The sequence below is a fragment of the Oceanimonas marisflavi genome (assembly GCF_003049725.1).
Lineage (GTDB): Bacteria > Pseudomonadota > Gammaproteobacteria > Enterobacterales > Aeromonadaceae > Oceanimonas > Oceanimonas marisflavi.
This window is the reverse complement of sequence record NZ_QAGM01000004.1, coordinates 56,613-113,461: the sequence shown is the minus strand read 5'-3', so window position 1 is coordinate 113,461 and position 56,849 is coordinate 56,613. Positions and strand designations below refer to the sequence as shown.

General features: G+C 60.2%; 52 protein-coding genes and 12 tRNA genes (1 of these 64 only partly in view). 44 read left to right on the top strand and 20 right to left on the bottom strand.

Going from position 1 to position 56,849, the window contains the following annotated elements; all coding sequences use genetic code 11:
* The first annotated feature begins 165 nt into the window (after positions 1–165).
* From rnm to rluB, 3 genes are read left to right on the top strand one after another with little or no spacing between them, the layout of a single operon-like run.
* Positions 166–990: an RNase RNM gene (gene rnm / locus DA373_RS04180; protein ID WP_107851084.1), complete on the top strand. Its 825-nt coding sequence runs from the start codon at positions 166–168 to the stop codon at positions 988–990.
* Positions 991–1,008: 18 nt separating this feature from the next.
* The gene (locus DA373_RS04175) at positions 1,009–1,629 is read left to right on the top strand and encodes an L-threonylcarbamoyladenylate synthase (protein ID WP_107851083.1); all 621 of its coding nucleotides are present in this window, start codon (positions 1,009–1,011) and stop codon (positions 1,627–1,629) included.
* 9 nt (positions 1,630–1,638) lie between these two features.
* A complete protein-coding gene (rluB, locus tag DA373_RS04170; protein WP_107851141.1) occupies positions 1,639–2,574 on the top strand; it encodes a 23S rRNA pseudouridine(2605) synthase RluB in 936 nt (311 codons plus the stop codon).
* A gap of 121 nt (positions 2,575–2,695) precedes the next feature.
* Here the strand turns inward: rluB and DA373_RS04165 are convergent, their stop codons facing one another.
* The 6 genes from DA373_RS04165 to DA373_RS04140 all read right to left on the bottom strand — a co-directional run bounded on the left by DA373_RS04165 (position 2,696) and on the right by DA373_RS04140 (position 8,732).
* A complete protein-coding gene (locus tag DA373_RS04165) occupies positions 2,696–3,667 on the bottom strand; it encodes an alpha-L-glutamate ligase-like protein (protein ID WP_107851082.1) in 972 nt (323 codons plus the stop codon).
* Positions 3,660–5,177 carry an inactive transglutaminase family protein gene (locus DA373_RS04160; RefSeq protein ID WP_107851081.1) on the bottom strand — a complete coding sequence of 506 codons (1,518 nt, stop codon included), beginning with the start codon at positions 5,175–5,177 and terminating at the stop codon, positions 3,660–3,662. The genes DA373_RS04165 and DA373_RS04160 overlap by 8 nt, the downstream gene beginning before the upstream one ends.
* Positions 5,178–5,182: 5 nt before the next feature.
* The gene (locus DA373_RS04155) at positions 5,183–5,947 is read right to left on the bottom strand and encodes an ATP-dependent zinc protease family protein (protein WP_107851080.1); all 765 of its coding nucleotides are present in this window, start codon (positions 5,945–5,947) and stop codon (positions 5,183–5,185) included.
* Positions 5,940–6,950, bottom strand: a complete 1,011-nt coding sequence (gene cmoB, locus DA373_RS04150; protein WP_107851079.1) for a tRNA 5-methoxyuridine(34)/uridine 5-oxyacetic acid(34) synthase CmoB — start codon at positions 6,948–6,950, stop codon at positions 5,940–5,942. The genes DA373_RS04155 and cmoB overlap by 8 nt, the downstream gene beginning before the upstream one ends.
* Positions 6,947–7,675, bottom strand: coding sequence for a carboxy-S-adenosyl-L-methionine synthase CmoA (gene cmoA, locus DA373_RS04145; protein WP_107851140.1), 729 nt, complete (start codon positions 7,673–7,675; stop codon positions 6,947–6,949). The genes cmoB and cmoA overlap by 4 nt, the downstream gene beginning before the upstream one ends.
* A 214-nt stretch (positions 7,676–7,889) precedes the next feature.
* Positions 7,890–8,732, bottom strand: a complete 843-nt coding sequence (locus tag DA373_RS04140) for a DUF72 domain-containing protein (protein ID WP_107851078.1) — start codon at positions 8,730–8,732, stop codon at positions 7,890–7,892.
* 208 nt (positions 8,733–8,940) lie between these two features.
* Between DA373_RS04140 and aspS the strand changes: the two genes are divergently transcribed.
* From aspS to nadA, 26 genes are all read left to right on the top strand, one after another.
* Positions 8,941–10,704, top strand: a complete 1,764-nt coding sequence (aspS, locus tag DA373_RS04135) for an aspartate--tRNA ligase (protein WP_107851077.1) — start codon at positions 8,941–8,943, stop codon at positions 10,702–10,704.
* A gap of 3 nt (positions 10,705–10,707) precedes the next feature.
* Positions 10,708–11,139 carry a dihydroneopterin triphosphate diphosphatase gene (gene nudB / locus DA373_RS04130; RefSeq protein ID WP_107851076.1) on the top strand — a complete coding sequence of 144 codons (432 nt, stop codon included), beginning with the start codon at positions 10,708–10,710 and terminating at the stop codon, positions 11,137–11,139.
* A gap of 14 nt (positions 11,140–11,153) precedes the next feature.
* Positions 11,154–11,894 (top strand): YebC/PmpR family DNA-binding transcriptional regulator, encoded by a 741-nt coding sequence (locus DA373_RS04125; protein ID WP_107851075.1) that lies wholly within the window; start codon positions 11,154–11,156, stop codon positions 11,892–11,894.
* A gap of 273 nt (positions 11,895–12,167) precedes the next feature.
* On the top strand, positions 12,168–12,689 hold the full coding sequence (gene ruvC / locus DA373_RS04120) for a crossover junction endodeoxyribonuclease RuvC (protein ID WP_107851074.1): 522 nt from the start codon (positions 12,168–12,170) through the stop codon (positions 12,687–12,689).
* Positions 12,690–12,975: 286 nt separating this feature from the next.
* Entirely contained in the window at positions 12,976–13,578 is a 603-nt protein-coding gene (ruvA, locus tag DA373_RS04115; protein ID WP_107851073.1) for a Holliday junction branch migration protein RuvA, read from the top strand.
* A gap of 3 nt (positions 13,579–13,581) precedes the next feature.
* Positions 13,582–14,586, top strand: a complete 1,005-nt coding sequence (gene ruvB, locus DA373_RS04110; RefSeq protein WP_107851072.1) for a Holliday junction branch migration DNA helicase RuvB — start codon at positions 13,582–13,584, stop codon at positions 14,584–14,586.
* A gap of 213 nt (positions 14,587–14,799) precedes the next feature.
* Positions 14,800–15,210 (top strand): tol-pal system-associated acyl-CoA thioesterase, encoded by a 411-nt coding sequence (ybgC, locus tag DA373_RS04105; RefSeq protein ID WP_107851071.1) that lies wholly within the window; start codon positions 14,800–14,802, stop codon positions 15,208–15,210.
* Positions 15,200–15,880, top strand: coding sequence for a protein TolQ (tolQ, locus tag DA373_RS04100; RefSeq protein ID WP_107851070.1), 681 nt, complete (start codon positions 15,200–15,202; stop codon positions 15,878–15,880). Before ybgC ends, tolQ begins: the two co-directional genes overlap by 11 nt.
* On the top strand, positions 15,880–16,305 hold the full coding sequence (tolR, locus tag DA373_RS04095) for a protein TolR (protein ID WP_107851069.1): 426 nt from the start codon (positions 15,880–15,882) through the stop codon (positions 16,303–16,305). The genes tolQ and tolR overlap by 1 nt, the downstream gene beginning before the upstream one ends.
* A 3-nt stretch (positions 16,306–16,308) precedes the next feature.
* Positions 16,309–17,511 (top strand): cell envelope integrity protein TolA, encoded by a 1,203-nt coding sequence (gene tolA, locus DA373_RS04090; RefSeq protein WP_107851068.1) that lies wholly within the window; start codon positions 16,309–16,311, stop codon positions 17,509–17,511.
* A 2-nt stretch (positions 17,512–17,513) separates the two neighbouring features.
* Complete coding sequence (tolB, locus tag DA373_RS04085; protein ID WP_408635749.1) at positions 17,514–18,812, top strand: Tol-Pal system beta propeller repeat protein TolB; 1,299 nt, start codon at positions 17,514–17,516, stop codon at positions 18,810–18,812.
* Between the two features lie 25 nt (positions 18,813–18,837).
* Entirely contained in the window at positions 18,838–19,365 is a 528-nt protein-coding gene (pal, locus tag DA373_RS04080) for a peptidoglycan-associated lipoprotein Pal (protein ID WP_107851066.1), read from the top strand.
* Between the two features lie 18 nt (positions 19,366–19,383).
* Positions 19,384–20,133 (top strand): tol-pal system protein YbgF, encoded by a 750-nt coding sequence (ybgF, locus tag DA373_RS04075; RefSeq protein ID WP_107851065.1) that lies wholly within the window; start codon positions 19,384–19,386, stop codon positions 20,131–20,133.
* Between the two features lie 140 nt (positions 20,134–20,273).
* A tRNA-Lys gene (locus tag DA373_RS04070) sits at positions 20,274–20,349 on the top strand.
* A 7-nt stretch (positions 20,350–20,356) separates the two neighbouring features.
* Positions 20,357–20,432, top strand: a tRNA-Val gene (locus tag DA373_RS04065).
* Between the two features lie 31 nt (positions 20,433–20,463).
* Positions 20,464–20,539, top strand: a tRNA-Val gene (locus DA373_RS04060).
* A gap of 20 nt (positions 20,540–20,559) precedes the next feature.
* Positions 20,560–20,635, top strand: a tRNA-Lys gene (locus tag DA373_RS04055).
* A 6-nt stretch (positions 20,636–20,641) separates the two neighbouring features.
* Positions 20,642–20,717 (top strand) — tRNA-Val (locus tag DA373_RS04050).
* A 45-nt stretch (positions 20,718–20,762) separates the two neighbouring features.
* Positions 20,763–20,838 (top strand) — tRNA-Val (locus DA373_RS04045).
* A gap of 25 nt (positions 20,839–20,863) precedes the next feature.
* Positions 20,864–20,939: transfer RNA gene (locus DA373_RS04040), tRNA-Lys, on the top strand.
* Between the two features lie 7 nt (positions 20,940–20,946).
* A tRNA-Val gene (locus DA373_RS04035) sits at positions 20,947–21,022 on the top strand.
* Positions 21,023–21,054: 32 nt separating this feature from the next.
* Positions 21,055–21,130, top strand: a tRNA-Val gene (locus DA373_RS04030).
* 25 nt (positions 21,131–21,155) lie between these two features.
* Positions 21,156–21,231, top strand: a tRNA-Lys gene (locus DA373_RS04025).
* Between the two features lie 5 nt (positions 21,232–21,236).
* Positions 21,237–21,312, top strand: a tRNA-Val gene (locus DA373_RS04020).
* Positions 21,313–21,356: 44 nt separating this feature from the next.
* Positions 21,357–21,432, top strand: a tRNA-Lys gene (locus DA373_RS04015).
* Positions 21,433–21,571: 139 nt separating this feature from the next.
* Positions 21,572–22,633: a quinolinate synthase NadA gene (gene nadA, locus DA373_RS04010; protein ID WP_107851064.1), complete on the top strand. Its 1,062-nt coding sequence runs from the start codon at positions 21,572–21,574 to the stop codon at positions 22,631–22,633.
* Positions 22,634–22,855: 222 nt separating this feature from the next.
* Here nadA and gapA read toward each other — a convergent pair whose 3' ends face one another.
* A complete protein-coding gene (gene gapA, locus DA373_RS04005) occupies positions 22,856–23,851 on the bottom strand; it encodes a glyceraldehyde-3-phosphate dehydrogenase (RefSeq protein ID WP_107851063.1) in 996 nt (331 codons plus the stop codon).
* A gap of 405 nt (positions 23,852–24,256) precedes the next feature.
* Here gapA and DA373_RS04000 point away from each other — a divergent pair, with 405 nt between their 5' ends.
* The 4 genes from DA373_RS04000 (at position 24,257) to DA373_RS03985 (ending at position 30,943) form a co-directional block, all read left to right on the top strand.
* Positions 24,257–25,693: a glyceraldehyde-3-phosphate dehydrogenase gene (locus DA373_RS04000; RefSeq protein WP_107851062.1), complete on the top strand. Its 1,437-nt coding sequence runs from the start codon at positions 24,257–24,259 to the stop codon at positions 25,691–25,693.
* Between the two features lie 103 nt (positions 25,694–25,796).
* Positions 25,797–26,075 (top strand): YeaC family protein, encoded by a 279-nt coding sequence (locus DA373_RS03995; protein WP_107851061.1) that lies wholly within the window; start codon positions 25,797–25,799, stop codon positions 26,073–26,075.
* A 278-nt stretch (positions 26,076–26,353) separates the two neighbouring features.
* Complete coding sequence (recG, locus tag DA373_RS03990; RefSeq protein ID WP_107851060.1) at positions 26,354–28,420, top strand: ATP-dependent DNA helicase RecG; 2,067 nt, start codon at positions 26,354–26,356, stop codon at positions 28,418–28,420.
* Positions 28,421–28,909: 489 nt separating this feature from the next.
* Complete coding sequence (locus tag DA373_RS03985) at positions 28,910–30,943, top strand: AsmA family protein (RefSeq protein WP_107851059.1); 2,034 nt, start codon at positions 28,910–28,912, stop codon at positions 30,941–30,943.
* Positions 30,944–30,950: 7 nt separating this feature from the next.
* Here DA373_RS03985 and DA373_RS03980 read toward each other — a convergent pair whose 3' ends face one another.
* Complete coding sequence (locus DA373_RS03980) at positions 30,951–31,889, bottom strand: LysR family transcriptional regulator (RefSeq protein ID WP_107851058.1); 939 nt, start codon at positions 31,887–31,889, stop codon at positions 30,951–30,953.
* 154 nt (positions 31,890–32,043) lie between these two features.
* Between DA373_RS03980 and cuyA the strand changes: the two genes are divergently transcribed.
* The 7 genes from cuyA (at position 32,044) to cuyB (ending at position 39,565) form a co-directional block, all read left to right on the top strand.
* Positions 32,044–33,054, top strand: a complete 1,011-nt coding sequence (gene cuyA / locus DA373_RS03975; protein ID WP_107851057.1) for a D-cysteate sulfo-lyase — start codon at positions 32,044–32,046, stop codon at positions 33,052–33,054.
* Between the two features lie 88 nt (positions 33,055–33,142).
* Positions 33,143–34,456, top strand: coding sequence for a histidinol dehydrogenase (gene hisD / locus DA373_RS03970; protein WP_107851056.1), 1,314 nt, complete (start codon positions 33,143–33,145; stop codon positions 34,454–34,456).
* 44 nt (positions 34,457–34,500) lie between these two features.
* Complete coding sequence (locus tag DA373_RS03965; protein ID WP_107851055.1) at positions 34,501–35,721, top strand: DegT/DnrJ/EryC1/StrS family aminotransferase; 1,221 nt, start codon at positions 34,501–34,503, stop codon at positions 35,719–35,721.
* Between the two features lie 63 nt (positions 35,722–35,784).
* Positions 35,785–36,774, top strand: coding sequence for a TRAP transporter substrate-binding protein (locus tag DA373_RS03960; protein ID WP_107851139.1), 990 nt, complete (start codon positions 35,785–35,787; stop codon positions 36,772–36,774).
* Between the two features lie 105 nt (positions 36,775–36,879).
* The gene (locus DA373_RS03955) at positions 36,880–37,482 is read left to right on the top strand and encodes a TRAP transporter small permease (RefSeq protein ID WP_107851054.1); all 603 of its coding nucleotides are present in this window, start codon (positions 36,880–36,882) and stop codon (positions 37,480–37,482) included.
* A gap of 21 nt (positions 37,483–37,503) precedes the next feature.
* Entirely contained in the window at positions 37,504–38,784 is a 1,281-nt protein-coding gene (locus tag DA373_RS03950) for a TRAP transporter large permease (RefSeq protein ID WP_107851053.1), read from the top strand.
* Positions 38,785–38,827: 43 nt separating this feature from the next.
* Positions 38,828–39,565, top strand: coding sequence for a cysteate racemase (gene cuyB, locus DA373_RS03945; protein WP_107851052.1), 738 nt, complete (start codon positions 38,828–38,830; stop codon positions 39,563–39,565).
* A gap of 69 nt (positions 39,566–39,634) precedes the next feature.
* On the opposite strand, the gene DA373_RS03940 is transcribed toward cuyB, so the two are convergent.
* The 7 genes from DA373_RS03940 to typA form a co-directional block, all read right to left on the bottom strand.
* Positions 39,635–40,525 carry a bifunctional GNAT family N-acetyltransferase/hotdog fold thioesterase gene (locus DA373_RS03940; protein ID WP_107851051.1) on the bottom strand — a complete coding sequence of 297 codons (891 nt, stop codon included), beginning with the start codon at positions 40,523–40,525 and terminating at the stop codon, positions 39,635–39,637.
* 74 nt (positions 40,526–40,599) lie between these two features.
* Positions 40,600–41,037: a D-aminoacyl-tRNA deacylase gene (gene dtd, locus DA373_RS03935; RefSeq protein ID WP_107851050.1), complete on the bottom strand. Its 438-nt coding sequence runs from the start codon at positions 41,035–41,037 to the stop codon at positions 40,600–40,602.
* Complete coding sequence (gene pip / locus DA373_RS03930; RefSeq protein ID WP_107851049.1) at positions 41,034–41,993, bottom strand: prolyl aminopeptidase; 960 nt, start codon at positions 41,991–41,993, stop codon at positions 41,034–41,036. Before pip ends, dtd begins: the two co-directional genes overlap by 4 nt.
* On the bottom strand, positions 41,993–42,898 hold the full coding sequence (locus DA373_RS03925) for a virulence factor BrkB family protein (RefSeq protein WP_107851048.1): 906 nt from the start codon (positions 42,896–42,898) through the stop codon (positions 41,993–41,995). The genes pip and DA373_RS03925 overlap by 1 nt, the downstream gene beginning before the upstream one ends.
* Positions 42,899–43,045: 147 nt before the next feature.
* Positions 43,046–43,624, bottom strand: coding sequence for a YceI family protein (locus DA373_RS03920; RefSeq protein ID WP_107851047.1), 579 nt, complete (start codon positions 43,622–43,624; stop codon positions 43,046–43,048).
* Positions 43,625–43,649: 25 nt separating this feature from the next.
* Positions 43,650–44,171 carry a cytochrome b gene (locus tag DA373_RS03915; RefSeq protein ID WP_232821186.1) on the bottom strand — a complete coding sequence of 174 codons (522 nt, stop codon included), beginning with the start codon at positions 44,169–44,171 and terminating at the stop codon, positions 43,650–43,652.
* Positions 44,172–44,405: 234 nt separating this feature from the next.
* On the bottom strand, positions 44,406–46,241 hold the full coding sequence (gene typA, locus DA373_RS03910; RefSeq protein ID WP_107851045.1) for a translational GTPase TypA: 1,836 nt from the start codon (positions 46,239–46,241) through the stop codon (positions 44,406–44,408).
* 487 nt (positions 46,242–46,728) lie between these two features.
* Between typA and glnA the strand changes: the two genes are divergently transcribed.
* A complete protein-coding gene (glnA, locus tag DA373_RS03905; RefSeq protein ID WP_107851044.1) occupies positions 46,729–48,138 on the top strand; it encodes a glutamate--ammonia ligase in 1,410 nt (469 codons plus the stop codon).
* Positions 48,139–48,281: 143 nt separating this feature from the next.
* Here glnA and DA373_RS03900 read toward each other — a convergent pair whose 3' ends face one another.
* The 3 genes from DA373_RS03900 to slyA are packed head-to-tail and all read right to left on the bottom strand — an operon-like array spanning position 48,282 to position 50,804.
* Positions 48,282–49,295, bottom strand: coding sequence for a DUF2955 domain-containing protein (locus DA373_RS03900; protein WP_107851043.1), 1,014 nt, complete (start codon positions 49,293–49,295; stop codon positions 48,282–48,284).
* Positions 49,296–49,308: 13 nt separating this feature from the next.
* Positions 49,309–50,358 carry an HlyD family secretion protein gene (locus DA373_RS03895; RefSeq protein WP_107851042.1) on the bottom strand — a complete coding sequence of 350 codons (1,050 nt, stop codon included), beginning with the start codon at positions 50,356–50,358 and terminating at the stop codon, positions 49,309–49,311.
* Positions 50,355–50,804, bottom strand: a complete 450-nt coding sequence (gene slyA, locus DA373_RS03890) for a transcriptional regulator SlyA (RefSeq protein ID WP_107851041.1) — start codon at positions 50,802–50,804, stop codon at positions 50,355–50,357. The genes DA373_RS03895 and slyA overlap by 4 nt, the downstream gene beginning before the upstream one ends.
* A gap of 216 nt (positions 50,805–51,020) precedes the next feature.
* On the opposite strand from slyA, the gene glnL reads away from it, so the two are divergent.
* From glnL to add, 3 genes are all read left to right on the top strand, one after another.
* A complete protein-coding gene (gene glnL, locus DA373_RS03885; RefSeq protein WP_107851040.1) occupies positions 51,021–52,070 on the top strand; it encodes a nitrogen regulation protein NR(II) in 1,050 nt (349 codons plus the stop codon).
* 9 nt (positions 52,071–52,079) lie between these two features.
* Complete coding sequence (gene glnG / locus DA373_RS03880) at positions 52,080–53,528, top strand: nitrogen regulation protein NR(I) (RefSeq protein WP_107851039.1); 1,449 nt, start codon at positions 52,080–52,082, stop codon at positions 53,526–53,528.
* A 375-nt stretch (positions 53,529–53,903) separates the two neighbouring features.
* Positions 53,904–54,908, top strand: coding sequence for an adenosine deaminase (gene add, locus DA373_RS03875; protein ID WP_107851038.1), 1,005 nt, complete (start codon positions 53,904–53,906; stop codon positions 54,906–54,908).
* A 177-nt stretch (positions 54,909–55,085) separates the two neighbouring features.
* On the opposite strand, the gene hemN is transcribed toward add, so the two are convergent.
* Positions 55,086–56,453, bottom strand: coding sequence for an oxygen-independent coproporphyrinogen III oxidase (hemN, locus tag DA373_RS03870; RefSeq protein ID WP_107851037.1), 1,368 nt, complete (start codon positions 56,451–56,453; stop codon positions 55,086–55,088).
* Positions 56,454–56,467: 14 nt separating this feature from the next.
* A protein-coding gene (locus DA373_RS03865) for a DUF2489 domain-containing protein (protein WP_107851036.1) crosses the window boundary here: on the bottom strand, positions 56,468–56,849 show its 3' portion. It continues 77 nt past the right edge of the window; 382 of the gene's 459 nt are visible here — the last part of the coding sequence; its start codon lies beyond the right edge, outside the window; the stop codon is at positions 56,468–56,470.

The window sequence follows — 56,849 nt, the reverse complement described above, 5'->3', positions numbered from 1 at the left end:
GTTGAACGAATACAGCAAATCACACCCGCTTCAGGGAGTGTGCCACCACCAAATGGTCAGAGTGGAAGTTTGCTGCAACATGGCGCTCAATCTCGCTAATCGAAAAACTGGATACAGTTAAACGATATTTGCGGTGCCAAGTCAAGCCCGACCACAGGATTTTTTATGCGCATTGACCTGCACAGCCATTCCACCGCCTCCGACGGCAGCCTGAGCCCCGGTGAACTGCTGGCCCGGGCCGCCGAAAAGGAGGTGGATGTGCTGGCGTTGACCGACCACGACACGGTGGCGGGGCTGGCCGAGGCGCAGGCCGCCGCCGACGAGCATGGTATTCGGCTGATAGCCGGAGTGGAGATCTCGGCGCTGTGGCAGCACAAGGAGATTCATGTGGTGGGGCTGAACCTGGATCCGGCGCACTCAGGGCTTACGCAGCTGCTTGCCGACCAGGCCGCCCGCCGCGATGCCCGAGCCCGGTTAATGAGCGAACGGCTGGAAAAAGCCCGTTACCCGGGTGCCTACGAGGGCGCGAAAGCCATTGCCGGCGAGGCCGCCATTACCCGCACCCACATGGCGCGCTGGCTGCTGGAACAGGGCGCGGCCGACTCCATGGGCAAGGTATTCAAAAAGTTTCTGAGCCGGGGCAACACCGGCTATGCGCCGCCGGACTGGTGCTCCCTTGAGGACGCCATCGGTACCATACAGGCGGCGGGCGGGGTGGCGGTGCTGGCGCACCCCACCCGCTACGATCTGTCGAACAAGTGGATTCGCAACATGCTTACGGCGTTTGCCGAGGCCGGCGGCGATGCCATGGAAGTGTCCATGGCGCAGCAAAGTCCGCAGGAACGTGCCACCCTTGGCAAGTGGAGCAAGGAATATGGCCTGGCTGCGTCCGTAGGCTCCGACTTTCATTTTCCTAGCCAGTGGCGGGAGCTGGGCCGCCAGTTGTGGCTGCCCAAAGAGGCGACCCCCGTATGGGAGCGCTTTCTGTAAATCATTCCGGGAGGAATCATGAGTCAGTTTTTTGAAATTCATCCAGACAACCCTCAACCACGGCTGATCAACCAGGCCGTGGCTATTGTGCGCCAGGGCGGCGTGGTGGTGTACCCCACCGACTCGGGTTATGCCATCGGCTGCCTGCTGGGCGACAAGAACGCCATGGAGCGTATCTGTCGTATTCGCCAGATCGACAAGGATCACAACTTCACCCTGGTGTGCCGGGACTTGTCCGAGCTGTCTGCCTACGCCCGGGTCGACAACGGCGCTTTCCGGCTGATGAAAAACAACACGCCGGGTGCCTACACCTTTATTTTGCGGGCCACCAAGGAAGTGCCCAAGCGGCTGCAGAACCCCAAGCGCAAGACCATTGGTCTGCGAGTGCCGGATCATGCCATCAGTCTGGCGCTGCTTGAGGCCTTGGGCGAGCCCATGATGTCCTGCAGCCTGATTTTGCCCGGCGAAACCGAGGCGGAATATGACCCTTTTGAGATCCGCAACCGGCTGGAGAAGGTGGTGGATCTGATCATCGACGGCGGTGTGATCGACTCCAGGCCCACCACGGTAGTGGACCTGTATGACGACACCCCGGTGATCGTGCGCGAAGGCGCGGGCGATCTCACCCCTTTTGAATAAGTGAACGACATGACTGAAAAACTGCAAAAAGTGCTGGCCCGGGCCGGCAAGGGCTCGCGCCGGGAAATCGAGGGTCTGATCAGCCAGGGCAGAGTCAGCGTGAACGGCAAGGTGGCGGTACTGGGTGACCGGGTGGCCGGCAACGAGCAAATTCGCGTGGATGGCCATCTGGTGGAAACTCAGGCCGAAAGCGATATCGTGTGCCGGGTGCTGGCCTATCACAAGCCGGAAGGCGAGGTAAGCACGCGCAAGGATCCGGAAGGACGCCCCACGGTATTTGATCGTCTGCCAAGGCTGCAGGGCGCCCGCTGGGTGGCGGTGGGCCGGCTGGACGTGAACACCTCCGGCCTGCTGCTGTTTACCACCGATGGTGAGCTGGCCAACCGGCTGATGCACCCCCGTCATGAAATTGACCGGGAATACGCGGTGCGGGTATTTGGCGAAGTGAACGAGGCCATGCTGCAGCGGCTGCGCAAGGGCGTGATGCTGGAAGACGGCGAGGCCCGCTTTGAAACCCTGAAATACACAGGTGGCGAGGGCATGAACCTCTGGTTCCATGTGACCCTGAAGGAAGGCCGTAATCGGGAAGTACGCCGGCTGTGGGAATCCCAGGGCGTGCAGGTAAGCCGGCTGATGCGGGTGCGCTATGGCAAGATCGACATGCCCAAGAATCTGCCCCGGGGCGGCTGGGCCGAGCTGCCGCTGGAGCAGGTGAACTACCTGCGCAAGGAAGTGGGCCTGGCCCCGGAGCAGGAAAGCAAGGTGGACGTGAATGCTCCGGATCGCTACAAGCAGGTGGCCCGCATTCGCAAGGCGGTGCGCAAGCACAACACCCGGGTCAAGGGTGCCGGCACCGGCGCTGCGCCGAAAAAGCCGGCCCCCACCGGCTCCCGCGGCCAGGGCCCCAAGCCGGGTCAGCGGCAAAAGCGCAAAACGCGGTTGTAAACCCGTGAGGGGTGAGGGGGAAACCCCGTGAGGTGTAAACGCATAAAATAAAACGGCGCCGGGCTTAACCCCGGCGCCGTTTTTATCTCCTCACTCCGGACACCTCACCCCTCACGAACTTTTACAACTCGCTGGCGAACTCCTTGCGGGAGAAGGCCACGCGCTCGTCCGGGGTCAGGGTGATCTTGCGGCCGAGCTTTTCAATCTTGCGCAGCCGCGGCACCAGACCGGCGGCGTTGGCGGTCTGTATCGCCAGGCCGGGGCGGGCATTCAGCTCCAGCAACATGGGGCCCTTTTGCTTGTCGAGCACCATGTCGGTGCCGATATAGCCCAGCCCCGACATCTCGTAGCAGGACGACGACAGGTTGAGCAGCTGCTCCCAGTAGGGCACCTTCAGCTCAAACAGATCCCGCCCGGTGTCCGGATGGTGGCGCACCGGCGCGTTGAACTGCACGGCCCGAATGGCCCGGCCGGTGTTGATGTCGAGGCCCACGCCCACGGCGCCCTGGTGCAGGTTGGCCTTGCCGTCGGAGGCCTGGGTAGACAGCCGCATCATGGCCATGATGGGAAAGCCCCGGAACACGATCACGCGAGTGTCGGGCACGCCTTCATAGGAGAAGCCGTCAAACACATCGTCGAAGTTGATCAGGGCTTCAATCAGCGCCACGTCCGGCTTGCCGCCCAGAGAGTAAAGCCCGGCCAGAATGTTGGACACATGGCGCTCCAGATCTTCAATGGTCTCGGCCTTGCCGCTGGGCTTGGTAAAGCTCTGGCGATCGTGATCCACGATCACCGTAATGCCCTTGCCGCCGGAGCCCTTGGCGGGCTTGATGCAGAAGCCTGGCCACTCCTTGACCATGTCCCACAGGTGCGCCACCTGGTGCTGATATTCGATCACCCCCACCAGCTCCGGCACGGTCACGCCGGCATCCAGAGCGATTTGCTTGGTTTTGAGCTTGTTGTCCACCAGCGGATACAGCCGCCTCGGATTGTAGCGGCTGATGTAGGAAATATTGCGCCGGTTCATGCCCATAATGCCGTGGCGGCCCAGTTCAAAGGGCGAGGCGTATTTGGCCAGCAGGTTCTTAATCATGTTTCAGCTCGTCCACCAGGGGCTTGAAGCGCTTGAGCTCGGTCAGGCGATAGCCGGTGTAGTTACCCAGCAGCAGCACCGCTGCCATCACGATCAGCTGCAGGCCGAGGAAGTTGAAGGTCAGGTGACGGATCAGCTCGTTGTTCATGGCCAGAAACGCCATCACCGCCACCACCAGGGAGCCACCGCCCTGCTTGATCACTTCCTTCGGGCCTTCCTCTTCCCACAGCACCGACATGCGCTCTATGGTCCAGGCCAGAATGATCATGGGGAAGAAGGTGATCTTCATGCCCTCGGTCAGGCCCAGCTGATAGGCGATGATGCTGAAAAAGCCGATCATGCCGATAACCATGATGATCACCGCCGATATTCGCGCCACCAGCAGCAGGTTGAGGTGCGACAGGTAGGAGCGCAGCACCAGACCGGTGCCCACGATCAGCAGAAAGCCCACCAGGCCGGTGAGCAGGCTGGTCTGAATAAAGGCCATGGCGATCAGCACCGGCATAAAGGTGCCCGAGGTTTTCACCCCCACAATAATGCGCAGGAACACCACCGCCAGCACGCCGATGGGAATAAGCAATATGCCCTTGAACAGGGCCTGCTCTTCCAGCGGCAGGTTATAGAGTGACACGTTGATCCAGTCGGGCTGATCAAACTTCTTGGCCAGGGCCACGTTCACCGGCTGCTCCTGCTCCAGCATGGAGAAACTGACCCGGGAATTGCTGGCGCCCACCAGATCCAGCACCGGTGCCGAGTGGTACTCCCACAGCAGCAGGTTTTCCAGGCGGCCCTGCTCGCCGGTGGCCGGGTTGAAGATGTCGTAACGCTCGCCGTCAAACACCTGCACCACGTCCACCAGCCGCTGCCGGCGGCGGCCATCTTCCAGTTGCAGGCCTTTCAGCAACCGCGCCGGCACCCCGGCCCGGTGCAGCATATCCACCAGCAGGGGGCCGGACTGCTTGTACTGAGCCAGCAGCTCGGCGTTCTGGCCGCCGCTGCCCAGCTCCTTGAGCAGCTCCCGGGTCAGGGTAATGCCGTCGGACGAGCGTTCTTCGGCCAGGGTCAGCACCTGATCCATGGCGGTGGCGTAGGGCTCGGCCACCTCCACGGTGGTGACCTGGGGCGGCACATTGCCAAGAGGACCCTTGGCAAAGGGATCGAGCATCATGTCGACCTTGTAATACAGCTCCTGATGGCCGGAGGCGGAGCGAATGGACCATTCGGCCCGGCTGCCGCCGTCTTCGGATTGCACAAAGGAGAGGCCATAACCGGGAGAGGCGGCGGACTCGTTCATCAGGGTAAAGCCGGGCTGGCTGCCGGGAATGGCCAGGGATGCCTTCACCGGGCGGCCATCGGCCTCAAATTCCACCTTGGCTTCCACCGACCAGATCTGGCGCTTTTCGCCGGGCAGCCAGGGCACTTCATACACGAAATGACGGTGCAGCATCAGCGCCAGGCCCACCAGGAACAGGGCCGCCACGATCAGATAAAAGGGTTTGCGTGAGTACATGAGATTTACTCGCTGGAGGGTTTGGGACGCCTGGGTTTGCCCTGCACATTACGGCGGGCGATATCCACCACGGCGATGTCTTTAAGAAACTCACGGCCCAGCAGCACCGGATAGGTCATCTGGGAGCGGTCGGTGAGGGTGAACTCGGTTTTTTCCGACAACCGGCCCAGACGCAGGGTCAGCTGCACCACGGGGCGGCGCTCGGTTTCCTCGGCAGAAGCCTGACGAATGCGCACATAGCGTACCAGGGGCGCTTCTACCGGCAGTTTTTCCTCCACCCCTTCGTGGGCCATGTTAAAGCTCACCCAGGGCTTGCCATCGCGCTCAAACTCGGTGATGTCCTGAGCGCTGAGGGACGAGGTGGTGGCACCGGTGTCGATGCGGGCGGGGAAAACATCGTTCACCGCATCCATCCAGACGTCTTCGGTTTCTCCCACGATCAGCTTGCCGTCCCGGGTTTCGTTATCGGGGATCTCGACGGGGATGCTGGGGGCTTGTGGCTCTGGCTCGGCCGGCGGCTGCACCGCCACCAGCTGCTTTTTCAGGTTGCGAATGTCCTGCTGCAGGGCAGCCATAAAGGCATGATGATTACTGTTCAGCCGGGTGTTCTGCTGTTCCATGGCGGAGAGCAGCCGGGCTTCCTGGCCGGCCAGCGCCGCCGACAGCTCGGGCCCGGTTACCGGAGGGGGCGGTAACTCTTCCAGGGCGGTCTGGCTGGCGCAGGCGCTCAGCAACAGGGGCATCAGCAGTGACAGGGCCGCTTTATTCATCCTTTTCTCTCTTTGTTCCGTGTTGGGGGGCAACCGGCTTGTTGGCGATGATGATGGCGCGCTTGGGAGCCGGGTAGCCTTCAATGGTTTTGCCGGGGTCGTTCGGGTCGAGAAAGTCCGCCAGCGATTCGTTGCGCATCCAGTTGGTGCGCCGTTGTTCGTCAAGGGTGGTAATGCTTTCGTCCACCACCCGAATGTGTTCAAAGCCGCACTTGGCCAGCCAGCCCACCAGAGCTGCCGAGCTGGGTATAAACCAGACATTGCGCATCTTGCCGTAGCGCTCGCCGGGCACCAGCACCTGGTGTTCGTCGCCGTCAATGACCAGGGTTTCCAGCACCAGCTCGCCGCCGTCGCGCAGCTGGGCCTTGAGCTGCAGCAGATGATCGACGGGAGAGCGTCTGTGATAAAGCACGCCCATGGAGAACACGGTGTCAAAGGCCCGCAGCTCGGGCAGTGCTTCTATGCCTAAGGGTAATACCTGGATCCCCTTATAACCATTGGCGAAGTGTTTAATGGCCTCGAACTGGCACAGAAACAGCTGGGACGGATCTATGCCTACCGCCATTTCCGCGCCGTCGCCCATCATGCGCCACAGGTGGTAGCCGCTGCCGCAGCCCACGTCCAGCACATAGCGGTTGTTGAGCGGGCTGATATGGGGTCTGAGCCGGTCCCACTTCCAGTCGGAGCGCCATTCGGTGTCGATGTGAATGCCGTGCACCTCAAAGGGGCCCTTGCGCCAGGGATGAAACTGATCCAGCAGGCTGCTGATTTTCTTTTGTTCGCCCGCCGACACCTCGCCGGGCTGGCCGATGGCGACCCGGTCTTTCAGCTCGATATGCTGGGTATGAATGACCGGCAGCTTGCGCAGGGCCCGGCTCCAGCGGGCCAGATCGCCGTGCTGGTGCTGCTTTTGCCAGTCGTGCAGCTGGGCCGGCAGGCAGTGCAGCCAGTGGCTGAGCCGGGTTTTGGCAATTTGCTGATAGAAGTCGCTGAAGTCGATCATTTGATGGCCACCATGGAGCCGAAGTTAAAGCACTGGAACCACATGTCGACGTGGGCAAAACCAAGGCCCTTGAGCCGGGCCTTGTGCTGCTCGGGGGAGTCGGGGCGCAGCACGTTTTCAAGGGCGGTGCGCTTCTGGCTGATTTCCAGCTCGCTGTAGCCGTTGGCCCGTTTGAAGTCGTGGTGCAGATCGATCAGCAGCTCGTTGACGGTGTCGTCAGCACTGACAAACTTTTCACTTAAAATCAGCACGCCGCCGGGGTTGAGGCCGTCATAAATTTTCTGCAGCAGCCCTTCGCGCAGTGAAGGATCGATAAACTGCAGGGTGAAGTTGAGCACCACCACGGAGGCGTTTTCAATGGTGAGGTCGCAGATGTCTGCTTCCTTAAGCTCGACCTCGACATCGGAGCGAAAGGCGGCCAGGTGATTGCGCGCCCGCTCCACCATGGCGGCGGAGTTGTCTACCGCCACAATGCGGCAGCCGGGCTGGTTGAGGTTGCGGCGCATTTCCTGGGTGGCGGCGCCCAGGGAACAGCCCAGGTCATAGAGGCGGGTATTGGGCTGGGCAAAACGGGCCGTCATCATGCCGATGGCAGAGATGATATTGGAGTAACCGGGCACGGATCGCTTGATCATGTCCGGAAAAACCTCGGCCACCTTGTGGTCGAAACAGAAGTCGCCCAGACGCTCAATGGGGGCGGCGAAAATATGATCTTTATCTTGCATGACGTTGTAAATATAGAACTCTTGCTCACGGCAGCGGTGCTGCACTGAATGGGCGGTATTGTAAAAGAAGCGCAAGGGGTTGTCTTGATGACCGCCCCTGAGTGCGACAAATTCTTTTTGCGCTGGCGGTGAGGAAAGTGAGGAGTTAAAGGGAAAGGGGTAAGGAGAACCGCATGTGGTTTGCCCACTCTCTCCTCACCCCTCACGAACGACCTCAAAAAAGGCTGCCCTGGGGTTCCGGCTCGTTCCCGGGAAAGTCGGGCAGGGGTGCGGCTAGCGCCTCGGCGAGGGTGGCGGCCAGGGCCGGGGCCTCGACGTTATCGGCGGTATGCACAAACAGATACACCGACTTGCCCTCGGCCAGCCAGCCTTGCAGGCGCGGCAGCCAGGGCTGCCAGAAGGGCGTGTTGGCGGGGAGATTGGGATTGCCGATAAAGCGCACCACCGGCGAATGCCCCGTGCTGATGATATGCACCGGTACTCTGGGCTTCTTTTGCTGGGCATCCGCCAGCGCCGGAGTGGTGGCAGGCACGGCAAACACCGGCCGGGAGTCCATGATAATGCGGTTGGCTTTTTGCTCCAGCAGCAGCCGGTTGAGCCGGCGCTCGGCCTCGCCCTTGGCAAAAAAGGCCGGGTGGCGTACTTCCACGCCAAGTTCAAATTCGTTTGGCAACGCCTCAAGCAGCTGTGCCAGACCGTCGAGCTGCTCCGGTCCCGTGGCGGCGGGCAGCTGCAGCATCAGCATGCCCAGCTTGTGGTGCAGGGGCGCAAGCTGCTCGATAAAGGCCAAAGCCTGCGCGATATTGTCGGCGAGGCGGCCCTGATGGCTGACGGTGGACGGAAACTTGAAGGTAAAGCGAAAGTCCGGGCCTGTCATGGCCTCCCAGCGCGTCAGGCTCTGGGTGTCGGGCACGCCATAGAAGCTGGTGTTGCCTTCCACGGTATTGAACACTTTTGCATAGTCGGAAAGGTGTTCTGTGCTTTTCAGCCCCCGGCTCAGCAGGTTGCCCGGCCAGCCCGCATGAGACCACTGGCTCAGACCCAGATATAACGGCATATTTCTCCTGAAAAGATAATGTGAGGGGTGAGGAGTAAAGCGCGAGGGGATGGTCTCCTCACGCCTGACCCCTCACTCCTCACAATGCTTATCAAAAACATCGAGTTTTACCCCTGTTCGGGTTTCCGATTATACTAGCGCGCTGTTTACAGACCAATTCAAGTCTGCGGCCGGGCGCCGCAGCCAAAGCACATCATAGGAAGACTCCATGCGCACTCATTATTGCGGGCAGGTAGACGCCTCCCTGGTTGGCCAGAGCGTAACCCTCAGTGGCTGGGTTCATCGTCGTCGTGATCTGGGCGGTCTTATCTTTATCGACATGCGCGATCGGGAAGGCATTGTTCAGGTGTTCTTCGATCCCGACAAGGCCGAGGCCTACGACCAGGCTTCAGGTCTGCGTGCCGAGTTCTGCGTGCAAATCACCGGTGTGGTGCGCGCGCGCCCCGAGTCTCAGGTGAACAAGGACATGGCCACCGGCGAGGTGGAAATCTTTGCCCATGAGCTCACCATCATCAACAAGGCGGCGCCGCTGCCTCTGGACTTCAACCAGAACAACTCCGAAGAGCAGCGCCTCAAGTACCGCTACCTCGACCTGCGCCGCCCCGAGCAGGCCCGCTTCCTCAAGACCCGGGCTCAGGTCACCAGCCGGGTGCGCCGCTTTATGGACGAGCACGGTTTCCTCGATATCGAAACCCCCATGCTCACCAAGGCCACCCCGGAAGGCGCCCGCGACTACCTGGTGCCGAGCCGGGTGCACAAGGGCTATTTCTATGCGCTGCCCCAGTCGCCCCAGCTGTTCAAGCAGCTGCTGATGATGAGCGGCTTTGATCGCTACTACCAGATTGTGAAATGTTTCCGCGACGAAGATTTGCGCGCCGACCGCCAGCCCGAGTTTACCCAGATCGATGTGGAAACCTCCTTTATGAGCGCCGAGCAGGTGCGTGAGGTGATGGAGCGGCTGGTGCGCGAACTGTGGCAGGACGTGGCCGGCGTGGATCTGGGCGATTTCCCGATCATGACCCACGAAGAAGCCATGCGCCGCTACGGCTCCGACAAGCCGGATCTGCGTATTGCCATGGAGCTGACCGACGTGGCCGATCTGGTGAAGGACGTGGACTTCAAGGTGTTTTCCGGCCCCGCCAACGACGCCAAGGGCCGGGTGGCCGCCCTGCGCGTGCCCGGTGGTGCTCAGCTTTCCCGCAAGCAGATCGACGAATACGGCAAGTACGTGGGCATTTATGGCGCCAAGGGCCTGGCCTGGCTCAAGGTCAACGAAGCCGCCAAGGGGCTGGACGGCGTTCAGTCACCCATCGCCAAGTTCCTGAACGAGTCTATCGTGGCCGAGCTGCTGAGCCGCACCGGCGCCACCGACGGCGACGCTATCTTCTTTGGCGCCGACTCCGCCAAGGTGGTGGCCGATGCCATGGGTGCCCTGCGCCTGAAACTGGGCAAGGACCTGGAGCTGGTCGAGCACAGCTGGAAGCCGCTGTGGGTGGTGGACTTCCCCATGTTTGAGGAAGAAGACGATCGCCTTTACGCCATGCATCATCCCTTTACCGCTGCCAAGGACGTGTCCGCCGAGGAGCTGGAAGCCAGTCCGCTGACCGCCGTGGCCAATGCCTACGATATGGTGATTAACGGTTACGAAGTGGGTGGCGGCTCTGTGCGTATTCACGACAATGCCATGCAGCAGACCGTATTCCGCCTGCTGGGCATCAATGCCGAGGAGCAGCAGGAGAAGTTTGGCTTCCTGCTTGACGCCCTCAAGTACGGCACCCCGCCCCATGCCGGTCTGGCCTTTGGTCTGGACCGTCTGGTGATGCTGCTCACCGGCACCGACAACATTCGGGACGTGATTGCCTTCCCGAAAACCACCACGGCTTCCTGTCTGCTCACCGACGCCCCCAGCCTGGCCAATCCGGATGCGCTGACCGAGCTTGCCATTCGCACCGAGCAGCCCAAGGCGGAGTAAGGCATGGTCCACAAGCACCCGGAGTCGGTACTGATCCTTATTCATACCCAGGATCAGGTACTGCTGCTGCAGCGCAAGGACAACCCGGACTTCTGGCAGTCGGTCACCGGCAGCCTTGAAGCCGGCGAAAATCGCATGCAGGCTGCCGCCCGCGAGCTGGAGGAAGAAACCGGTCTGGTGGTGGGCAATGGTCTGCAACTGGTGGAGACCGGGCACCGGGTGCGCTTTGAAATTTACCCCCACTGGCGGCATCGCTACCGGCCGGGGGTGACCCACAACTGGGAATACGAATTCCGTTTATGTCTGCCCGAGCCGCAAGAAGTGCGGCTCACCGAGCACCTGGATCAGTGCTGGCTGCCCTTTGAGGAAGCCCGCGCCCGGGCCGGCTCCTGGACCAACCGGGACGCCATCGGCAGGCTGATAAACACCGAATAAAGGAGACTCAAGTTATGGCAGGTCACAGTAAATGGGCCAACATCAAGCACCGCAAGGCGGCACAGGACGCCAAGCGCGGCAAGATTTTCACCAAGCTTATTCGTGAGCTGACCACGGCGGCCCGCGAGGGCGGCTCCGATGCCGCCGCCAACCCGCGGCTTCGTGCCGCCGTCGACAAGGCGCTGTCCAACAACATGACCCGGGACACCATCGACCGGGCGGTGAAGCGCGGCGCCGGCGAGCTGGACGGCCAGCAGCTGGAAACAATTGTCTATGAAGGTTACGGCCCGGGCGGCACCGCCGTGATGGTGGAGTGCATGACCGACAACCGCAACCGCACCGTGTCGGAAGTGCGCCACGCTTTTTCAAAGAGCGGCGGCAACCTGGGCACCGACGGCTCGGTGGCCTACCTGTTCGAGAAAAAGGGCGTGATCACCTACGCCGGGGCCGACGAGGAAACCGTGATGGACGCGGCGCTGGAAGCCGGTGCCGACGACGTGGTGGTGAACGACGATGACTCCATTGACGTCTACACCCAGTGGGACGAGTTCGGTACGGTAAAAGATGCCCTGGACGGCAGCGGCCTGGAAGCCGTTAACGCCGAAGTGACCATGATTCCGTCCACCAAGTCCGAGCTGGACGAAGATTCCGCCCCCAAGCTGCTGCGCCTGATCGATATGCTCGAAGATCTGGACGACGTGCAGGAGGTCTATCACAACGGTGATATCTCCGACGAACTGGCCGAACAACTCTGATGCCCTTCGGGCAGCTATAAGCTTTAAGCTGTCAGCTTTAAGTGGTGAGGCCTGTAGGCCCCGTTTCAACGGGGCAACGGTACCCTATATAACACGGTTTGCCCCAATAAATCGGGGCCTTGGCCGTTCAGTAGGTTGGTGATGAGCGAAGCGAATCCCAACGTGGGAACTGCCGGCGACATCGTCTTTGAACCTTAATAAATCATGCTCAGCCGACTCGATCAGCTTACCGCTGATAGCTTACGGCTTACAGCTGTTGAGAGCTGGTTTTTGATGTCCATTATTCTCGGTATCGATCCCGGCTCGCGCATTACCGGTTATGGGGTGGTGCGCCAGACCGGCAATAAAATGGAGTACCTGGGCTCGGGCTGCATTCGCATGACAGACGAAGACCTGGCGCCCCGGCTCAAGAAAATCTATGACGGGGTGAGCGAGATTATTCTGCAGTTTCGCCCCGACTTGTTCGCCATCGAGCAGGTATTTATGGCCCGCAACCCCGACTCGGCGCTGAAGCTGGGTCAGGCCCGGGGCGCGGCCATTGTGGCGGCTGCCAATGCCGGGCTGGAGGTGGCGGAATATTCCGCCCGCCAGATCAAGCAGGCGGTGGTGGGGCAGGGCGGTGCCGGCAAGGATCAGGTACAGCATATGGTGGTGCGCCTGCTCAGCCTGCCGGGCACCCCCCAAGCCGACGCCGCCGACGCCCTGGCGGTGGCCCTGTGCCACGGCCACACTCGGCAGAGCCTGATCAGCATGGCCGGCCAGGTGCGTGGCACGGCTCGAAAACGGCTTCGCTAAGGCGAAAGCGTTTTCTCGAGCTATAAGCTGTCAGCTTTAAGCTATAAGCCGATCGAGTGGCTGTAGGTACTTCATCGTATCTGTGGTTTCGACGTTGCTTGTCGAATGGCGTTCATGCCAGAGCGGGAGTGACCTTCCAGGCAATATGGTCCCACCAACACGGCTCAATACCGGCAGGCAACACCACTTACAGCTGACAGCTTAAAGCTTACGGCTGGTGTGCTGGATGTTTATCCAGTTATTTATTATTCTTGGCCCAGTTTTGTACTGGTTAGCGGAGTGCCTCGTGATAGGTCGGTTAAAAGGTATTATTGTCGAAAAGCAGCCCCCGGAGATCCTGCTGGACGTGAACGGGGTGGGATATGAAGTGACCCTGCCCATGAGCTGCTTTTACGAGCTGCCCAATGTGGGCCAGGCGGCCACCGTGCTGACCCATTTTGTGGTGCGGGAAGACGCCCAGCTGCTGTTTGGCTTTAATACCAAAACCGAGCGGGCGCTGTTCCGGGAGCTGATCAAGACCAACGGTGTGGGCCCCAAGCTGGCGCTGGCCATTTTGTCGGGCATGACCGCCGATCAGTTTATTCATAACGTGGAGCAGGGGGAGATCACCGCGCTGGTGAAGCTGCCCGGCGTCGGCAAGAAAACCGCCGAGCGGCTGGTAGTGGAAATGCGTGACCGGCTCAAGGGCTTTGGCGGCTATGATCTGTTTAATCCGGCCCCCGAATCGGCCCTGGCCGCCGGCGGCGACGGCGCCAGAGACGAAGCCCTGGCCGCATTGCAGGCGCTGGGCTACAAGGCGGCTCAGGCCGAGCAGCTGATGAAGAAAATCGCCAAACCGGGTATGGACGCGGAGCAGCTGATCCGCGAAGCCCTGAAAAGCATGGGGTAAACCATGATAGAAGCGGATCGTTTTATCAACCCGGCGCCCCGTCAGGAAGAGGAAGCCATCGACCGGGCCATACGTCCCAAGGCGCTGGCGGACTATCGCGGTCAGGATCATGTGCGTGGTCAGATGGAAATCTTTATCGAGGCGGCGCGCCGGCGGGAAGAGGCCCTGGATCATCTGCTGATCTTCGGCCCACCGGGGCTGGGCAAGACCACCCTGGCCAACATTGTCGCCAACGAGATGGGCGTGAGTATCAAGACCACCTCGGGCCCGGTGCTGGAAAAGGCCGGGGATCTGGCGGCCATGCTGACCAATCTTGAGCCCGGTGATGTGCTCTTTATCGATGAAATTCATCGTCTGAGCCCGGTAGTGGAAGAGATCCTCTACCCGGCGATGGAAGACTACCAGCTCGATATCATGATCGGGGAAGGCCCCGCCGCCCGCTCCATCAAGCTGGAGCTGCCGCCCTTTACCCTGGTGGGCGCCACCACCCGGGCCGGCTCCCTGACCTCACCCCTGCGGGATCGCTTTGGTATCGTGCAGCGGCTGGAGTTTTACCAGGTGGCGGATCTGGCCCATATCATCAGCCGCAGCGCCGGCAAGCTGGGGCTGGAGATCGACGATGAGGGCGCCCTGGAAATGGCCCGCCGGGCCCGGGGCACGCCCCGTATCGCCAACCGGCTGCTGCGCCGGGTGCGTGACTTTGCCGAGGTGAAGGGCAGCGGTGCCATCGACGCCGCCATTGCCGCCCAGGCCCTGGATATGCTGGATGTTGACAAACAGGGCTTTGACTATATGGACCGCAAGCTGCTGATGGCGGTGCTCGACAAGTTTATGGGCGGCCCGGTGGGCCTCGATAACCTGGCCGCGGCCATCGGCGAGGAGAAGGAAACCATCGAGGACGTGATTGAACCCTACCTTATTCAGCAGGGCTTTTTGCAGCGCACCCCCCGCGGCCGCCTGGCCACCCCCCGGGCCTACCTGCACTTCGGTTTCGACCTTCCGGAATAAAAGGGGAGGGGTGAGGGGAGAGAGGCGAGGAGTCAAATCCGAGATCCCATCACTCCTTACTCCTTACTCCTTACTCCTTACTCCTTACTCCTTACTCCTTACAGCCCTGTCAGAGTCATCCAATGTCGTGCGCTGACGCAGTCGTCTTCTTTCATGGCACCGACTTGGGTATAGTAACTCCCGGATTTTTCAAACACATTTTCCTGGATTGCCATGTCACAGACGCCGTTTCACTGGCCGGTGCGTATCTATTACGAAGATACCGACGCCGGCGGCATTGTATATAACGCCAACTATCTGAAATTCATGGAACGGGCCCGCACCGAGTGGCTGCGGCACCTGGGCATTGAGCAGGATGGCCTCTTGGAGCAGGGCATTGCCTTTGTGGTGCGCCGGGTGGAAATGGATCTGCGCCGCCCGGCCCGGTTCAATGATGCATTAAAAGTCACCGTCACGGTGAAAATGCTCAAACGTGCCTCTATTGTGTTTGAGCAGGAAATTCTGGATGATGCGGGCCTTTCTCTGGTGAGGGGGGAGGTGGTCATCGCCTGTGTGAACATTGCTCAAATGAAGCCTTTCGCCATACCTGAGCCGCTGATGGGAGTATTGTCGGGTGCACGCTGATATTTCGTTTATTGGTCTTTTTCTGCAGGCCAGCCTGCTGGTCAAACTGGTGATGCTGGCCCTGGTGGGCATGTCGGTGCTGAGTTGGGCACTGATCATCAATCGCCGCAAGGTGCTGACCTCGGCCCGCATTGATGCCGAGCAGTTTGAAGACAAGTTCTGGTCCGGCGCCGATCTGGGACGTCTCTATCATGAGTCCAACGCCCGGCGCGACAGCCTGGCGGGCATGGAGCAGATCTTTCATGCCGGTTTTCGCGAGTTCGTGCGTCTGCAAAAGCAGGGCCGCCCTCAGGACACCATTCTCGAGGGCACCTATCGCACCATGCGGGTGGCCCTGTCCCGGGAAGTGGATCGGCTGGAAACCAACCTGTCGGTGCTGGCGACCATCGGCTCCATCAGCCCCTATATCGGCCTGTTTGGTACCGTGTGGGGCATTATGAATGCCTTTATCGCCCTGGCGGAAATCAAGCAGGCCACCCTGGCCATGGTGGCCCCGGGCATTGCCGAGGCGCTGATCGCCACCGCCATGGGTCTGTTTGCCGCCATTCCGGCGGTGATTGCCTTTAACCGTTTCAGCTATCAGGTAGAGCGGCTGGAAAACCACCTGGCCAACTTTATGGACGAGTTTTCCACCATTCTCAACCGGCAAGTGACCACGGGTAACCCCTGATGCAGAGCTATCAGCGCAAGCGACGCAAACGCGTGGCCGAGATCAACGTGGTGCCCTATATCGACGTGATGCTGGTGCTGCTGATCATCTTTATGGCCACGGCACCGGTGATTACTCAGGGGGTCAAGGTGGATCTGCCCCAGGCCGAGGCGGAGCTGCTGCCGGAAGACAGCGAAACGCCGCTGGTGGCCTCGGTGGATGCCGAAGGCCGTTATTTCCTGGACGTGGGCGAGACCCGGGATGAGGCGGTGGGTCTGCTGGCCCTGGCCGAGATGGTGCAGCAAAAGCTGGCCACCAATCCCAAGGCGCCGGTGGTGGTACAGGGCGATGCCAATGTGCGCTACGACGCCGTGATCCAGCTGATGGCCACCCTCAAGGCGGCCGGTGTGCCCAGTGTGGGCCTGATGACCCAACCGGAGCAATAAGGCGTGTTTGAGAAGCAAAGTGGTGGCATTCGCAAGGCACTGCTGATCTCCCTGGGGCTGCATGTGCTGATTGGCGTGCTGTTCCTGGTGGGAGTGAACTTCAGCACGCCCAAGCGGCCCACCCAGGCGGCCTCCATTATTGAGGCTACCATGATTGACGACGGTATGGTGGCGGCCCAGGCCGAGCGCCTGGCGGAAATGCAGGCAAACCGCGACGCCGAGCAGGCTGCGGCGCAGGCCAAAGCCGAGGCTGCACAAAAGGCGGCCGAGGAGGCCGAACGTAAAGCCGCAGAGCAGGCGGCGGCAGCAGAGGCAGCGCGCAAGGCTGAGCAGGAAAAAGCCGTGGCGGCCCAGCAGGCCAAAGCCGAGGCGGAGCGTCAGCAGGTGCTGGAGCAGCAACGCAAGGCGGAAGAAGCCCGCAAGGCTGCGGAAGCGAAGAAACAGGCGGAAGCTGAAGCGGCACGCAAGGCCGAGGAAGCCAGGAAACAGGCGGAAGCCGAAGCGGCGCGCAAGGCTGCGGAAGCCAAAAAACAGGCGGAAGCCGAGGCCGCCCGCAAGGCTGCGGAAGCCAAAAAACAGGCGGAAGCCGAGGCCGCCCGCAAGGCCGCGGAAGCCAAGAAACAGCAGGAAGCCGAGGCCGCCCGCAAGGCCGCGGAAGCGAAGAAACAGGCGGAAGCCGAGGCGGCGCGCAAGGCCGCGGAAGCGAAGAAACAGGCGGAAGCCGAGGCCGCCCGCAAGGCCGCGGAAGCCAAGAAACAGGCGGAAGCCGAGGCCGCCCGCAAGGCCGCGGAAGCGAAGAAACAGGCGGAAGCCGAAGCGGCCCGCAAGGCCGCCGAAGCGAAGAAAAAAGCAGAAGCCGAACAGGCGCTGAAGGATCTGGAAGCCCTGATGGGCGGCGGCTCGGCCGGGGGCTCTTCGTCGGCCGCGTCGGCGGCGGAAGTGGATCGTTACACCGGCATGATTATTGCCGCCATTCAGCGAAACTGGCTGGTGGGGCCCACCATGGTGGGCAAACAGTGCCGCATTAATGTGCGGGTGGCCGCCGATGGGCTTATTCTGACCATAGGGCAGGGCCAGGGCGATGCGGAAGTATGCCGCTCGGCCGAGCTTGCCATTCGCAAGACCGGTACCCTGCCCATGCCCAAGGATCCGGCGGTGAACAAACAGCTGCAAAACCTGAATTTGACCCTGATACCGAGGCTTTGATGATGACAAAACGATGGTTGTGGTTATGGCTGCCGCTGCTGATGCTGGCAGGACGCGCCCAGGCGGCGCTGGAGATAGTGATCACCGGCGGCATAGACAGTGCCCGGCCGGTGGCGGTGGTGCCCTTTGCATGGACCGGCGGTGGCGCCGCACCTCAGGAATTGTCGGAAGTGATCGGCAATGACCTGCGCAACAGCGGCATGTTCCGGCCCCTGGAGCGCAGTGCGCTGCCCCAGCGGGTGGCCCGTGCCGAGCAGCTGGATCCGAACCTGTGGCGCTCCCGCCAGGCGGAAGCCGTGGTGGTGGGCAGCATTGAGCCGGCGGGCAATAATCAGTACCGCATCAGCTTTGAGCTGGCCGATGTGCTGGGCGGCAATGGCGCCAAACTGCTGGAAAGCCGGACCGCCACCGTGCCGGCGGCCCAGCTGCGCCAGTATGCCCACCGCATTGCCGATATCGTGTTCGAGAAGCTGACCGGCATCAAGGGCGCCTTCCTGACCCGCATCGCCTATGTGACGGTGCAGCATGGCGCCCAATATCCCTACCAGCTGATGATTGCCGACTACGACGGTTTTAACGAACAGGTACTGCTGCGCTCCCGGGAGCCGCTGATGTCGCCGGCCTGGTCACCGGACGGCCGCAAGCTGGCCTATGTGTCCTTTGAAAACAAGAAGGCCGAGGTGGTCGTACAGGACATTTACAGCCAGCAGCGTCAGGTGGTTAGCTCACATCCCGGCATCAACGGTGCACCCGCCTGGTCCCCCGACGGCACCCGGCTGGCGCTGGTATTGTCAAAGGACGGACAGCCCGAAGTCTATGTACTCAATCTGGCCAGTCGCCAGTTGACCCGGGTGACCAATAACCGCACAATCGATACCGAGCCGACCTGGTCGGCGGACGGAAAAAGTATTTATTTTGTCTCCGAACGGGGAGGCCGACCGCAGGTTTACCGCACCGAGCCCGGTGCCGACAATGCGCGTCGCGTGACCTTTGACGGAGACACGAATCTGGGCCCCAGGGTCACGGCAGACGGCCAGAATATGGTGCTGGTCAGCCGCTCTCAGGGGCAGTACCGGATTGCCCGGCAGGAGCTGGACGGCGGACATCTGCAGGTGTTGACCGAAACACGGCTGGATGAATCCCCGAGCCCGGCGCCCAACGGCACCATGATCATCTACAGCACCACCTATCAGGGGCGGCAAGTGTTGTCTCTGGTGTCGATGGATGGTCGTTTCAAGGCCAGGCTGCCGGCGCGCAGCGGCGATGTCCGCTCACCGGCGTGGTCACCGTTTCTAAACTAGAAATTGCTTTTCCCAAGGAAAAATCATGCAAATGAAAAAACTGCTTCAGAGTCTGGCCGTTGCGCTTCCCATGTTGACCCTGGCTGCATGTAGCTCCACCAGCGATTCCGACGCCATGACCGGAACCGATGGCAGCTATCAGAACGGTGGCGTACAAACCGGCGGTATTCAGACCGGCGGCGCCCTGTCCGCTGAAGAGCAGATGCGTCAGCAATACGAAGCCCTGCGTCGCGAAAACGTGATTTACTTCGAATTCGACCAGGATGAGGTGACCGGTCATTATGCTCAGGTGCTGGAAGCCCATGCCAGCTTCCTGCGTTCCAACCCGAATGTCAGCATTCTGGTGGAAGGTCATGCCGACGAGCGTGGCACCCCCGAGTACAACATCGCTCTGGGCGAGCGTCGTGCCAAGGCGGTGACCAGCTACCTGCAGAGCCTGGGTGTCAGCGGTTCCCAGCTGGCCATTGTCAGCTATGGCGAAGAAAAGCCGCTGGATACCTCCCGCAGCGAAGCCGGTTTTGCCAAGAACCGCCGTGCGGTTCTGGTTTACTAAGGACTGATTCAAAACATTATGATGAAATTCGCGGCCATTTCGATGGCCGCTGTTTTATCCACCGCCAGCTGGGCTCAGGCTCCGGTGGCCAGTGTGGGTGGCAGCGGCTCCGTTAACGAGCGCCTGGCCGAGCTGGAACGGGGCTTCAATGCCCGGGCTCAGGCGCAGATCGATCAACAACGCCAGCTCAATGCCATGCAGCAGGAGCTGAGTGAACTGCGCGGTTTGCTGGAAGAACAGAGCTACCGGCTGGAGCAGGTGATAGAGCGCCAGCGCAGCATGCTGGCGGCACAGCAGCAGGCACCGGCAGCATCCCCGGCACCGGCCCGGCGTGCCGAGCCTGAACCGGCGCCTGATCAGGGAACCGCCGAAGCCGAATCAGCGCCTGCGGGCGATGAACAGGCTGCCTACGACAGGGCGGTGAACCTGGTATTGCAGGACAAGGACTACAACGCCGCCATTCCGGCCTTTGCCCGCTTTATTACCCAGTATCCTCAGTCGAGCTATGTGCCCAATGCCCATTACTGGCTGGGACAACTGCTCTATGCCCAGCAGCGCTTTGATCAGTCCAAGGCCCAGTTCGCCCGGGTAGTGGAGGCGTACCCCAAATCCAACAAGCGGGCCGATTCGCTGCTGAAGCTCGGGCTGATTGCCCGGGAGCAGAAAGACGATGGCAGAGCCAGGCAGTATTTTGAGCAGGTTCAGAGTGAATATGCCAACAGCAGTGCCGCCCGGCTGGCTCAGGAAAACCTGGATGCGATGAAATAAACGGCGAATTGACGGATTTTTGTGAGAGTCGCTTGTTCCTTGAGCAAACAAAATAAAATGACAATTTAGCTGTTGCGTCACACAATTAAATCCGTATTATAGGCCGCCGTTGGCAGGGGGCAGCAGTCACCCACCAGGCCGGGTCGTTAGCTCAGTTGGTAGAGCAGTTGACTTTTAATCAATTGGTCGCAGGTTCGAATCCTGCACGACCCACCAGATTCCCGGACGCTTAGCTCAGCCGGGAGAGCACCTCCCTTACAAGGAGGGGGTCACTGGTTCGATCCCAGTAGCGTCCACCAGTTTTCACACTTTTGGTAAAAAGTGTACCCAGGGTGATTAGCTCAGCTGGGAGAGCACCTCCCTTACAAGGAGGGGGTCACTGGTTCGAGCCCAGTATCACCCACCACTTTCAGTGGATTACAATTTGGGTCGTTAGCTCAGTTGGTAGAGCAGTTGACTTTTAATCAATTGGTCGCAGGTTCGAATCCTGCACGACCCACCAGTTTCCGGACGCTTAGCTCAGCCGGGAGAGCACCTCCCTTACAAGGAGGGGGTCACTGGTTCGATCCCAGTAGCGTCCACCACTTATTCTTCGGAATGAGCGGTGCTTTTAGCAAAAGCACCACCCAGGGTGATTAGCTCAGCTGGGAGAGCACCTCCCTTACAAGGAGGGGGTCACTGGTTCGAGCCCAGTATCACCCACCACTTTCGCAGGAAAGTAATACAATTTGGGTCGTTAGCTCAGTTGGTAGAGCAGTTGACTTTTAATCAATTGGTCGCAGGTTCGAATCCTGCACGACCCACCAGATTCCCGGACGCTTAGCTCAGCCGGGAGAGCACCTCCCTTACAAGGAGGGGGTCACTGGTTCGATCCCAGTAGCGTCCACCATTTTTTGGTGCTTTTAGCAAAAAGCACTCCCAGGGTGATTAGCTCAGCTGGGAGAGCACCTCCCTTACAAGGAGGGGGTCACTGGTTCGAGCCCAGTATCACCCACCACTTTCGCAGGAAAGTAATACAATTTGGGTCGTTAGCTCAGTTGGTAGAGCAGTTGACTTTTAATCAATTGGTCGCAGGTTCGAATCCTGCACGACCCACCAGTTCCGGACGCTTAGCTCAGCCGGGAGAGCACCTCCCTTACAAGGAGGGGGTCACTGGTTCGATCCCAGTAGCGTCCACCACTTGTTCGCAATGAACAGGCCGCAGTAAAAAGCACCGTTTATACGGGTCGTTAGCTCAGTTGGTAGAGCAGTTGACTTTTAATCAATTGGTCGCAGGTTCGAATCCTGCACGACCCACCATTTCCTTCTGTATTTATCCCCCTTTATCGCTATATTCTCTGTTGTTTTTTCATATTGTTAACATGGATTTGGGTTGACCCGTGTTCGGCGGTATAATGTCCCACAATATGTTATTCAAACGGAGCACTGGCACGCCGCCATGACTGAAGCTGTTGATATTGTCGAGTTTGACTATCCTTTTCCCGCCAAGCCGGCCCCGCTCAGCGCGGAGCAACAGCGGGCGCTGAAGGATGAAATCAAAACCCTGCTCAAGGCCCGCAATGCGGTGCTGGTAGCCCATTATTATACCGATCCCGAGATCCAGGCCCTGGCCGAGGAAACCGGCGGTTGTGTGGCCGACTCGCTGGAAATGGCGCGGTTTGGCAAGGAGCACGAGGCCCAGACCCTGATTGTGGCCGGTGTGCGCTTTATGGGGGAAACCTCCAAGATCCTGAGCCCGGAGAAAACCGTGCTGATGCCCACTCTGGAGGCGGAGTGCTCTCTGGATCTGGGCTGTCCGGCCGATGAATTTACCGCCTTTTGCGACGCTCACCCGGATCATACCGTGGTGGTCTACGCCAACACCTCGGCGGCGGTCAAGGCCCGGGCCGACTGGGTGGTGACCTCCAGCATCGCCCTGGAGATCGTCGAGCACCTCGACAGTGAAGGCCACAAAATCATCTGGGCGCCGGATCGTCATCTTGGCAGCTATATCGAGAAACAAACCGGCTGTGAAATGCTGCGCTGGCAGGGCGCCTGTATTGTGCACGACGAGTTTCGCGCCAAGGCGCTGAAAGAGCTGAAGGCGCAGAACCCGGATGCCGCCGTGCTGGTGCACCCGGAGTCGCCCCAGTCGGTGGTGGAGCTGGCCGATGCGGTGGGCTCCACCAGCCAGCTGATCCAGGCCGCGAAAGACCTGCCTCAAAAGCGCCTGATCGTGGCCACTGACAAGGGCATTTTCTACAAGATGCAGCAGGCCTGTCCCGACAAGGAAATGGTGGAAGCGCCCACCGGCGGCAACGGCGCCACCTGCCGCAGCTGCGCCCACTGCCCCTGGATGGCGATGAACGGCTTGGTGGCCATTCGCGATGCCCTGAAGGAAGGCGGCGAAACTCACGAAATTCAGGTGGACGAAGACACCCGGGTCAAGGCCATGATCCCGCTGGAGCGCATGCTCAACTTCGCCAGAGAGCTGAAAATGAAGGTCAAGGGCAACGCCTGAGACCGGATGCAATAAAAAGGCCGGCGCACTGCGCCGGCCTTTCTTCATCGTACTGTGTAGGCGCCACTTTAGTTGGCGCAACGCCACCGGTGTCGTCTGTATTTAAACGTGCTGCGCACGTTCTGCCGACTAAAGTGGCAGCTACAGTCCCCTTGTCTGCAGAATGGATTCCGGCTCAAAGGCCGGAATGACCAAGATTGTTCGAACCGGGGTAAAGGTGTTTTACCGGGAAATATGGGCGATCAGATCCAGCACCTTGTGAGAGTAGCCAATTTCGTTGTCGTACCAGGCCACCAGCTTGACGAAGCGGTCGTTGAGGGCAATGCCGGCACTGGCGTCAAACACGCTGGTGCAGGACTCGCCCAGAAAGTCGGTGGAGACCACGGCGTCTTCGGTATAACCGATAATGCCCTTGAGCTCACCCTCGGAGGCGGCCTTGATCACCGCACAGATTTCTTCATAGGTTGCCGCTTTTTCCAGACGCACGGTCAGATCCACCACGGAGACATCCGGGGTTGGCACACGAAACGCCATGCCGGTCAGCTTGCCGTTCAGGGCCGGGATCACCTTGCCCACGGCCTTGGCGGCGCCGGTGGAGGAAGGGATGATGTTCTGACCGGCGCCCCGGCCACCGCGCCAGTCTTTGACTGAGGGGCCGTCTACGGTGTTTTGAGTGGCGGTAGTGGCATGCACCGTGGTCATCAGGCCTTCGACGATACCAAAGTTATCGTTGATTACCCTGGCCAGCGGTGCCAGGCAATTGGTGGTGCAGGAGGCATTGGAGACGATGTCCTGACCGGCGTACTCCTGATGGTTAACGCCCATCACAAACATGGGAGTGGCATCCTTGGACGGACCCGTCATCACCACCTTTTTGGCGCCGGCCTGAATGTGCTTGCGGGCGGTTTCGTCGGTAAGAAACACACCGGTGCCTTCGGCGACCACGTCTACGCCCACTTCATCCCACTTCAGGTTGGCCGGATCCCGCTCGGCGGTGACGCGAATGGCTTTGCCATTCACGATAAGCTGGCCGCCTTCAACCTGCACGTCACCGCGAAAGCGGCCATGGGTGGAGTCGTACTTCAGCATGTAGGCCATGTAGTCCACATCGAGCAGATCGTTGATGGCGACCACTTCAATGTCGTTACGCTCGCAGGCGAGGCGAAACACGAAGCGACCGATGCGACCGAAGCCGTTGATACCTACCTTGATAGTCATATGTTCACCTGAAAGTTGGGAAAAAGATAAGCTTTAAAGTCTTGTTGGTTGTAAAATTACAGAAAAAACCTCATCGGTCAATGATGGTAGCGGTGTTTTGTTTGTTCTGGATCATTATTGGTGAAATTATTTTTCATAATCGAGGTATCCTTTCGGTTTCTGGCACACAGTAACAACCTTGATCACCGATGCGATCGTGCTCACAGCTTGTCAATAAAAGTGTGTTTGCAGGCAGTAATAACCGGGTTTTAGTTCTCATTTCGGTCTTTTTGTGCTCGGTACCGGTCTGGTAATCATACCCCCTATCCACTAAAATGGGCGCGCCTGAAAAGTCCAGAAGCAGTCACTTTGTGTGTTTTGCTGTTAATACCAATAACGGTTACGTGAATTAAAAGGATCCGGTCGATGACCCATGAGAGTTACCTGTCCGCCTGGCAACAGAGCCAGGAACTGGCAGAGTCCATGCAGCCCCTGATTGGCAAACTGTACCGCAACCAGGGTGTGGAGACCTGTGTCTATGCCCGCCCCCTGCTGAATGCCTCTACCATTGATATTCTCAAGGCTCACCGCGTGGTGCGTCGTCACGAAGGCCAGCCGCTGCCGGTCAGCCAGAGCTATCCGGTGCTCAAGGCCCTGAGCGAGATGGAACTGGCCCCGGCCAGCATCGATCTGGGCAAACTGGCGGTGCGCTACTGGAAGGATCATCAGGACGAGTCCGGCCTGGTTGATTTCCTCAAGACCGAACTGGCCCCGGCTCTGAACGTAGCCTCCGAAAGCAAGCCCACCGACGTGGTGCTGTATGGCTTTGGTCGTATCGGTCGCCTGCTGGCCCGCCTGCTGATTGAACGTGCCGGCAGCAACAACGGCATGCGCCTGCGCGGTATTGTGGTGCGTGGCAGCGGCGACGATCTGGAAAAGCGCGCCAGCCTGCTGCGTCGTGACTCCGTGCACGGTCCTTTTAACGGCTCCATCGAAGTGGACGCCGAGAACAACGCCATTATCGCCAACGGCACCTATATTCAGGTGATCTACGCCAACAGCCCGGAAGAGATCGATTACACCCAGTACGGCATTCACGATGCCCTGGTGGTGGACAACACCGGCAAGTGGCGTGACGAAGCCGGCCTGGGTCTGCACCTCAAGGCCAAGGGTGCCGCCAAGGTGCTGCTGACCGCGCCGGGCAAGGGCGACATCAAGAACATCGTATTTGGTGTAAATGACGACATGATCCTGCCGGAAGACCGCATCATGTCTGCCGCGTCCTGCACCACCAACGCCATCACCCCGGTGCTGAAGGCGGTAAGCGACGCCTACGGCGTGAAGAACGGTCACGTGGAAACCGTGCACTCCTATACCAACGATCAGAACCTGATCGACAACTATCACAAGGGTGATCGTCGTGGCCGCAGTGCCGCGCTGAACATGGTTCTGACCAGCACCGGCGCCGCCTCTGCCGTGGCCAAGGCCCTGCCCGAGCTGAAGGGCAAGCTGACCGGCAACGCCATTCGCGTTCCCACTCCGAACGTGTCCATGGCCGTGCTGAACCTGAACCTGGAAAAAGCCACCACCGCAGAAGAGCTGAACGATTATCTGCTGCAGGTGTCCCTGGATTCTCCGCTGCACAACCAGATCGACTACAGCACCAGCAGCGAGCTGGTTTCCACCGACATGGTTGGCTCCCGCTTTGCCGGTATCGTTGACTCCCTGGCCACCATAGTGGAAGGCGACCGCGCCGTACTGTATGTCTGGTACGACAACGAGTTCGGTTACAGCTGCCAGGTAGTACGCGTGATGCAGAAGATGGCCGGTATCGAGCTGATGGATCTGCCCGCGCGCGGCTGATCGCATTTTTGCAAACCGGTAATAAAAAAGGGGTGGCGTGAGCCACCCCTTTTTGCGTTGGTAATGGTAAATTAACTGCCATCAACAGAATGAAGGAGTTGTCATGTCATCGTTTCAGCAAGCCATTGCCGCCATGCCCAAAGAAGTCTATGAGCGGCTGAAAACCGCCGTGGAGCTGGGCAAATGGCCCGATGGCTCGGCTCTGACTCAGGAGCAGAAGGAAAACAGCATGCAGGCGGTGCTGGCCTGGCAGGCCATGCACAACGACAACCCCGAGCACATGACCATAGGCAAGGGCGGCGAGCTGGTAATGAAAACCAAGGCCGAGCTGCGCCGCCAGTTTCGCGATGAAGAAGAAATCGTCCGCAGCAAGCTGAATTAAAGCTTTAAGCGGTAAGCCGTCAGCTGTAAGTGGTGGGGCCTGGTGATGCTGTGTTGTGCTTGAGGGCTATGCGTTGTCAGGTTCAATGGATGCCGGCTCAGAGGCCGGCATGACGGCACAATTTCGTCACTCCGGCCTTGACTCCGACCTGGAGTCCAAGACGTTACTGCAGTCCCCAGTCCCCAGTCCCCAGTCCCCAGTCCCCAGTCCCCAGTCCCCAGTCCCATTTTAATCCCGGCTTTGCTATTCTCTGTACATATTTACAGTGCAGGGCCGCCATGAATCTGGACAAAATGCCCCTCAGCCTGCTTAAGGGTGTGGGCGACAAAATGCAGGAAAAGCTGCACCGGCTGGGGCTGGAAACGGTGCAGGATCTGCTGTTTCACCTGCCGTTGCGCTACGAGGACCGCACCCAAATCTGCCCGGTGGCCGAACTGCGGCCCGGTATGCATGTATCCGTGGTGGGCGAAGTGGTCGACAGCCACATCAGCCATGGCCGCAAGCGCATGCTGCTGTGCCGGCTGCGGGACGAGAGCGGCACTCTCACCCTGCGCTTTTTCAACTTTGCCGCCGTGCAGAAAAACAGCCTTACCGCCGGCACCCGGCTGCGTGCCTTTGGGGAAATCCGCCCCGGTCATCACGGCCTGGAGATCATTCACCCCGAATACACCCTGCTGCAAGGCGACAATCCGGTCAGCGTGGAAACCAGCCTGACCCCGGTGTACGGCACCACCGAAGGGCTGCGCCAAATCAGCCTGCGCCAGCTTACCGATCAGGCTCTTGAGCTGCTGAAACAACATCCGCTCACCGAGCTGCTGCCCCCGGGCCTTTACCGCCAACAACTGCCCCTCAACGACGCCGTGCGCCTGCTGCACCGCCCGCCTCCCGATGTGGCGCTGCTTGAACGGGGCCAGCACCCGGCTCAGCAGCGACTGGTGATGGAAGAGCTGCTGGCCCACAACCTGTCGGTACTGCAGGTGCGCGAGCAGGGCCAGGCTCACCGCGCCCGGGCGTTGCCGCCCGCCGAGGCACTGGTGAACGACTTTCTGGCCCGGCTGCCGTTTTCCCCTACCGGTGCCCAGCAGCGGGTGGTGAGGGAGATTGGCGCCGATTTGCACAAAAACGTGCCCATGATGCGGCTGGTGCAGGGGGATGTGGGCTCGGGCAAAACCCTGGTGGCGGCGCTGGCGGCCCTGCAGGTGATCGGCAATCAGGGCCAGGTGGCGCTAATGGCCCCCACCGAGCTGCTGGCGGAGCAACACGCCGCCAACTTTGCCGCCTGGCTGGCCCCCCTGGGCATTCAGGTCGGCTGGCTGGCGGGCAAGGTCAAGGGCAAGGCCCGGGCCGAACAGCTGGAGCGGCTGGCCAGCGGCGAGCTGGCCATGATAGTGGGCACCCATGCGCTGTTTCAGGAGCAGGTGCAGTTCAACGCCCTGGAGCTGGTGATCATCGACGAACAGCACCGCTTTGGCGTGCACCAGCGCCTCGCTCTGCGGGAAAAAGGCAGTCAGGGCGACTACTACCCCCATCAGCTGATCATGACCGCCACTCCCATTCCCCGCACCCTGGCCATGACCGCCTACGCCGATCTCGATACCTCCATCATCGACGAGCTGCCGCCGGGGCGTACCCCGGTGACCACGGTGGCCATTCCCGATACCCGCCGCGACGAGGTGATTGAACGGGTGCGGCAAGTATGCCGTGAAGAGGGCCGGCAGGCCTACTGGGTGTGCACCCTGATCGACGAGTCGGAGGTGCTGGAATGCCAGGCGGCGGAAGACACCGCCACCGCGCTCTCGGCCCGCTTGCCGGAGCTTAAGGTAGGACTGGTGCACGGCCGCATGAAGGCGGCGGAAAAGCAGGCGGTGATGGCCGACTTCAAGGACGGCAGGCTGGATCTGCTGGTGGCCACCACCGTTATCGAGGTGGGGGTGGACGTACCCAACGCCTCGCTGATGATCATCGAAAACCCCGAGCGCCTGGGTCTGGCCCAGCTGCACCAGTTGCGCGGCCGGGTGGGCCGGGGCGCCACCGCTTCACACTGCGTGCTGCTCTACCATGCGCCCCTGTCAAAAACCGCCACCCAGCGGCTGGGCGTGCTGCGGGACACCAACGACGGCTTTATTATCGCCCAGAAGGATCTGGAAATTCGCGGCCCGGGCGAACTGCTGGGCACTCGTCAGACCGGCCTGGCGGATCTGAAAATCGCCGATCTGGTACGGGATCAGGCCCTGCTGCCGGAAGTGCAGCGGCTGGCCCGCTATCTCGCCGACCGCCATCCCGACTGCGTGGAGCCGCTGATCCGCCGCTGGCTCGGCACCCGGGATCACTACGGTAAAGTTTGATAAAACAACGCTTTACGCGGTAAGCTGACAGCAAAACGTATCTTCCAAATGAAGCCTTTCTTTTGCTGATCGCTTACAGCTGAAAGCCTGTACCTTGGTCACAAGTCGTCAAAGAGGCCGTAATGCGAAGCATCAGTGCGGTTGCACTCCGCCGACACGCTACAAGTACTTCCCTGTAACGCTCGAAAATGCCATCCATGGCATTTTATGGTCGGCTACGGCAATCCCCACTGCTGCTTCGGGCAACATTGGCGTTGCCTGCTTCCTGTCAGTCGGCTCTGAGTGTGCCGAGGAGGGCAAAGGGTGTCTGCTTCGCCGCGCCCTCTGCGCCAGGGATGGCGCAGTGGAGCCTACAGGGAAGTATTCATGGCGTGCCGGCGAAGTAGTGCGCTTTGGCCGACGGTTGTGCACGGCTCTGCAAACGATCATATTTTTGACTAAGAGACAGACTGAAAGCTTAAAGCTGCCCGAAGGGCGAAGGATAAATTCATGAAAAAACTGGCCAGAAGGGGTTTGACGGGGCTGCTGGTGCTGTTGCTCGGCGGCTGGTTGCTGCTCAATCTGCTGGATATTAACCAGCTGAAAAAACCGGTGCTTACCTGGCTGAACGAAAACACCGAGTTGGGGCTGAGCGTGGGCCGGCTGGAGTTCAACCCGCTGTCGCCCTACAAGCTGCTGGCCGAAGATGTACGCCTGGGCGACTGGTTCAGCGCCCGGCAAGTCTATCTGGAGCTGGAACGGCTGGCCCCCCTGGCCGGCCGTACCCAGGTAGCCATTCTCGATATTATCGACGGCAGGCTCAACCTGGAGCAGGCCCAGGTTCCTGCCCTGCCCGCCAACCTGGCCGATATTCATATTGCCGAGCTCAATACTCAAAACCTCGCCCTGACCGGCCGGGGCTGGGAGGCCGGAGGTATCGAGCTTCATCTGCACGACTGGCAACCCCGGCAGCAGGGCCAATGGCAATGGTGGGCCGACGCCGGTCTCAGCGGCCGGGTACGCCAGATTTCCCACCCGGCGCTGGAGCTGTCACGGGTGAATATCAGCGGCCATCTGCGCCGAGACCGTCTGGAACTTGACGATCTGCGCGGCCAGTTGTCCGGCGGTCTGCTCAGCGGGTCCCTGACGGTGGATCCCGCGCGCCGGGAACTGCACCTGGAGCAACCGCAATTCAGCCAGGTCAAACTGCAACTCACCGGCACCACCGCCCTGCCCGATGGCTGGCGGCTGCTGCTGACCCGGGCCGGGCTCGATGATGTCAGCCTGACCACGCCGCAGCTCACGGTGAACGGCATGCGCGGTGAAATAAGGGATCTGGAATGGAACGGTGCGGGGCTGCCCGAAGGCCGGGGCGAGTGGCAGGCGAGTGAGGCCACCCTCGACTGGCTGCGCCTGGACCAGCACCGGCTGAGCTGGCTGGGCGATGCCGAGCGTCAGGACATTACCCTGAACGGCCGGGCCTGGGAGGGCAGCATAGAGGCCGAGCTGGGCTGGCACCCGGATCAGGGCCGGCTGGATATCGACGATCTTCAACTGGCCGGCAACAAGCTGGTGTGGCAGCCGGATATGTCCTGGCCGGTTCCCGAGGTGCGCATTCACAAGCTCAACCTGAGCCGCACCGAGCTGCTGTCACTGGACGATGAGCTGCCGTTGTCCGTGTTTGACGGCAATCTGTTCATTACCGATCTGGCCTGGTCGGCGGGCCTGTGGCATCCGTTAACCGGCCAGGCCCGGCTGGAAGGTCATGTCGGCGAGCTGGTCTGGAACAGCCTGATCACCCGCGCCACCCGCTTCAGCGCCCGCCTCACCGACGAGCAATGGCTGCTCGATAGTCTCAGTGGTGACTGGCTGGACGGCAAAATAACACTGAGCGGCAGCCTGGGGCTCTATGCCCCTTACCGCACTCATATTGAACTGGCAGGAGAAAACTGGCAGCTGCGTCATCTCAGCAACTGGCTGCGGGCCGACCGGGGCTTTGCCGGCGAAATGAACGTGACCGCCAGCCTCACCGGCGAGCCCGAAAATCCCGCCGGCTGGCAGGGAGAGCTGGCCCTGGACGGACAGGATATCTTTGTGGAGCAACTGGGGCTGGATCCCTGGCTGCGCCACCGCCTGGGTGAAGACTACAGTGATCCCAAACAGGCAGACACTGCCCTGGCGGCACTGGATCTTATGCAACAGGATGGTTTTTTCTACCGGCTGGATCTGCGTGGCCCGGTCACCGATGGCCGCTGGCGACTCGACGGCAGCGCGGTTCAGAGCGTGCGTCACCTGCTGGCCCTGCGGGGGAACATTGGCGCCGGTGGCCGGCTTGATCTCGACCTGGGCGCCATTAACGATGCCGGCTGCCGGGAACTGGCCATCAGGCTGACCGGCGACTGGCACGCCCCCCGCCTGCGCCTGCACCAGCCCGAACTGAACACACCGTGCCGGCCCTGGTATACCGGCCCCGTGCCCTACCCTGCCGCCGGCCTGCCCGGCAGGCTGATCGAGGCGGTCCGGGCACTGCCGGCGACGCTCTGAACGCCCTTTATACCGTGGACCGCACCAACGGAAACTGTTCGGTGTAGCTGAGGTTGTACAGCTCCACCAGGTAGCGCCAGAACACATCCACTTCCGGCTTGACCGTATGCCGGAAGCGATACAGCAGAATGCGCAAATCCACGGTATGAAAGCCTTCATGCAACACGGTGAGCTGGCCCTGGGCCAGCTCATTCTGGATCAGCCCGTAGGGCAGCCAGGCCACACCATAGCCCTGCAATGCCATGGCCTTGAGCCCTTCCGCCAGGGCGTTTTCACACACTATGCTGTACTGAAAGTCCGGCGGCAGCTTGTTAAGACAGAACTCCTTGACCAGCCCGCCCAGATAGGAATCGTCGGGATAGGACAGCAACTTGAGCGGCGTTGTGCCGTTCACCGAAAATACCGGCGTGCCTTCCGGCGTCAGCGCCGACACCGGCACCAGGCGGTCGGTACCCACCTGAATGCAGGTGGTGTCGTTGCGCGACAGCTGGCCCATGTCGCCGGCCGAGGAAAAACTCAGCAGAAAATCCCCCATGCCCGCCATAAAGGACTCGGTAATGTCATGCAGGTTGCCGGTGCTGAGTTTGACCAGGGTATTGCCCACCAGCGGCTCCAGAGTGCGGATCCAGTGGGGAAAAAACGACACCGCCGGCGAGTGCTGGGCGAGAAACACCAGGCTTTTCTGAATTTCCTGCCCCTGCAGCCGTTTGCGCACCCGGTAGGTGTCGTGGATCATGCGCTTGGCTTCCTCCACAAACGCCTGGCCACTGCTGGTCAGGGTGGTGGGATGCTTTTCCCGGTCCACCAGGGCCACCCCCAGCCAGTTTTCCAGGGAGCGAATGCGCCGGCTAAATGCGGGCTGGGTCACAAAACGGGCTTCTGCCGCCTTGGAGAAACTGCCGTGCTCACTCAGGGCCACAAAGTCCTTCAACCACTTCAATTCCATTAAAAACAATTCCTTACCGTATCTTTTCGGCCCTATGCCCAAAAGTAACCACGGACAGAGCCAATATAGCATTGGTCGTACAGCGGTGATTATTCCACCATGAAGTTGTTAACCAAATGTATTGCACATGTTCAAAACGAAGAGGAATGTTAAAATGCATCTAGCTCGTTATCCCCGTCTGCACTTTGCTCATCTGGCCACTCCGCTGGAGCCGATGCATCAACTGACCAAGCTGCTGGATGGTCCGAACCTGTGGATCAAGCGTGACGATTGTACCGGTCTCGCCGGCGGCGGCAACAAGACCCGCAAACTCGAGTTTCTGATGGCTGATGCCCTGGAACAAGGTGCCGATACCATCATCACTCAGGGGGCCACCCAGTCCAACCACGCCCGCCAGACCGTGGCCATCGCCACCAAGCTGGGCCTGGAATGCCACATTCTGCTGGAAGACCGCACCGCCTCCGAAGACGTCGACTACAACTACAACGGCAACGTCATGCTGGACCAGCTGTTCGGCGGCATGCTGCGCAAGTATCCGGGCGGCACCGACATGAACGCGGCCATGGAAGAACTGGCCAGCGAACTGAAAGCGGCCGGCAAGAAACCCTATATCGTGCCCGGTGGCGGCTCCAACGAAATCGGCGCCCTGGGTTACGTCAACTGTGCCCTGGAACTGCTGGGCCAGGCCAACGACGCCGGTCTGCGCATTGACCACGTGGTTCACGCCACCGGTTCCGCCGGCACCCAGGCCGGTCTGGTCACCGGTCTGTCCGGCAGCAACAGCCGCATTCCGGTGCTGGGCATTGGCGTGCGTGTTCCCCGCGAGCAGCAGGAAGCCAACGTGTTCCGTCTGGCCGAGCGCACCGCCGAGAAGCTGGGCATCCCCGGCGCCGTCAAGCGTGAAGACGTGGTTGCCAACTGCGACTACGTGGGTGAAGGCTACGGCATTCCCGCTCCCAGCACCCTGGAAGCCATCGAACTGTTTGCCCGCCACGAAGGCATTCTGCTGGACCCGGTTTACTCCGGCAAGGGCGGCGCCGGCCTGATCGACCTGATCCGCAAGGGCCACTTCAAGAAAGGGGAAAACGTGGTGTTCCTGCACACCGGCGGCGCCCAGGCGCTGTTCGGCTACCGTGATGCCTTTGGTTTTGCCAAGTACTACTGATTGACCCGAACGGCCGCAGCCCGGCCGTTCACTCCAACGGGTGCTGTTGTCAGCCAGTTGGCGCGTTTTAATTAACAGGTGACATACCATGGAATATCTCAAGAGAGCGGCGGCAGAAAGCGAAGTCGCACAGGAAGATGAGCGCATTCAGGGCGTAGTCAAGGACATGCTGGCCAATATTCGCCGCAACGGTGAAACCGCGGTGCGTGAATACGCCAGACAGTTTGATAACTGGCAGGGCGATTTCGTACTGACCGAGCAGAAAAAGCAGGCCCTGATCGACCAGGTGCCTCAGCAGGTCAAGGACGATATCGACTTTGCCCACCGCCAGATCAAGCGCTTTGCCGAAGCCCAGCGTGACAGCCTGACCTCCTTTGAAATTGAAACCGAAGAAGGCGTACGCCTGGGTCAGCAGGTACTGCCGGTGCAGTGTGCCGGTTGTTACGTACCCGGTGGCCGTTATGCCCACGCCGCCTCTGCGCTGATGAGCGTGGCCACCGCCAAGGCCGCCGGCGTGCCCTTTATCGTGGCCTGTTCACCGCCCCGCGGCGACAGCATCAACCCGGCCGTGGCCTATGCCATGCATGTCGCCGGCGCCGATGTCATTCTGGAAATGGGCGGGGTACACGCCGTGGCCACCATGGCCTATGGTCTGTTTACCGGCCGCCCTGCCGACATTCTGGTCGGTCCGGGCAACGCCTACGTGGCCGAAGCCAAGCGCATGCTGTTCGGTGAAGTAGGCATCGATGTGTTTGCCGGCCCGACCGAATCGGCCATTATCGCCGACAAGAATGCCGACCCCATGACCATTGCCGTTGACCTGGTGTCCCAGGCCGAGCACGGTCCCAACTCCCCGGTCTGGCTGTTTACCGACAGCCGCGAGCTGGGCGAGAAGGTGCTGGAGATCATGCCCCATGTGATTGCCGACATGCCCAATGCCGATGTGTGCGAGGCGGCCTGGCGCGATCACGGTGTGGTCATCCTCGGAGACAGCCGGGAAGAAGTCGCCAAAATCAGCGACGAGTGGGCCTGTGAGCACCTGCAGGTGCTGGCGGACGATCTGGAATGGTGGAAGGCCAACCTCAACAACTACGGCTCCCTGTTCCTGGGTGAAGGCAGCACTGTTTCCCACGGCGACAAATGCTCCGGCACCAACCATATTCTGCCCACCAAGAAGGCGGCCCGCTACAGCGGTGGCCTGAACGTGCAGAAGTTCATGAAGGTGCTGACCTATCAGGAACTGAGCGAAGAGGCCAACCTGGTGTTCAGCGCCGCCGGCTCCCGCATTTCCCGCACCGAAGGCATGGAAGGCCACGCCCGCGCCTGTGACTGGCGCCTGCGCAAGTACTTCCCCGAGACCGAGTGGGATTTCCACGTTTACGATCAGAAGCGTTATTGCTGAGTCAGACGGGCAGGTGCACCGGCACCTGCCCCCCGGGAGAAGTTATGACCATCTTCAACAAGTCTTTCACCCAGCAGGAACCCATACCCGAAGCAGGCATCGAGCGGGCCGTGGAAGTCATGCGCAGCGGGCGTCTGCACCGCTACAACTCCGCCGCCGGTGAACCGACGGAAACCGAACTGCTGGAGCAGGAATTCGCCGACTACCAGGGCAGCCGTTATTGCCTGGCCTGTGCCTCGGGCGGTTACGCCCTGCACGTGGCCATGCGTGCCGCCGGCCTGCAGCCCGGTGACAAGGTACTGTGCAATGCCTTTACCCTGGCGCCGGTGCCGGGCGCCATTCACAATGCCGGTGGCGTGCCGGTGTTTGTGGAAACCACCGAGGATTTCACCATCGATCTGGACGACCTTGAACACAAGGCCGCCACCGGTGACGCCCGTTACCTGCTGCTGTCCCATATGCGCGGTCACCTGGCCGACATGGATCGGCTGATGGACATCTGCAACCGGCACGGCGTGATTGTGATCGAAGACTGTGCCCATACCATGGGCGCCAGCTGGAACGGTAAAAAGAGCGGTACCTTTGGTCAGGTCGCCTGTTTCAGCACCCAGACCTACAAGCACATGAACTCCGGCGAAGGCGGTTTTCTGACCACCGACGACGATGACATCATGGCCAGGGCCATTATCTACTCCGGCTCCTACATGCTCTATGAGCGCCATCCGGCAGCGCCGCCCAAAGAAGCCTTTGCCCGCATTCGCTTTGAAACCCCCAATTACAGCGGTCGCATGGACAACCTGCGTGCCGCCATTCTGCGCCCCCAGCTGGCGGCACTGGATGAACAGTGCCGGCGCTGGAATGATCTGTACCGGGTCACCGAAGCCGGCCTGCGGCAGATACCCTGCCTTCGCCTGCCCGAGCGTCCCGAGGCCGAGCAGTTTGTCGCCAGCTCGATTCAGTTTTCCCTGCCCAATCAGAGCGAAGCCGACATTCAGCGCTTTATTGAACGCTGCGAAGCCCGCGGCGTGCCACTAAAATGGTTTGGTGACAAGGATCCAAAAGGCTACACCAGCCGCTTTGACAGCTGGCGTTACCTGGGTGAACCTCCGTCATTGCCGCAAACCGAGCGAGTGCTGGCGACCATGTGCGACATGCGCCTGCCCCTGACCTTTGACGAAGCGGACTGCCGACTGATCGTGCGCATTATTGCCGACGTCTGCGACGAACTCTTTTTGTCTGCCGGCCCCGGCGAACACGCAAACTGAACAGGTTCCTGTTGCACGGAAGTCAAAACCGAAAACTACAGTGAGGTAATGAATATGTTCTCCATGAAGAAAGTCGCCAAATACCTGACCCTGTCCCTGGCCTGCGCCGCCACTGCCCTGCCCATGGCAGCCAGTGCCAAGACCATGCGCCTGGGTATGGGTGACCCCATCGACTCCGACCAGGGCGCCTATGCCAGCCGCTTCAAGGACCTGGTGGAGTATTACTCCAACGGCGATATCGAGATCACCCTGTATCCCAACGGCGCCATCGGCTCGGAAACCGAAATGGTGCAGAATGCCCGTCTCGGCTCCCTCGACATGGCACTGGTCGGCATCGGCAACGTCACCCCCTTCTCCAAGGAGCTGGGCATTCTGACCATGCCCTATGTCATCACCAGCACCTCTGATGCGGTGAAAATCACCACCGGTCAGCTGGGGGATCACTGGAACCAGCTGGCCCAGAAGCAGGTCGGCACCAACATTCTGGGCTGGACCTACTCCAACTTCCGTCACCTGACCAACTCCAAGCGTCCGGTCAAGAACCTGGAAGACCTGCAGGGCCTGAAGATTCGTGTGCCGCAGAACCCCATCATGCTGGCCACCTGGAAGGCCTGGGGCGCCAACCCCATCGCCATGGCCTGGACCGAAACCTTCACCGCCCTGCAGCAGCAGGTAGTGGATGGTCAGGACAACCCCTATATCGTCAACAACACCATGAAGTTCTATGAGGTGCAGGATTACGTCACCGAGGTGCATCACCAGTACTCGCTGCAGCCCCTGCTGATCGGCAAGCGCACCTTTGACAAGCTGAGCGATGAAGAGAAAAACATTCTGACCCGCGCCGGCCTGGAAGCCCAGCAGCACGCCCTGATTTTCCAGATCTCCGAAGCGGACAAGGCCAAGCAGAACATGATCGACAACGGCATGGAAGTCTCCACCCTGGAAGACGAAGAGCAGTGGATCAAGCTGGCCAAGGAAAAGGTCTGGCCCGAGTTCTACGACACCATTGGTGGCAAGGAAAACTTTGAGGCCGTACTGGAACAGCTGAAGTAAGACTGTTTCTGAATGTAAGCAGACGGGCCTGGCAACAGGCCCGCACAATACACAAAAGGGCGGAATGCGGTGCCGCCGCCCCGCCCTCTTTGTTGGAGCCTTGTTATGCGTAAGCTGATGCTGCAGTTGGACAAGCTGGAAAATTACATATGTCAGCTTCTGCTCTGTCTGTTCGTGGTGCTGCTGTTTGTTCAGGTGATCCTGCGAGTGGTATTCAACTACGGAATCCCCTGGAGTGAAGAGCTGTCCCGCTTTGCCTTTGTCTGGTTTGTATTTCTGGGGGCCTCCTATGCCGCCCGGCTGTCGGCCCACAACCGGGTGACCTTTCATCTCAGAATGATGCCCCCCGGCATGCGAAAAGGGGTCGAACTGGTGGGGGATCTGTTCTGGATTGCCTTCAATACCCTGATGACCATCAAGAGTATTGAAGTGATCGAGTCGATGATGGAGTTCACCTTCTATTCGCCGGCACTGGACTGGTCCATGGCCTACCTGTACATGATTTTCCCCATCTCGTTCACCCTGACCACCATTCGGATCATTCAGGTCAACTACCTGAAGCTGACCGGCACCAACTTTGACGATGTGGATGAGCCAAAGCTGGAAGAAATGGAACAGGCACATGATTCGGCAACAGCGCCGAAGCAGAACGGGTCATCCGGCGACAAATCCGGCAAGACCAAAAAAGGCGGAAACACCCTGGCCTGAGCGGGGTGAGAGGATTAAAAAATGACAGCTCCCATTATCTTGTTTGGCATGTTTTTCTTTCTGCTGCTGATCGGTGCACCCATAGTGGTGGCCCTCGGCGCTTCGGCCCTGAGCGTGTATCTGGCGGCAGGGGATGATTTTGTATCTCTGGTGCAGACCGCCTGGAACGCCGTGGATTCTTTTCCCATCATGGCCCTGCCCGCCTTTATTCTGTCGGGCGCCCTGATGCAAAGCGCCGGTATTTCCCGCCGGCTGGTACATATTGCCGAGCTGATGGCCGGCCCCATGGCCGGTGGACTGGGCTTTTCCGCCATTCTCGCCAGCATGTTCTTTGGCGCCATTTCCGGCTCCGGCCCGGCCACCACCGCCGCCGTGGGCATGCTGATGATCCCCGCCATGGTGGATCGCGGTTACAGCCGCAGCTACTCGGCAGCGCTGACGGCCTCGTCCGGTGGCCTGGGCGTGGTGATCCCGCCGTCCATTCCCATGGTGATCTACGGCGTCACCGCCAGTGAGTCCATTACCAAGCTGTTTCTGGCCGGTATACTGCCGGGCATCATGCTGGCCGGCGGCCTGATGATCGCCAACTATGCCATCAGCAAGAAAAAGGGCTATACCGGCAGTCCCGAGCGCAAGCCCGGCGAGCTGCGCAAGGCCTGCCGTGAAGGTATCTGGGCCATTCTGGCTCCGGTAGTGATCCTGGGCGGCATCTACTCCGGCCTGTTCACTCCCACCGAAGCCGCCGTGGTCTCGGTGTTCTACACCCTGTTTGTGGGCATTTTCATTCACAAGGAACTGAAGCTGGACGGCTTCAAGGAATCCCTGAATTCCACCACCTGGCTTACCGGTCGCGTGCTGATCATCATGTTCACCGCCACCGCCTTTGGCCGCATTCTGGTGGAGAACGACATTCCGGGCATGATTGCCGCCGGCCTGCTGGATCTGACCGGCAGCCTGCCGCTGATCTGGCTGATCGTCATTGCCTTTCTGATCTTTATCGGCATGTTTCTGGAAACCCTGGCCACCATCATGATCGTGACCCCGGTACTGCTGCCGGTGATGGTCAGCCTGGGCGTCGACCCCATTCACTTTGGTGTGGTGCTGGTATGCTGCTGTGAAATCGGCTTCTCGACGCCACCCCTGGGTGAAAACATGTTTATCGGCTCCAGTATCGCCAAGGTGTCCATCGAGGAAATTTCGGTCAAGGCCCTGCCCTTTGTGCTGGTGGAAATACTGGTCGTGATGCTGCTGGCCTTCTTCCCCGATCTGACCATGTGGCTGCCCAACCTGTTTGGCTACTAATGCGGCGGTAACCGCTGACCCGATTGTTGAATGGATGAAAAACATGGAAAAAGAAAAGTCTGTAGGCGTGATTGGCGGCATGGGGCCGGAAGCCACCGTTGACCTGATGCGCCGGGTGATTGCCCTGACTCCGGCGGGGGATGATGCCGACCATATTCATATGCTGGTGGACAACAACCCCAAGGTGCCGTCGCGCATCAAGGCACTGATTGAAGGCACAGGTGAAAGCCCGGGGCCCTTTATGGCGGAGATGGCCAGAGGACTGGAGCGGGCCGGAGTGGACTTTCTGGTGATCCCCTGCAACACCGCCCACATGTATCACGCCGAGGTGGCCGAAGCGGTGCAGATTCCGGTGGTCAACATTCTGGATGTGACGGTGCGCCATGTGCTGGAGCGCCATCCCAACATCAAGAAGGTGGGTCTGCTGGCCTCCACCGCGGTGGAGATGACCCGGCTGTACCATGAGAAGTTTGCCCAGAAAGGCGTGCGGGTGCTGTTTCCGGAAGCGGAGCAGCAGCATGATGTCATGACCCTGATCCGGGAAGTGAAAGCCAAAAGCTATGACTACGACTCCCTGGCTCGTTATAACGCGGCGGCCACGGCGCTGAAGGAGCGGGGTGCGGAATGCCTGATCCTGGCCTGTACCGAGCTGTCGGTGATCGCCGACAAGCTGGTGTCCGACATTCCGGTGTACGATGCTTCCCAGCTGCTGGCGGAGCATATCGTCGATCAGGTCAAGGGGGAGCACAAGCATGTAAAGCCGGTGCTGACCGACCGCTGACCGGGTGCAAAATACACTGATAACGCAATGAGAAAGAAGGGAAATATCCCTTCTTTTTTTATGCCCGATTCAGTGGGTGAGGATCACATAGCGTCCGGTAAACAAGGCGGCGCGGGTATCACCGCTGTACAGGGTAACACTGAGCTCCACCTTGACCCGTTCGCCACGGGCCAGGGGCTGCAGCTGATCCCGCAACCGGCCCTGCACCTCGGCGGTGGGCTCATCCCATACCGGCGTCAGATACTTGATGTCGCCGCTGCTCTGCACGATATCACCGCTCAGACCATACTCCTGCATCTGCAGCCAGATCAGTCCCCAGCCGGTCAGCACACACTGGCTGTAGATGCTGCCGGCAAACATGGACTCGTGCAGGTTGAGGTTGGCGGTCAGGTTGGCCAGGGTTCTGAGCTTGCTGCCGGTGTACTGAATGATTTTGACCCCCATCTTTTCACTGATGGGAATACGCCGGTGCCACTGGCGCTGCAACTCATCGCACAGCTCGGGTCTGTGGCTGATCTGGTGAATGGGGGTCAGCGCCTTGATCATCTGCCGGTGGGGAATTTTGCCAAAACTGATGGGACCTTCCCCCACCACGGTAAAGCCGCAGTGGCTGTAAAAAGCCACCGCCTCTTCCCGGGCGTTCATCACCAGCCGGCGCACCCCCTGCTGACGCGCCACCTGCTCCAGTGCCTGCACCATGCGCGAGCCCAGGCCCTGGTCACGACACTCTGGAATCACCGCCATAAAGCGGATCTGGGCTTCGTCGCCACTCACATACAAACGACCCACCGCCACCAGCCTGCCGGTGTCGTCCACCATCATGCGATGATGGGCATATTCATCGAACTCGTCGCGCTCCGACCCCTTGGGCTGTTGCCAGGGTTTGCGCAACAGCTGCCAGCGCAGCTGATAGTAGGCTTCCAGTTCCGCTTCCGTTTGCGGGGTGACCACACGATACATGGTCTGCTCCTGTTAGGGTTATCTGTGACTAAACTGTCGCGCGCAGCGGCAGCGTACAATTTGGAGGATTCCGGCTAAACCTGCAGCCAGAAAGTAACGGGGCCGTCGTTGGTCAGGCCGACCTGCATGTCGGCGGCAAAGCGGCCGGATTCGGTAGGCACGCCCTGATCCCGTGCCGCCATCACAAAGTAATCGTACCAGCGCTCGGCGTCGGCCGGTGCCGCCCCGCGGGAAAAGCTGGGCCGCAGGCCACTGTTGGTATCGGCGGCCAGGGTAAACTGGGACACCACCAGCAGGCTGCCGCCGGCCTGGCGCAGATTGAGGTTCATTTTACCATTGTCATCGGGAAATACGCGATAGCCGAGCACTTTGGCCAGCAGTTTGTCGGCCTTGCTCTTGTCGTCTTCCCGTTCCACCCCCAGCAGCACCAGCAGGCCGGGGCCAATGGCGCCAACGGGTTCGCCGGCCACGGTAACACTGGCCTCGGTCACTCTTTGTATCAGGGCTATCATTTCTGTGCCAGCTCCTTTGCCATCTGATCGATCGCCTTGACCAGGGCATCCATAATACCCGGTTCAAAGGCCGAATGTCCGGCACCGGGCACAATTTGCAGGCGAAGTTCGGGCCAGTGTTCGGCCAGCGCTGTCGCAGCGGCGGGTTTGCAGATGGCGTCATAACGGCCGTGCACCAGAATGGCCGGCAGCGAGCGCACCTTCTCAATCCCCTTGATGATATGGTTCTCCTCAAAGAAGCAATGATGGACGAAGTAGTGGCATTCCAGCCGGGCCAGCGCCAGCGCACTGTGGGCCTCACCGTAGTGGCTTTCGGCATCATTTCTGGGCAACAGGGTGGAAATGCGCCCTTCCCAGATGGCCCAGGCTCTGGCGGCGTTGAGCCGGGCCAGCTCGTTATCGCTGGTGAGCAGCCGGTAATAACGATTGAGCAGGTCACCGGCATCGCCGTTCAGCGGCGTCAGGAAATCCCGGTAATAGTCGGGAAACAGCTGGGCGGCACCGCCATCGGGCTGATACAGCCAGTCCAGATCCTGCTGCCGGCCGAGGAACAGGCCACGCAACACCAGCCCCAGCACGCGCTCAGCGTGCTCAATGGCATAGCAAAGGGCCAGGGTAGAGCCCCAGGAGCCGCCAAACACCAGCCAGCGCTCAATGCCAAGGGTGGTGCGAATAAGCTCCATGTCGGCGATCAGCGCCTGAGTGCTGTTGTCGGTCAGCTCCGCATGAGGCGTCGACTGGCCGGTGCCGCGCTGATCAAACAGAATAATGCGATAATGCTCGGGATCGAAAAAACGCCGGTGCTCCGGGCTGATGCCGGCGCCCGGTCCGCCATGCACCAGCACCACCGGAATGCCGAGTGGGTTGCCGCTTTCTTCCACGTAAACATGATGCAGGTCGGATACCTGCAACCACTGCTGCTGGTTGGCATTGATTGCCGGATAAAGGGTGCGCATCAGGCCGGATCCTCGTCGTCGTTATTATCGTTGTCGTCTTCAAAGCTTAGTCCGTGGCGATGTTCATATTCGTCCAGACTGGCGGTGAGCTCGGCGCCGAACAAGGCGATCATCCAGCTGAGATACACCCACACAAACAAAATGGGCACGGTCGCCAGGGCGCCGTAAATGGCCTGATAGGACGGAAACTGGGTGATATAGAAGGCAAAGCCACGTTTGGCAATCTCAAACAGCACGGCGGCCACCAGACCACCCAGCAGGGCATGACCAAGACGTACCCGTTTGTTGGGTACCACCATATAGAACACCACAAACATCAGGGTGGATAACAAAAACGGCAGCAGGCTCAGCAATATGGCGCCCACACCGAAAAAGCTGTCACCCTGAAAAATCCGCATGGAGGTCACGTAGGAGGTCACCGCCAGACTGGCACCGGCCAGAATCGGCCCCAATGTCAGGATCATCCAGTAGGTGGAAAAGGCCACCGACCAGCGCCGCTTCTGGGACACTCGCCAGATATGATTGAAGTTTTCGTCAATGGCCGAGATCAGCAGCATGGCGGTCACCGCCAGCGCCGCCACGCCGATGGCGGTGGTTTTCGAGGCGTTATCGATAAAACCCTGAATGTTCTTTTGCACCACATCACCCGCCGCCGGCACAAAGTTGCTGAACACAAAGTCCTGAATGGTCTCGCGCACGCCGGCAAACATGGGAAAGGCCGACATCATGGCGAACACCACTGCCAGCATGGGCACCAGCGACAACAGACTGATATAGGTAAGATAACCGGCAGTGATCTTGAGCCGGTCCTGTTGCATGCGCTGCAGCACAAAGCGGGTGAAGTCCACTCCATGCTCGCGAATAAAACGCAGACGGTGCCCGACATGGGCGGCGATCTGGATCATGGCACATCCTGTGTTGCGGTAAGTGAATGGTTATTGTGGCAAATTTCATGCATTCACGGCCAGCCATCGGCGCAAACAACAGGTCTCAAACGAAAAAACCGCCCGGATTCATCATGCGGGCGGTGTCGTCGGGCAGCGGTAACAGAGTTACTGGCGCACGCCTTCCAGGTGAATATCCAGATATACAGTGGTAGAGGCCGGACCCAGATCGTAGTCGATACCGTAATCGGCCAGTTTCAGTTCCAGCTCGCCTGCAAAACCACGGCGGAAGTTGCCCCAGGGGTCATCACCGGCGCCAATCTGCTCAACTTCAAACTCCACCGGCTTGGTTACACCGTGCAGGGTGAAGTCGCCTTTTACCACATATTCACCGGCCTCATCGCCCTGGGTTACGCTGGTGCTTCTGAAGGTGGCTTCGGGGTACTTGCTCACATCCAGGAAGTCATCGCTGCGCAGGTGACGGTCGCGCTCACCGTGGTTGGTATCAACGCTGGCGGTCTTCACGGTCATTTGCACGCTGTTATTGGCGGCATTGTCCTGATCAAAGGCAAAGCTGCCGCTGAAATCATTGAAACGGCCCTGCATCCAGCTGTAGCCCAGATGATTGATTTTAAAATTGACCGAGGCGTGCATGCCATCGGTATCCACTGTGTAGTTTTCCACGGCGGCAAATGCCGGTGACGCAGACACGGCCAGCAGGGCGGTGGCCATCATGGTTTTTTTCATTTTGTCTCTCCTTGTTGAGAAAATATCAAAGCATACGTTTCAGGGTCTCGTCCCGGTCAAACCAGTGGTGCTTGAGCGCCGCCAGGGCGTGCAAAGACACCAGGCCGATCAGCGACCAGGCACAGATTTCGTGAAGCAGACCGGCCACGTCTTCCTGATGTTCAAAAGCGGTGAACAGTGCCGGAATATCGAACCAACCGAAAAATGAAGCGGGTCTGTTGTCGGCGGTGGCGACCAGATAGCCGCTGACAAACAGGCCGAACAACAGCAAATACAGCAGCCAGTGCATCAGGTGCGCCAGTCGGCGCTCCCAGGGCTGATGGCTGGCCAGCGGCCCCGGCTGGGCAAGCCACCAGCGACTTAGCAGGCGGATCACCACCAGGCCGGCCAGCACAAAGCCCACGCTCTTGTGCCAGTAAGGCAGCACCTGATAAAGCGGATCGTAGTAGCCCAGGCTGCGCATCCACAGCCCCACGCCAAACAGGCCAAACACCAGCAGGGCCGTCAGCCAGTGAAAAAGGCGCATTGTGATTGAATATTTCTGCATATTACGGCTCTCCCGCTGCCGTGAAAAAAGACTGTCCAGTCAGCAGTGCATGCTCATGGACAATCAGTCTAATGCCTGTGCCCGTAAATCAAAGCGACCTTTACTGGATTAAAGATTCAAATAATTTGAACATGAGGGGTGAAGGGTGAGGGGTAAACGTCAGACGCTTTGTCTGATGCACGATCGAAAAAGGGGGCGCCGAAGCGCCCCCTTTAATACTGCAAATCAAAGTGATCAGGCGCGGCTGGCGCGCTTGCGATCGTTTTCGGTCAGCAGCTTCTTGCGAATACGAATGTGGTTGGGAGTCACTTCCACCAGCTCGTCGTCATCGATGAACTCGAGGGCGCGCTCCAGGCTCATCTTGATGGGCGGCACCAGGGTCAGCGCCTCATCGGTGCCGGCGGCACGAATGTTGGTGAGCTGCTTGCCCTTGAGGCAGTTTACGGTCAGATCGTTGGAGCGGTTGTGAATACCGATCACCATGCCTTCGTACACTTCGGTGGCGTGCTCGATAAACAGACGACCGCGCTCCTGCAGGTTGAACAGGGCGTAGGCCAGGGCCTTACCGGTGGCGTTGGAGATCAGCACGCCGTTGTTGCGCTGACCGATGTTGCCACCCTTGTGGGGACCATAGTGGTCAAAGGTGTGGTACATCAGGCCGGAGCCGGAGGTCAGGGTCATGAACTCGGTCTGGAAGCCGATCAGGCCACGGGCCGGAACAATGAAGTCGATGCGTACGCGGCCCTTGCCGTCCGGCACCATGTCGGTCATTTCGGCCTTGCGCTCACCCAGCTTCTCCATCACGGAGCCCTGGCTGTTTTCTTCCACGTCCACGGTCAGGGTTTCGAAGGGCTCTTGCAGCTCGCCGTTTTCTTCCCGCAGGATAACCTCGGGACGAGACACCGCCAGCTCAAAGCCTTCGCGACGCATATTCTCGATCAGGATACCCAGGTGCAGTTCACCCCGGCCGGACACGCGGAACTTGTCGGGGTCACCGGTTTCTTCCACCCGCAGGGCCACGTTGTGCACCAGCTCCTGCTGCAGACGTTCCAGAATGTTGCGGGAAGTCACGAACTTGCCGTCCTTGCCGGCAAAGGGAGAGGTGTTGACCTGGAAGGTCATGGTCACGGTGGGCTCGTCCACGGACAGCGGCGGCAGCGCTTCCACGGCACCAGCGGCACACACGGTGTCGGAGATCTTCAGCTCGCCCAGGCCGGTGATGGCCACGATGTCGCCGGCGCTGGCTTCGGTCACATCGTGACGCTGCAGGCCCAGGTAACCCATGACCTGGCCGACCTTGCCGTTGCGGGTCTTGCCGTCGGCGCCGATCACGGTCACCTGCTGGTTCACCTTGACGGTACCGCGCTTGATCCGGCCCACACCGATAACGCCCACGTAGGAGGAGTAGTCGAGCTGGGAGATCTGCATTTGCAGGGTGCCTTCCGGATCCGCATCGGGGGTCGGTACCTGGTCGATGATGGTCTGGAACAGGGCGGTCATGTCTTCGGCCGGCTCATCGGCGTCGAGAGAAGCCCAGCCGTTCAGGCCGGAGGCGTACACCACCTGGAAGTCGAGCTGATCATCGGTGGCACCCAGGTTGTCGAACAGGTCAAACACCTGATCCATCACCCAGTCGGGACGGGCGCCGGGCTTGTCTACCTTGTTGATGATCACGATGGGCTTGAGCCCTTGAGCAAAGGCCTTCTGGGTTACAAAGCGGGTCTGCGGCATGGGACCTTCCTGAGCGTCCACCAGCAGCAGCACGGAATCCACCATGGACATGACCCGCTCTACTTCGCCACCGAAGTCGGCGTGTCCGGGAGTGTCCACGATATTGATGCGGTATTCCTGACCCTCGGGAGAGGTCCAGCGAATGGCGGTGTTCTTGGCCAGAATGGTAATGCCGCGCTCACGCTCGATGTCGTTGGAGTCCATGACCCGCTCTTCGGCTTCACCGCGGCTTTCCAGGGTGCCGGACTGCTGCAGCAGCTTGTCGACCAGGGTGGTTTTGCCGTGGTCAACGTGCGCGATGATGGCAATGTTTCTCAAGTTGTTGATTTCAGATGACATTAATTTCTTTCGCTCGCATATATTCGAGGCGGGCACACACCGGCGCTGCCGCTCTCAGGGGGTGTCCGTCGCGAAGACTGCAGCGGAACCAAATAAAAAGGGCTGCAAATTGTACACGCTTTAGCCGCTTCAATATATTAATTTATTGTGTTTCCTGCCTCGGACCACGACCGGCCCGGTTTCGCTGGCCGTGAATTAAAAGGACCCGGACCGATCCCCTGCCCCGCCATGAATGATATTATGCGATGAAACCGCAACCGGCAGCGGCCACCCTGCACCGTAATGGCGCGCACAGGCAAGAGCGCACCAAAAGGATTCAGTAATGCACTAAACTAGTGCAGAGCAAGAATGACCGGTTCGCAGGCCATGATGTAATTGACTTAAATAACAGCAACTTACCAACATGGCACGGTTTTAGCTTAGTAAATGGAAACTGATGAATTTGTTCATCAGACCCTGGGATGCTTATTTTTGGAGGTCGAAATCCATGTCAATCGAAACCGTAATGGACATGATCAAGGAACACGATGTCAAATTCGTCGATCTGCGCTTTACCGATATCAAGGGTAAAGAGCAGCACATCAGCCTTCCGGTCAACCAGATCAACGATGATTTTTTTGAAGAAGGCAAGATGTTTGACGGCTCATCCATGACCGCGTGGAAAACCATTCACGAGTCCGACATGGTGCTGATGCCCGACCCGTCCACCGCCGTGATGGACCCCTTTACCGAAGACGCTACCCTGAACATTCGTTGTGACGTGCTTGAGCCCGCCACCATGCAGGGCTACGACCGTGACCCGCGCTCCATTGCCCGCCGCGCCGAAGAATACCTGGTGTCCACCGGCATCGCCGATACCGTGCTGATCGGTCCCGAGCCCGAATTCTTCATGTTTGACGATGTGCGCTTTCACACCGACATGTCCGGCAGCTTCTTCAAGATTGACGATGAAGAAGCCAAGTGGAACTCCGGCCGTGAATACACCGAAGGCAACAAGGGCCACCGCCCCGGCGTGAAGGGCGGCTACTTCCCGGTTGCTCCCATCGATTCTTCCCACGACATTCGCTCCGCCATGTGTCTGGTGATGGAAGAAATGGGCCTGGTGGTGGAAGCTCACCACCACGAGGTGGCCACCGCTGGTCAGAACGAAATTGCCTGTAAATTTAACACCCTGACCAAGAAAGCCGACGAAATCCAGATCTACAAGTACGTGGTTCACAATGTGGCCCACGCCTTTAACAAGACCGCCACCTTTATGCCCAAGCCGCTGGTAGGCGACAACGGCTCCGGTATGCACGTGCACCAGTCCCTGGGCAAGAACGGTGAAAACCTGTTCGCCGGCGACCTGTACGGCGGCCTGTCTGAAATGGCGCTGTACTACATCGGCGGTATCATCAAGCACGCCCGTGCCCTGAACGCCATCACCAACCCGGCCACCAACTCCTACCGTCGTCTGGTGCCCGGCTTTGAAGCCCCGGTGATGCTGGCCTACTCCGCCCGCAACCGTTCCGCCTCCATCCGGATTCCGCTGGTGGGTTCACCCAAGGCCCGCCGCATCGAGACCCGTTTCCCGGATCCGGCCGCCAACCCCTACCTGTGCTTTGCGGCCCTGCTGATGGCCGGCCTGGACGGCATTCAGAACAAGATCCACCCGGGCGATGCCATGGACAAGGACCTGTACGATCTGCCGGCCGAAGAGGCTGCCGGAATTCCGACCGTCGCCACCTCGCTGGACAACGCCCTGGACAACCTGGATCAGGACCGCGAGTTCCTGACCCGTGGCGGCGTGTTCTCCGACGAGTTCATCGATGCCTACATCAAACAGAAGCGCACCGAGACCGAGTCCATCAATATGGCGGTTCACCCGCTGGAGTTTGACCTGTACTACTCCGTTTAACGGACAGCGTGAAGCCATAAGCTGAAGGCTGGAAGCGAAAGGCCCGGGGAAACCCGGGCCTTTTTTGTTTTTATTAAAGAGTGAGGCGACAGGGGTGAGGAGTGAGGAGATCCAACCCCTCACCCCTCACCCCTCACCAATGATTACAACACCTGGTGGCGGGTAGACGGAAACAGGTTAAGCAGCCTGTGCACCAGATACACGCAGCACAGGGTGACCAGAATGGCCACCGTCATTGAGCTCATGCGATAGAGGGCGCTGAACACCAGATCGTGCTGGGGCGATACATACTGGCCAAACAGAATGCCCACCGTGGTGAGGCCGGCAAAGCCGATGCCGGGCATGGGCTCGCGGGCGTGAAGCCGGGCAAACACCATGGTGCAGATCCAGAACGCCAGTCCCAGCAGCAGCAGGTTGTGATAGTGATCATAAAGCACCAGCTGAAACAGCAGACCCATTGAGCAGCCCAGCAGGGTGCCGATACAGCGGGCCCGGCCCGACACCACGGCACCGGCAAAGCTCATGGGAAACAGCACCAGCACGGTGGCCACCTGAGCCGACAGCGAGTCCACCAGATCCACGGTCTGAAACACCACAAAACTGATGGTGGCGACAATGGCTCCCAGCAGGGTCTGGTGACGCAGTATATTGTCGCTTTTTTCCGGCAGCGCCCGGGCCACGGGGACTTCACGGTTGGGCAGCAGGGCATAGAGCAGGGCCGCCACCGCCACCGACAGACAGGACGCCACTATGTTGCTGGCGGCCATGTCCGCCAGATGAAACTGCGGGTAGCTGGCAAAGTGCAGCATAATGCTGAGGCTGACGCACCCTGTGGCGCCAAACAGCATCAGCGGGCCTTTGGCCATCAGGTAAAAACGCCACAGAAACAGCACAAACACCACCGCCACATAGGCCGGCGGAAAATGCCCGAGCAGCCCCGGCAGCAACATCACTTCCAGCGAAGTGAGCACCGACGAGCCAATAAACTGCAGCACCACAAAGCGGTTGAACACCGGCACCATGCCCAGCAGCAGCATGGGATAAACGGTAAAGAACACCCCCATCTGCGAGTCCGTTACCTTGGCGGTGAGCATGCCGAGAGTGCTGCCAAGGGCAATGCGCAGGCAGCCTCTGAGCTTGTCGTCGGTAAAGATCATGGCCGCACGCTCATCAATAGAGATAACGGAACTGACTGACCAGCCACAGCTGGGCCCAGCCCAGGCCGTGCAGCCAGCTGCCCGCCTCGGGAAACACCTGCACCGTGGCCCGGGCGCCGGTGGCCAGGGCCGGCACCGGTTCATCCAGGCTAATATGCACCCGCAGCCGCTGGGCGTCCCGCACCCAGCGATCGGAATTTTCCGGCTGCACCAGCAGGCCGTCGGCCGTCTGCTGGCCATGACGCACGCCGCTGTCGATACTGCTGACATGACCGTCGAAAATGCGTCCCGGCACGGCATCAAACACCACGCCCACCTCGGTGCCCGTGGTCACATGGCGCAGGCTTTTTTCCCGCAGATCGGCGATCACCGTCAGCTCGTTGGAAATCAAGGCCAGCAGCGGCTGGCCGGCCTGAGCCTGCACGCCTTCCTGCAGTTGCAGATTGCCGATACGTCCGGCCATTTCAGCTTTTACCCGAGTGCGTTGCAGCGCCAGTCTTGCCTGCTCATAGGCATTGCTGGCCTGCTCATGGGCCAGCGCCGACGCCGCCAGCGCCTGTTCGGCTTCCTGCTGCCGGGCTTCCACCGCCAGCAGTGCGCTTTGCGCCTGCCGGGCCTGATTGCGGGCCTGCTCCGCCTGCTGTACCGACATATGACCAAGACGGTGCAGCCGCTCCAGCCGCGCGGCTTCCCGCGCCAGCTCCTGCGCCTTTAACCGGACCTGCTCGATTTCCGCCTCGATGGCGGCCATTGCCGCCTGCTGACGCTCCATCTCGGCGGCCGCCAGCTGCTGCTGCAGGTCGGCCCGGGCCAGCGCCAGCCGGTAATCGGTATCATCCAGTTCAAACAGCAGATCACCTGCCGCCACGGGCTGGTTGTTGCTCACCGCGACCCTGGCTACCTGACCGGCCACCCTGGGCGCCACCGGCAGCACCGGCCGGTGTACCTGAGCCTGGGGTGTCATGGGCGCATAGTTATCAATCAGCACAAAATACACCAGCAGCACGCCAAAGAGGGTCAGGGCAATGCGTACCCAGCGGTTGAAGCTCTGCTCCGCGCTCATTGTTTCTCCTTTTTTCCGCCCAGTTGCTCGCCGATTGTCTGCAGATTGGCGCTGATATGGCGCACCATGCGTTCCAGCTCGGCCAGCTCCGCCTCGCTCAGACCATGCAGCACCTGTTGCCGAGTATGGTCCAGCACGGCGTCCATTTCCGCCAGCAATGGCTGTACCGCCGGGGTCAGGTGCACCGTTTTGCCACGCCGGTCGTCGGCACAGGGCCGGCGCTCTACCAGCCCCAGCTGCTCCAGGCCGTCCAGAGTGCGCACCAGGGACGGGCTCTCCACCCCCACCCGGCGGGCCAGCCGGTGCTGCTGTATGCCGTCTTCCTGCTGCAGATGGGTCAGGGTGATCCAGCGGCTCTGAGTCAGGCCCAGGGGTTTAAGGCGCTCGTCATTGATCAGCCGCCACTGCCGGACCAGACTGGCCAGCGCCATGCCCAGTGTTTTCATCGTACCCTCCACATTTAGTTAGCTAGCTAATTATATTCGTGCTATCTATGTTTGGCAAAGTCCGGATTCCGCAGCAGGCAGGTTTTTTGCATCAGTTACCTTCAAGGGCCTGATGTTTCATCAAAACACTCGGATTGCACCATTATGTAGCAATTATTCAAACATGGGTTACACTGATTGCACTATATTGGTGCACACCTGACCAAGGACACGCGTGTGAAAAACCGGATCAGCATTCAGACCATTATCGACAGCCAGCTCACGGCGGTGCTGGTGGTGGATGGAGACATGGTCGTGCACTTTGCCAATACCGCCGCCGAACAGCTGCTCACCCTGAGCAAGCGACGGCTGCAGGAGGCCCGGCTGGACCAGGTAATGGAGGACATTTCCCTCGATATGCGCCGCATTCAGCGCTGTATCGAGCTGGAACAGAGCTTTACCAACAGCGAGGTGCAGGTGACCATCGATGGCCTGCCCCGCTGGCTGGACGTGAGCGTGACCGCCTTTACTCTGGACAAGCGTACCCTGGCGCTGATGGAGCTACGGCTTATCGATCAGCAGAAGAAGATCAGCCAGGAACTGCAACAGCGGGCCCAGCAACAGGCGGCCCGGGAGCTGGTGCGCGGCCTGGCCCACGAGATCAAGAATCCCCTCGGCGGCCTGAGAGGCGCAGCCCAGTTGCTGGAACGGGAGCTGGAAAAGGAAGAACTCAAGGAATTCACTCACCTGATCATCGCTCAGGCCGACCGGCTGCGTAATCTGGTGGACCGGCTGCTCGGCCCGCAGCGCCCGGGCAAGCGCGAAGTGATCAACCTGCACTCGGTGCTGGAGCAGGTGCGCCGGCTGGTGAGCATGGACATGGCGCCCGGCATCAGCCTCAGTCGCGACTATGACCCCAGCATTCCCGATCTGGAAATGGATCCGGAGCAGCTGCAGCAGGCCTTTCTCAATATGGTGCGCAACGCCGTGGAAGCACTGGGGGATCACGGTCATATCACCATTCGCACCCGCACCGCCTTTCAGGTCATGCTGCAGGGCAAACGCTACCGGCTGGCCGCCGAAGTACGCATTACCGACGACGGCCCGGGCATTCCCGCCGCCCTGCACGACACCCTGTTCTACCCCATGGTCACCGGCAAGGACGGCGGCACCGGGCTGGGGCTGTCCATCGCCCAGGAGCTTATCCACCAGCATCAGGGCCGCATTGAGTGCCAGAGCCGTCCGGGCCATACCGAATTTATTATTTATCTGCCGCTACGACGATAGGAGCATTTTATGGCTGAACTGATTTGGGTCGTCGACGACGACAGCTCCATTCGCTGGGTACTGGAACGGGCCCTGGCTCAGGCCGGGTTTCGCAGCCGAAGCTTTGAAGACGGTGAAAGCGTACTGGAGGCCCTGGCCGAGACACACCCCGCCGTAGTGGTCTCCGATATTCGCATGGGCGGTATGGACGGCCTCACTCTGCTGAAGGCCATTCATCAGCGCGCCCCCGAGCTGCCGGTGATCATCATGACCGCCCACTCGGATCTGGACAGCGCGGTCAATGCCTACCAGCGCGGCGCCTTTGAATACCTGCCCAAGCCCTTTGATATCGACGATGCCGTGGCGCTGGTGCAGCGGGCCGTGGCCTTTGTAAAGGAAAGCCGGCGCAAGGCGCCGGGAGCCCAACCGGAAGTGGTACGCACCCCGGAGATCATCGGCGAGGCGCCGGCCATGCAGGAAGTGTTTCGCGCCATCGGCCGGCTGGCCCGCTCGTCCATTTCGGTGCTGATCAATGGCCAGAGCGGCACCGGCAAGGAGCTGGTGGCTCATGCCCTGCACAAGCACAGCCCGCGGGCCGAGCAACCCTTTATCGCCCTTAATATGGCGGCCATTCCCAAGGATTTAATCGAATCTGAGCTGTTCGGCCACGAAAAGGGCGCCTTTACCGGTGCCAATAACGTGCGCCGGGGCCGCTTTGAGCAGGCCGACGGCGGCACCCTGTTTCTGGACGAGATTGGCGATATGCCCCTGGACATTCAGACCCGGCTGTTGCGGGTGCTGGCCGATGGTCAGTTCTACCGGGTGGGGGGCCATCAGCCCATCAAGGTGGACGTGCGCATTATTGCCGCCACCCACCAGGATCTGGAGAAAAAGGTGGCCGACGGCGATTTTCGCGAAGATCTGTTCCACCGACTCAACGTGATCCGGGTGCACATGCCGGCGCTCAGGGAGCGGCGGGAAGACATTCCCAAACTGGCCCGCCACTTTCTGGGCCTGGCCGCCCGGGAACTGGGTGTGGATGCCAAAACCCTGCACGCCGACACTCAGGACCTGCTGCAGCAGCTGCCCTGGCCCGGCAACGTACGTCAGCTGGAAAACGTCTGCCGCTGGCTAACCGTGATGGCCTCGGGTCAGGAGGTGCTGGTCTCCGATCTGCCCCCCGAGCTGCTGAAACGGGATTCCGGGATCAAGCCGGAGCCGGCCGCTGCCGCCGGCCAGCCCCAGGACTGGCGCCAGGCGCTGAAACACTGGGCCAGCGGCGAACTGGCCCGGGGGCGCAAGGATCTGCTGTCTGAAGCATTGCCCGAGTTCGAGCGCATTCTGCTCGACTGCGCCCTGACCCAGAGCCAGGGCCACAAACAGGAGGCCGCCCGGCTGCTGGGCTGGGGCCGCAATACCCTGACCCGCAAGCTGAAGGAGCTGCAGCCGGAAGAAGCAGACACAAAAAGTGCGCCCTAGTCACAAAGATGATCGTTTGCAGAGCCGTGCTCTATCGTTGGCCAAAGCACACTGCTTCCCCGGCACGCCGTAAACCCATCCATGGGGGCTCCGTCGCGCCATCCATGGCGCAAAGGGCACGGCGAAGCAGACGCCCTTTGTCCTCCTCGGTATGCTCGGCGCTGACTGAAAGCTTGCAGACAACGCCGATGTTGCACGAAGCAGCAGTGGGGATTGCCGTAGCCGACCATAAAATGCCAGGGATGGCATTTTCGAGCGTTACATGGAGGTACTTGTAGCGTGTCGGCGTAGCGCAACCGCACTGATGCTTCGCGTTGCGCCTTCTTGGCCACAAAGGAGTAAGCTTTACGGTGTCATTCTTACACTGGAGTTTTCATGATCGACCCCAGCCTGCCTCTGCTCGACCTGCACCGTCATCTGGACGGCAATATTCGTCCGGCCACCATACTGGAGCTGGGCCGGGCCTTTGGCCTGTCCCTGCCCGCCGATACCCTGAGCGAACTGCTGCCTCATGTGCGAGTGCAGGGCAATACGCCGGATCTGCTGTCGTTTCTGGCCAAACTCGACTGGGGCGTAAAGGTACTGGGTAACTACGATGCCTGCCGCCGGGTGGCCTATGAAAACGTGGAAGATCTGTGTAATGAAGGCATCGATTATGCCGAGCTGCGCTTCAGCCCCGGCTATATGGCCATGAACCACGGCCTTGAAGCCGAAGGGGTGGTGGAAGCGGTGATCGACGGCATCGCCGCCGGCAGCCGGGATTTTGGCGTGCCGATGAAACTCATCGGCATCATGAGCCGCACCTTTGGTGAAGCCGCCTGTGAACGGGAGCTTAATGCCTGCCTGGCCCATGCCAACAAGCTGGTGGCCATGGATCTGGCCGGAGACGAGGCCGGCTTTCCCGGCGAGCTGTTCACCGGGCACTTTCGCCGGGTACGGGAGGCAGGATTACAGGTCACCGTGCATGCCGGCGAAGCCGCCGGCAGCGCCAGCGTGTGGCAGGCGGTACGGGAGCTGGGCGCCGGCCGCATCGGCCACGGCGTGCGCGCGGTGGAAGACGAGGCGCTGCTCGATTACCTGGCCGAACAGGGCATTGGCATCGAGTCCTGCCTCACCTCCAACCTGCAGACCAGCACGGTCACCGATCTGACTCATCACCCCGTTCACCGCTTTCTGCAAAAAGGCATTCCCGTCTGCCTGAACACCGACGACCCGGCGGTGGAAGGCATAGAGCTGCGCCACGAATACACCACCGCCGCCGAAGCCGCCGGCCTCACTCCGCAGCAGACTTATCGATGTCAGGAAAACGCCCTCAATATGGCGTTTATCAGCCCGGAAGAACGGGCCTCATTACTGCTGGCCTGTGCCGAGCGGAAATGACCAGCCCGGGGAATGGGGAATGGGGAATGGGGAATGGGGAATTATCTCGTTCCCACGCTCTGCGTGGGAATGCATACCGGAATAAACTGAAGGCGCATATATACACTCCCACGCAGGAGCGTGGGAGTGAGAGGCGGTTCGGGCAACCATTCCCTGCTCCCCAATCCCTGTCGTTAATCAAATGACTCGCGAGAACTGCTGGCGGCGGGCCTGCTTGCGGGAGTGCACATCAAAGCACATGCAGATATTGCGGATCAGCAGCCGGCCCTTGGGGGTTACACGAATGGCACCGGTTTCACGCACCACCAGGCCGTCGTCCACAAAGGTCTGCAACAGCTGCAGATCCTCGGCGAAGTAGTGTTCAAACTCGATGCCGTACTGCCGCTCAAGGGGCGCGAAGTCGAGTTCGAAGTTACAGATCAGGGTCTTGATCAGATCCCGGCGCAGGCAGTCGTCTTCGTTCAGGGCATAGCCCACGCTCTGGGCATGGCCCAGTTCGTCGAGCCGGGCGTAATACTGCTTCAGATCCTTGTGGTTCTGGGAGTAGGCGTCGCCGATCATGCTGATGGACGATACCCCCAGTCCCAGCAGATCGCAGTCGCCCTGAGTGGTGTAGCCCTGAAAGTTGCGGTGCAGCTCGCCATTGCGCTGAGCCTGCGCCAGGCTGTCGTCGGGCAGGGCGAAATGATCCATGCCGATAAACTGGTAGCCCTGACCGGTGAGGTAGCGAATGCTGTCCTGCAGCATGGCAAGCTTGACTGCCGGCGCCGGCATGTCCTCGTCCTTCAGCTTGCGCTGGGCGGAAAAGCGGCTGGGCAGATGGGCATAGTTGAACACCGACAGCCGGGCCGGCTTCATCGCCACCACCTGCTCCAGAGTGTGGTGAAAGCTCTCTTTGGTCTGCAGCGGCAGGCCGTAGATCAGATCCAGATTGGTGGACTCAAAGCCCAGCTCGGCGGCCCGCGCCACCAGAGCCCTGATAAAGTCGTTGTCCTGCTCCCGGTTAACGATGCGCTGCACGTCCTTGTTAAAGTCCTGCACTCCCAGGCTGATGCGGTTGAAGCCTTCCGCCTTGAGCACGTCGAGCAGGTCCAGCTCGATGCGGCGGGGATCGATTTCAATGCTGAACTCGCCGCTTTCGGCAAAATGAAAATGCTTGCGCAGCAGACCGTTCAGCCGCTGAATTTGCGGCGCGGTCAGAAAGGTGGGCGTGCCGCCACCCCAGTGCAGCTGGGTTACGGTGCGGCCGGCAAAGCGCGGCGCCATGGTCTCGATTTCCCGCTCCAGGTAGTCGAGATAAATATCGGCCTTGCCCTGATGACGGGTGATCACCTTGTTGCAGCCGCAGTAATAGCAGAGCTTGTGGCAGAACGGAATGTGCACATAGAGCGATAATGGACGCTCAGGATAGCGGGCGGCGGCGGCATCGAACTCGGTCATGCCAAAGTCGCCGGTAAACTCGAGGGCGGTAGGATACGAGGTATACCGCGGCCCCGAGTAATTGTATTTTTCGATGAGGGTCTGATCCCACTCGATTGCTGACATTGTCTCCTCCCCGGTCAGCGACCGGGCAGTTCCAGACTGGCCAGGCGCTCGACCTCAATTTTAATGGTGGCTTCCAGCTCGCCTTCATGACCGGCCCGCTCCAGATCCTGGCGCATACGCTCGTTGCGCTTGAGCTGTTTGCGGGCATCGTGGGTCGGCAGCTCTTTCACTCTGTCATAGAGATCGTAGAGGCCGGGATAATCGGCGGCGAAATCCCTTGGCTGGTCAAACTGCAGGGCATTCAGCAGGTTGGTCAGGCGGATGGCCCCTTCCGACAAATTGCACTGATCATCCCGCACCGCCATGGCGATGGTGCGCACACTGTCGAGAATGCGCTGGTTGCGTTTGGCGATGGCCTGACGCCGCACTTGTGTCTGCCGGCGCAGCTTCGCCAGC

Bases quoted from the DNA above. Each gene is read 5' to 3' on its own strand.
- rnm (WP_107851084.1), top strand. From the start codon at position 166: ATGCGCATTGACCTGCACAGCCATTCCACCGCCTCCGACGGCAGCCTG.
- DA373_RS04175 (WP_107851083.1), top strand. From the start codon at position 1,009: ATGAGTCAGTTTTTTGAAATTCATCCAGACAACCCTCAACCACGGCTG.
- rluB (WP_107851141.1), top strand. From the start codon at position 1,639: ATGACTGAAAAACTGCAAAAAGTGCTGGCCCGGGCCGGCAAGGGCTCG.
- DA373_RS04165 (WP_107851082.1), bottom strand. From the start codon at position 3,667: ATGATTAAGAACCTGCTGGCCAAATACGCCTCGCCCTTTGAACTGGGC.
- DA373_RS04160 (WP_107851081.1), bottom strand. From the start codon at position 5,177: ATGTACTCACGCAAACCCTTTTATCTGATCGTGGCGGCCCTGTTCCTG.
- DA373_RS04155 (WP_107851080.1), bottom strand. From the start codon at position 5,947: ATGAATAAAGCGGCCCTGTCACTGCTGATGCCCCTGTTGCTGAGCGCC.
- cmoB (WP_107851079.1), bottom strand. From the start codon at position 6,950: ATGATCGACTTCAGCGACTTCTATCAGCAAATTGCCAAAACCCGGCTC.
- cmoA (WP_107851140.1), bottom strand. From the start codon at position 7,675: ATGCAAGATAAAGATCATATTTTCGCCGCCCCCATTGAGCGTCTGGGC.
- DA373_RS04140 (WP_107851078.1), bottom strand. From the start codon at position 8,732: ATGCCGTTATATCTGGGTCTGAGCCAGTGGTCTCATGCGGGCTGGCCG.
- aspS (WP_107851077.1), top strand. From the start codon at position 8,941: ATGCGCACTCATTATTGCGGGCAGGTAGACGCCTCCCTGGTTGGCCAG.
- nudB (WP_107851076.1), top strand. From the start codon at position 10,708: ATGGTCCACAAGCACCCGGAGTCGGTACTGATCCTTATTCATACCCAG.
- DA373_RS04125 (WP_107851075.1), top strand. From the start codon at position 11,154: ATGGCAGGTCACAGTAAATGGGCCAACATCAAGCACCGCAAGGCGGCA.
- ruvC (WP_107851074.1), top strand. From the start codon at position 12,168: ATGTCCATTATTCTCGGTATCGATCCCGGCTCGCGCATTACCGGTTAT.
- ruvB (WP_107851072.1), top strand. From the start codon at position 13,582: ATGATAGAAGCGGATCGTTTTATCAACCCGGCGCCCCGTCAGGAAGAG.
- ybgC (WP_107851071.1), top strand. From the start codon at position 14,800: ATGTCACAGACGCCGTTTCACTGGCCGGTGCGTATCTATTACGAAGAT.
- tolR (WP_107851069.1), top strand. From the start codon at position 15,880: ATGCAGAGCTATCAGCGCAAGCGACGCAAACGCGTGGCCGAGATCAAC.
- tolB (WP_408635749.1), top strand. From the start codon at position 17,514: ATGACAAAACGATGGTTGTGGTTATGGCTGCCGCTGCTGATGCTGGCA.
- pal (WP_107851066.1), top strand. From the start codon at position 18,838: ATGCAAATGAAAAAACTGCTTCAGAGTCTGGCCGTTGCGCTTCCCATG.
- ybgF (WP_107851065.1), top strand. From the start codon at position 19,384: ATGATGAAATTCGCGGCCATTTCGATGGCCGCTGTTTTATCCACCGCC.
- nadA (WP_107851064.1), top strand. From the start codon at position 21,572: ATGACTGAAGCTGTTGATATTGTCGAGTTTGACTATCCTTTTCCCGCC.
- gapA (WP_107851063.1), bottom strand. From the start codon at position 23,851: ATGACTATCAAGGTAGGTATCAACGGCTTCGGTCGCATCGGTCGCTTC.
- DA373_RS04000 (WP_107851062.1), top strand. From the start codon at position 24,257: ATGACCCATGAGAGTTACCTGTCCGCCTGGCAACAGAGCCAGGAACTG.
- DA373_RS03995 (WP_107851061.1), top strand. From the start codon at position 25,797: ATGTCATCGTTTCAGCAAGCCATTGCCGCCATGCCCAAAGAAGTCTAT.
- recG (WP_107851060.1), top strand. From the start codon at position 26,354: ATGAATCTGGACAAAATGCCCCTCAGCCTGCTTAAGGGTGTGGGCGAC.
- DA373_RS03985 (WP_107851059.1), top strand. From the start codon at position 28,910: ATGAAAAAACTGGCCAGAAGGGGTTTGACGGGGCTGCTGGTGCTGTTG.
- DA373_RS03980 (WP_107851058.1), bottom strand. From the start codon at position 31,889: ATGGAATTGAAGTGGTTGAAGGACTTTGTGGCCCTGAGTGAGCACGGC.
- cuyA (WP_107851057.1), top strand. From the start codon at position 32,044: ATGCATCTAGCTCGTTATCCCCGTCTGCACTTTGCTCATCTGGCCACT.
- hisD (WP_107851056.1), top strand. From the start codon at position 33,143: ATGGAATATCTCAAGAGAGCGGCGGCAGAAAGCGAAGTCGCACAGGAA.
- DA373_RS03965 (WP_107851055.1), top strand. From the start codon at position 34,501: ATGACCATCTTCAACAAGTCTTTCACCCAGCAGGAACCCATACCCGAA.
- DA373_RS03960 (WP_107851139.1), top strand. From the start codon at position 35,785: ATGAAGAAAGTCGCCAAATACCTGACCCTGTCCCTGGCCTGCGCCGCC.
- DA373_RS03955 (WP_107851054.1), top strand. From the start codon at position 36,880: ATGCGTAAGCTGATGCTGCAGTTGGACAAGCTGGAAAATTACATATGT.
- DA373_RS03950 (WP_107851053.1), top strand. From the start codon at position 37,504: ATGACAGCTCCCATTATCTTGTTTGGCATGTTTTTCTTTCTGCTGCTG.
- cuyB (WP_107851052.1), top strand. From the start codon at position 38,828: ATGGAAAAAGAAAAGTCTGTAGGCGTGATTGGCGGCATGGGGCCGGAA.
- DA373_RS03940 (WP_107851051.1), bottom strand. From the start codon at position 40,525: ATGTATCGTGTGGTCACCCCGCAAACGGAAGCGGAACTGGAAGCCTAC.
- dtd (WP_107851050.1), bottom strand. From the start codon at position 41,037: ATGATAGCCCTGATACAAAGAGTGACCGAGGCCAGTGTTACCGTGGCC.
- pip (WP_107851049.1), bottom strand. From the start codon at position 41,993: ATGCGCACCCTTTATCCGGCAATCAATGCCAACCAGCAGCAGTGGTTG.
- DA373_RS03925 (WP_107851048.1), bottom strand. From the start codon at position 42,898: ATGATCCAGATCGCCGCCCATGTCGGGCACCGTCTGCGTTTTATTCGC.
- DA373_RS03920 (WP_107851047.1), bottom strand. From the start codon at position 43,624: ATGAAAAAAACCATGATGGCCACCGCCCTGCTGGCCGTGTCTGCGTCA.
- DA373_RS03915 (WP_232821186.1), bottom strand. From the start codon at position 44,171: ATGCAGAAATATTCAATCACAATGCGCCTTTTTCACTGGCTGACGGCC.
- typA (WP_107851045.1), bottom strand. From the start codon at position 46,241: ATGTCATCTGAAATCAACAACTTGAGAAACATTGCCATCATCGCGCAC.
- glnA (WP_107851044.1), top strand. From the start codon at position 46,729: ATGTCAATCGAAACCGTAATGGACATGATCAAGGAACACGATGTCAAA.
- DA373_RS03900 (WP_107851043.1), bottom strand. From the start codon at position 49,295: ATGATCTTTACCGACGACAAGCTCAGAGGCTGCCTGCGCATTGCCCTT.
- DA373_RS03895 (WP_107851042.1), bottom strand. From the start codon at position 50,358: ATGAGCGCGGAGCAGAGCTTCAACCGCTGGGTACGCATTGCCCTGACC.
- slyA (WP_107851041.1), bottom strand. From the start codon at position 50,804: ATGAAAACACTGGGCATGGCGCTGGCCAGTCTGGTCCGGCAGTGGCGG.
- glnG (WP_107851039.1), top strand. From the start codon at position 52,080: ATGGCTGAACTGATTTGGGTCGTCGACGACGACAGCTCCATTCGCTGG.
- add (WP_107851038.1), top strand. From the start codon at position 53,904: ATGATCGACCCCAGCCTGCCTCTGCTCGACCTGCACCGTCATCTGGAC.
- hemN (WP_107851037.1), bottom strand. From the start codon at position 56,453: ATGTCAGCAATCGAGTGGGATCAGACCCTCATCGAAAAATACAATTAC.